Source organism: Kosakonia sp., assembly GCF_032052965.1.
Classification (GTDB): Bacteria; Pseudomonadota; Gammaproteobacteria; order Enterobacterales; family Enterobacteriaceae; genus Kosakonia.
Genome location: NZ_DAMBVN010000017.1, coordinates 1 through 57,671 on the forward strand (window position 1 = coordinate 1; position 57,671 = coordinate 57,671).

General features: G+C 51.9%; 53 protein-coding genes (1 of these 53 running past the window's edge). 26 read left to right on the forward strand and 27 right to left on the reverse strand.

Annotated elements, in window-relative coordinates; all coding sequences use genetic code 11:
• Positions 1-75 precede the first annotated feature (75 nt).
• Together mobB and mobA are read right to left on the reverse strand one after the other, a co-directional pair.
• Positions 76-585, reverse strand: a complete 510-nt coding sequence (gene mobB / locus RTX30_RS17670) for a molybdopterin-guanine dinucleotide biosynthesis protein MobB (RefSeq protein ID WP_312691474.1) — start codon at positions 583-585, stop codon at positions 76-78.
• A gap of 2 nt (positions 586-587) precedes the next feature.
• Positions 588-1,169 carry a molybdenum cofactor guanylyltransferase MobA gene (mobA, locus tag RTX30_RS17675; protein ID WP_312691475.1) on the reverse strand — a complete coding sequence of 194 codons (582 nt, stop codon included), beginning with the start codon at positions 1,167-1,169 and terminating at the stop codon, positions 588-590.
• A gap of 69 nt (positions 1,170-1,238) precedes the next feature.
• Between mobA and RTX30_RS17680 the strand changes: the two genes are divergently transcribed.
• The 3 genes from RTX30_RS17680 (at position 1,239) to dsbA (ending at position 3,210) form a co-directional block, all read left to right on the forward strand.
• Complete coding sequence (locus tag RTX30_RS17680; RefSeq protein WP_312691476.1) at positions 1,239-1,508, forward strand: YihD family protein; 270 nt, start codon at positions 1,239-1,241, stop codon at positions 1,506-1,508.
• Positions 1,509-1,583: 75 nt separating this feature from the next.
• The gene (locus tag RTX30_RS17685) at positions 1,584-2,570 is read left to right on the forward strand and encodes a serine/threonine protein kinase (RefSeq protein ID WP_312691477.1); all 987 of its coding nucleotides are present in this window, start codon (positions 1,584-1,586) and stop codon (positions 2,568-2,570) included.
• Positions 2,571-2,586: 16 nt separating this feature from the next.
• Entirely contained in the window at positions 2,587-3,210 is a 624-nt protein-coding gene (gene dsbA / locus RTX30_RS17690) for a thiol:disulfide interchange protein DsbA (protein WP_312691478.1), read from the forward strand.
• A 14-nt stretch (positions 3,211-3,224) separates the two neighbouring features.
• Here dsbA and RTX30_RS17695 read toward each other — a convergent pair whose 3' ends face one another.
• Positions 3,225-4,133: an acyltransferase gene (locus tag RTX30_RS17695; protein WP_312691479.1), complete on the reverse strand. Its 909-nt coding sequence runs from the start codon at positions 4,131-4,133 to the stop codon at positions 3,225-3,227.
• A 422-nt stretch (positions 4,134-4,555) separates the two neighbouring features.
• Between RTX30_RS17695 and polA the strand changes: the two genes are divergently transcribed.
• Entirely contained in the window at positions 4,556-7,342 is a 2,787-nt protein-coding gene (polA, locus tag RTX30_RS17700) for a DNA polymerase I (protein ID WP_312691480.1), read from the forward strand.
• A gap of 316 nt (positions 7,343-7,658) precedes the next feature.
• Here polA and yihA read toward each other — a convergent pair whose 3' ends face one another.
• The gene (gene yihA, locus RTX30_RS17705; protein ID WP_312691565.1) at positions 7,659-8,285 is read right to left on the reverse strand and encodes a ribosome biogenesis GTP-binding protein YihA/YsxC; all 627 of its coding nucleotides are present in this window, start codon (positions 8,283-8,285) and stop codon (positions 7,659-7,661) included.
• 568 nt (positions 8,286-8,853) lie between these two features.
• On the opposite strand from yihA, the gene yihI reads away from it, so the two are divergent.
• Entirely contained in the window at positions 8,854-9,360 is a 507-nt protein-coding gene (yihI, locus tag RTX30_RS17710) for a Der GTPase-activating protein YihI (protein ID WP_409429829.1), read from the forward strand.
• A 186-nt stretch (positions 9,361-9,546) separates the two neighbouring features.
• Positions 9,547-10,920 carry an oxygen-independent coproporphyrinogen III oxidase gene (gene hemN, locus RTX30_RS17715; protein ID WP_312691482.1) on the forward strand — a complete coding sequence of 458 codons (1,374 nt, stop codon included), beginning with the start codon at positions 9,547-9,549 and terminating at the stop codon, positions 10,918-10,920.
• Between the two features lie 73 nt (positions 10,921-10,993).
• On the opposite strand, the gene RTX30_RS17720 is transcribed toward hemN, so the two are convergent.
• From RTX30_RS17720 to glnA, 4 genes are all read right to left on the reverse strand, one after another.
• Positions 10,994-11,116: a YshB family small membrane protein gene (locus tag RTX30_RS17720; protein ID WP_312691483.1), complete on the reverse strand. Its 123-nt coding sequence runs from the start codon at positions 11,114-11,116 to the stop codon at positions 10,994-10,996.
• A gap of 110 nt (positions 11,117-11,226) precedes the next feature.
• On the reverse strand, positions 11,227-12,636 hold the full coding sequence (gene glnG, locus RTX30_RS17725; protein ID WP_312691484.1) for a nitrogen regulation protein NR(I): 1,410 nt from the start codon (positions 12,634-12,636) through the stop codon (positions 11,227-11,229).
• A gap of 8 nt (positions 12,637-12,644) precedes the next feature.
• Positions 12,645-13,694: a nitrogen regulation protein NR(II) gene (glnL, locus tag RTX30_RS17730; protein WP_312691485.1), complete on the reverse strand. Its 1,050-nt coding sequence runs from the start codon at positions 13,692-13,694 to the stop codon at positions 12,645-12,647.
• A 264-nt stretch (positions 13,695-13,958) separates the two neighbouring features.
• Positions 13,959-15,368: a glutamate--ammonia ligase gene (gene glnA / locus RTX30_RS17735; protein WP_312691486.1), complete on the reverse strand. Its 1,410-nt coding sequence runs from the start codon at positions 15,366-15,368 to the stop codon at positions 13,959-13,961.
• 380 nt (positions 15,369-15,748) lie between these two features.
• Between glnA and typA the strand changes: the two genes are divergently transcribed.
• Entirely contained in the window at positions 15,749-17,572 is a 1,824-nt protein-coding gene (gene typA / locus RTX30_RS17740) for a ribosome-dependent GTPase TypA (RefSeq protein WP_312691487.1), read from the forward strand.
• 66 nt (positions 17,573-17,638) lie between these two features.
• On the opposite strand, the gene RTX30_RS17745 is transcribed toward typA, so the two are convergent.
• Complete coding sequence (locus RTX30_RS17745) at positions 17,639-20,386, reverse strand: autotransporter outer membrane beta-barrel domain-containing protein (RefSeq protein ID WP_312691488.1); 2,748 nt, start codon at positions 20,384-20,386, stop codon at positions 17,639-17,641.
• A gap of 407 nt (positions 20,387-20,793) precedes the next feature.
• On the opposite strand from RTX30_RS17745, the gene RTX30_RS17750 reads away from it, so the two are divergent.
• The 6 genes from RTX30_RS17750 to fabY all read left to right on the forward strand — a co-directional run bounded on the left by RTX30_RS17750 (position 20,794) and on the right by fabY (position 25,055).
• On the forward strand, positions 20,794-21,615 hold the full coding sequence (locus RTX30_RS17750) for a winged helix-turn-helix domain-containing protein (protein ID WP_312691489.1): 822 nt from the start codon (positions 20,794-20,796) through the stop codon (positions 21,613-21,615).
• A 164-nt stretch (positions 21,616-21,779) separates the two neighbouring features.
• Positions 21,780-22,079 carry a hypothetical protein gene (locus RTX30_RS17755; protein ID WP_312691490.1) on the forward strand — a complete coding sequence of 100 codons (300 nt, stop codon included), beginning with the start codon at positions 21,780-21,782 and terminating at the stop codon, positions 22,077-22,079.
• Between the two features lie 90 nt (positions 22,080-22,169).
• Positions 22,170-22,769: a glucose-1-phosphatase gene (gene yihX / locus RTX30_RS17760; RefSeq protein ID WP_312691491.1), complete on the forward strand. Its 600-nt coding sequence runs from the start codon at positions 22,170-22,172 to the stop codon at positions 22,767-22,769.
• Positions 22,763-23,635, forward strand: coding sequence for a virulence factor BrkB family protein (locus RTX30_RS17765; protein ID WP_312691492.1), 873 nt, complete (start codon positions 22,763-22,765; stop codon positions 23,633-23,635). The genes yihX and RTX30_RS17765 overlap by 7 nt, the downstream gene beginning before the upstream one ends.
• Positions 23,632-24,069, forward strand: coding sequence for a D-aminoacyl-tRNA deacylase (dtd, locus tag RTX30_RS17770; protein WP_312691493.1), 438 nt, complete (start codon positions 23,632-23,634; stop codon positions 24,067-24,069). Before RTX30_RS17765 ends, dtd begins: the two co-directional genes overlap by 4 nt.
• 44 nt (positions 24,070-24,113) lie before the next feature.
• Positions 24,114-25,055, forward strand: coding sequence for a fatty acid biosynthesis protein FabY (gene fabY / locus RTX30_RS17775; protein ID WP_312691494.1), 942 nt, complete (start codon positions 24,114-24,116; stop codon positions 25,053-25,055).
• A gap of 42 nt (positions 25,056-25,097) precedes the next feature.
• Here the strand turns inward: fabY and RTX30_RS17780 are convergent, their stop codons facing one another.
• The 5 genes from RTX30_RS17780 to fdnG all read right to left on the reverse strand — a co-directional run bounded on the left by RTX30_RS17780 (position 25,098) and on the right by fdnG (position 31,796).
• Positions 25,098-26,009, reverse strand: a complete 912-nt coding sequence (locus tag RTX30_RS17780; RefSeq protein ID WP_312691495.1) for an alpha/beta hydrolase — start codon at positions 26,007-26,009, stop codon at positions 25,098-25,100.
• 263 nt (positions 26,010-26,272) lie between these two features.
• A complete protein-coding gene (fdhE, locus tag RTX30_RS17785) occupies positions 26,273-27,202 on the reverse strand; it encodes a formate dehydrogenase accessory protein FdhE (RefSeq protein ID WP_312691496.1) in 930 nt (309 codons plus the stop codon).
• Positions 27,199-27,834 carry a formate dehydrogenase cytochrome b556 subunit gene (fdoI, locus tag RTX30_RS17790; protein ID WP_312691497.1) on the reverse strand — a complete coding sequence of 212 codons (636 nt, stop codon included), beginning with the start codon at positions 27,832-27,834 and terminating at the stop codon, positions 27,199-27,201. The genes fdhE and fdoI overlap by 4 nt, the downstream gene beginning before the upstream one ends.
• A complete protein-coding gene (gene fdxH, locus RTX30_RS17795; RefSeq protein ID WP_312691498.1) occupies positions 27,831-28,733 on the reverse strand; it encodes a formate dehydrogenase subunit beta in 903 nt (300 codons plus the stop codon). The genes fdoI and fdxH overlap by 4 nt, the downstream gene beginning before the upstream one ends.
• A gap of 12 nt (positions 28,734-28,745) precedes the next feature.
• Positions 28,746-31,796, reverse strand: a complete 3,051-nt coding sequence (gene fdnG / locus RTX30_RS17800) for a formate dehydrogenase-N subunit alpha (protein WP_312691499.1) — start codon at positions 31,794-31,796, stop codon at positions 28,746-28,748.
• Positions 31,797-32,037: 241 nt separating this feature from the next.
• Between fdnG and fdhD the strand changes: the two genes are divergently transcribed.
• Together fdhD and RTX30_RS17810 are read left to right on the forward strand one after the other, a co-directional pair.
• The gene (fdhD, locus tag RTX30_RS17805; RefSeq protein ID WP_312691500.1) at positions 32,038-32,874 is read left to right on the forward strand and encodes a formate dehydrogenase accessory sulfurtransferase FdhD; all 837 of its coding nucleotides are present in this window, start codon (positions 32,038-32,040) and stop codon (positions 32,872-32,874) included.
• A gap of 126 nt (positions 32,875-33,000) precedes the next feature.
• The gene (locus RTX30_RS17810) at positions 33,001-33,213 is read left to right on the forward strand and encodes a YdgH/BhsA/McbA-like domain containing protein (RefSeq protein ID WP_312691501.1); all 213 of its coding nucleotides are present in this window, start codon (positions 33,001-33,003) and stop codon (positions 33,211-33,213) included.
• A gap of 44 nt (positions 33,214-33,257) precedes the next feature.
• Here RTX30_RS17810 and RTX30_RS17815 read toward each other — a convergent pair whose 3' ends face one another.
• Together RTX30_RS17815 and RTX30_RS17820 are read right to left on the reverse strand one after the other, a co-directional pair.
• The gene (locus tag RTX30_RS17815) at positions 33,258-33,581 is read right to left on the reverse strand and encodes an AzlD domain-containing protein (RefSeq protein ID WP_312691502.1); all 324 of its coding nucleotides are present in this window, start codon (positions 33,579-33,581) and stop codon (positions 33,258-33,260) included.
• Entirely contained in the window at positions 33,582-34,244 is a 663-nt protein-coding gene (locus RTX30_RS17820; protein ID WP_312691503.1) for an AzlC family ABC transporter permease, read from the reverse strand.
• A gap of 101 nt (positions 34,245-34,345) precedes the next feature.
• On the opposite strand from RTX30_RS17820, the gene RTX30_RS17825 reads away from it, so the two are divergent.
• From RTX30_RS17825 to RTX30_RS17850, 6 genes are all read left to right on the forward strand, one after another.
• Positions 34,346-34,894: an XRE family transcriptional regulator gene (locus tag RTX30_RS17825; RefSeq protein WP_312691504.1), complete on the forward strand. Its 549-nt coding sequence runs from the start codon at positions 34,346-34,348 to the stop codon at positions 34,892-34,894.
• 277 nt (positions 34,895-35,171) lie between these two features.
• Complete coding sequence (locus tag RTX30_RS17830) at positions 35,172-35,696, forward strand: fimbrial protein (RefSeq protein ID WP_312691505.1); 525 nt, start codon at positions 35,172-35,174, stop codon at positions 35,694-35,696.
• A gap of 50 nt (positions 35,697-35,746) precedes the next feature.
• Complete coding sequence (locus RTX30_RS17835; protein WP_312691506.1) at positions 35,747-36,463, forward strand: molecular chaperone; 717 nt, start codon at positions 35,747-35,749, stop codon at positions 36,461-36,463.
• A 46-nt stretch (positions 36,464-36,509) separates the two neighbouring features.
• The gene (locus RTX30_RS17840) at positions 36,510-39,023 is read left to right on the forward strand and encodes a fimbria/pilus outer membrane usher protein (protein ID WP_312691507.1); all 2,514 of its coding nucleotides are present in this window, start codon (positions 36,510-36,512) and stop codon (positions 39,021-39,023) included.
• A gap of 15 nt (positions 39,024-39,038) precedes the next feature.
• Positions 39,039-40,355, forward strand: coding sequence for a fimbrial protein (locus tag RTX30_RS17845; RefSeq protein WP_312691508.1), 1,317 nt, complete (start codon positions 39,039-39,041; stop codon positions 40,353-40,355).
• Positions 40,352-41,107 carry a molecular chaperone gene (locus RTX30_RS17850; protein ID WP_312691509.1) on the forward strand — a complete coding sequence of 252 codons (756 nt, stop codon included), beginning with the start codon at positions 40,352-40,354 and terminating at the stop codon, positions 41,105-41,107. Before RTX30_RS17845 ends, RTX30_RS17850 begins: the two co-directional genes overlap by 4 nt.
• A 9-nt stretch (positions 41,108-41,116) precedes the next feature.
• Here the strand turns inward: RTX30_RS17850 and rhaM are convergent, their stop codons facing one another.
• The 9 genes from rhaM to rhaB form a co-directional block, all read right to left on the reverse strand.
• Complete coding sequence (gene rhaM / locus RTX30_RS17855) at positions 41,117-41,431, reverse strand: L-rhamnose mutarotase (protein WP_312691510.1); 315 nt, start codon at positions 41,429-41,431, stop codon at positions 41,117-41,119.
• Positions 41,428-42,576, reverse strand: coding sequence for a lactaldehyde reductase (gene fucO, locus RTX30_RS17860; protein WP_312691566.1), 1,149 nt, complete (start codon positions 42,574-42,576; stop codon positions 41,428-41,430). Before fucO ends, rhaM begins: the two co-directional genes overlap by 4 nt.
• Before the next feature lie 76 nt (positions 42,577-42,652).
• Positions 42,653-43,657, reverse strand: a complete 1,005-nt coding sequence (locus RTX30_RS17865) for an ABC transporter permease (RefSeq protein ID WP_312691511.1) — start codon at positions 43,655-43,657, stop codon at positions 42,653-42,655.
• Complete coding sequence (locus RTX30_RS17870) at positions 43,654-44,658, reverse strand: ABC transporter permease (protein ID WP_312691512.1); 1,005 nt, start codon at positions 44,656-44,658, stop codon at positions 43,654-43,656. Before RTX30_RS17870 ends, RTX30_RS17865 begins: the two co-directional genes overlap by 4 nt.
• Complete coding sequence (locus tag RTX30_RS17875; RefSeq protein WP_312691513.1) at positions 44,658-46,169, reverse strand: sugar ABC transporter ATP-binding protein; 1,512 nt, start codon at positions 46,167-46,169, stop codon at positions 44,658-44,660. Before RTX30_RS17875 ends, RTX30_RS17870 begins: the two co-directional genes overlap by 1 nt.
• Before the next feature lie 54 nt (positions 46,170-46,223).
• A complete protein-coding gene (gene rhaS / locus RTX30_RS17880; RefSeq protein WP_312691514.1) occupies positions 46,224-47,210 on the reverse strand; it encodes a rhamnose ABC transporter substrate-binding protein in 987 nt (328 codons plus the stop codon).
• Positions 47,211-47,294: 84 nt separating this feature from the next.
• Complete coding sequence (rhaD, locus tag RTX30_RS17885) at positions 47,295-48,125, reverse strand: rhamnulose-1-phosphate aldolase (protein WP_312691515.1); 831 nt, start codon at positions 48,123-48,125, stop codon at positions 47,295-47,297.
• 88 nt (positions 48,126-48,213) lie between these two features.
• Positions 48,214-49,473 (reverse strand): L-rhamnose isomerase, encoded by a 1,260-nt coding sequence (gene rhaA / locus RTX30_RS17890; RefSeq protein ID WP_312691516.1) that lies wholly within the window; start codon positions 49,471-49,473, stop codon positions 48,214-48,216.
• Positions 49,470-50,939 (reverse strand): rhamnulokinase, encoded by a 1,470-nt coding sequence (gene rhaB, locus RTX30_RS17895; protein ID WP_312691517.1) that lies wholly within the window; start codon positions 50,937-50,939, stop codon positions 49,470-49,472. The genes rhaA and rhaB overlap by 4 nt, the downstream gene beginning before the upstream one ends.
• A 305-nt stretch (positions 50,940-51,244) precedes the next feature.
• On the opposite strand from rhaB, the gene rhaS (RTX30_RS17900) reads away from it, so the two are divergent.
• Together rhaS (RTX30_RS17900) and rhaR are read left to right on the forward strand one after the other, a co-directional pair.
• Positions 51,245-52,081, forward strand: a complete 837-nt coding sequence (gene rhaS, locus RTX30_RS17900; protein WP_312691518.1) for an HTH-type transcriptional activator RhaS — start codon at positions 51,245-51,247, stop codon at positions 52,079-52,081.
• A 73-nt stretch (positions 52,082-52,154) separates the two neighbouring features.
• Positions 52,155-53,003: an HTH-type transcriptional activator RhaR gene (gene rhaR / locus RTX30_RS17905; RefSeq protein WP_312691519.1), complete on the forward strand. Its 849-nt coding sequence runs from the start codon at positions 52,155-52,157 to the stop codon at positions 53,001-53,003.
• Here rhaR and rhaT read toward each other — a convergent pair whose 3' ends face one another.
• The gene (rhaT, locus tag RTX30_RS17910; protein WP_312691520.1) at positions 53,004-54,038 is read right to left on the reverse strand and encodes an L-rhamnose/proton symporter RhaT; all 1,035 of its coding nucleotides are present in this window, start codon (positions 54,036-54,038) and stop codon (positions 53,004-53,006) included.
• Between the two features lie 288 nt (positions 54,039-54,326).
• On the opposite strand from rhaT, the gene sodA reads away from it, so the two are divergent.
• On the forward strand, positions 54,327-54,947 hold the full coding sequence (gene sodA, locus RTX30_RS17915) for a superoxide dismutase [Mn] (RefSeq protein ID WP_312691521.1): 621 nt from the start codon (positions 54,327-54,329) through the stop codon (positions 54,945-54,947).
• A 248-nt stretch (positions 54,948-55,195) separates the two neighbouring features.
• The gene (kdgT, locus tag RTX30_RS17920; protein WP_312691522.1) at positions 55,196-56,179 is read left to right on the forward strand and encodes a 2-keto-3-deoxygluconate transporter; all 984 of its coding nucleotides are present in this window, start codon (positions 55,196-55,198) and stop codon (positions 56,177-56,179) included.
• Positions 56,180-56,238: 59 nt separating this feature from the next.
• Here kdgT and RTX30_RS17925 read toward each other — a convergent pair whose 3' ends face one another.
• Complete coding sequence (locus tag RTX30_RS17925; protein WP_312691523.1) at positions 56,239-57,132, reverse strand: dihydrodipicolinate synthase family protein; 894 nt, start codon at positions 57,130-57,132, stop codon at positions 56,239-56,241.
• Positions 57,133-57,291: 159 nt separating this feature from the next.
• Here RTX30_RS17925 and yiiM point away from each other — a divergent pair, with 159 nt between their 5' ends.
• A protein-coding gene (gene yiiM, locus RTX30_RS17930) for a 6-hydroxyaminopurine reductase (RefSeq protein ID WP_312691524.1) crosses the window boundary here: on the forward strand, positions 57,292-57,671 show its 5' portion. The gene runs 295 nt beyond the window's last position; the window shows 380 of its 675 coding nt (coding positions 1-380); its start codon is at positions 57,292-57,294; its stop codon lies beyond the right edge, outside the window.

The following is a 57,671-nucleotide window of genomic DNA, read 5'->3' on the forward strand; positions in this document are numbered from 1 at the left end:
CAGGCATCAGACAAAGCAGAAGGCCCGGTCGCAAGACCGGGCCTTTTTGCTATTTGCTCGCCGTAAACGATGAATCTAACCGGCATGTCGCAGCCAGCGCATGATAAAATCAGCAATCTGATCGATATCATTCAAATCAAGCAATGGAACACCCGGGTCCAGAGGTTCATCGCTGGCCACGGCGATAACATGTTCATCCAATATGAGTTCTTGCAGATTGTGCCCGCAGTTTTTTCGCCAAAGCAGGATCTTTGCTACAGCTTCATGCTTAAAGCCTTCCACCAGAATGATATCCAGCGTTGAGGTATCCATCCGGCTTACCAGATAAGCCAGATCCAGTTCCGTATTATCAGGTGTTTCTGTCATCAATGCCCAGCGCTGCGAACTGGCCACCAGTGTTTGCGCTGCACCTGCTTTACGCAATTCATAACTGTCTTTTCCTGGCTTATCGACATCCATATCGTGATGAGTATGTTTGATCAAACCCGGCCGGATCCCATGTTCACAAAGTGCCGGAATAAGCTTTTTAAGCAACGTTGTTTTACCTGTACCGCTCCAGGCGGCTATCGCGAGCAAGGGAATCATCGTTATTTCTCCTGCCATCGGGCGAGGTCTTCCGGGGTGTTCACATTGGCAAATGCGGTTTTCTCATCACTGAAGTCTACAGAGTGCCCGCCAGCCTCCTTCATAAACACCATAACCCTGCGTTCACCACGCGTCAGATAATCATAGAGAAAAGGTAAAATGCTTCTGTGCATCAAGGCAACAGCAGGATGATCGCGCTCGCCATCATGGACCCATACCACTGGCGCTTGCCGACGCTGTTTCAGAAAGCGCGACACCAGGTTATCAGGAACATAAGGTGTATCGCAGGGGCAAAACAGATACCACTCACTCGCCGTTTGCTGCATTACAGAAAGGATCCCTGCCAGCGGCCCGGGAAAATCGCGCAGACTGTCGCTAACGACCGGCAAACCACTCGCACCATAGAGATCCAGATTACGATTCGCGCTGATCACCATACTGGTCACCTGCGGAGCCAGTCGCTGCGCGACATGCTGCCACAAGGGTTTACCGTTAAGGTCCAATAACCCTTTATCTTGCCCACCCATACGAGAAGCTTTCCCTCCCGCCAGTACCACCCCGGTTATCGCACCACTGTCCGTCACCCGTATCGCCTCTTTTATTGTGGGATTGACCCTGCTAACGTGTCTGTACCAAGAGTAAGGAGCACGACCATGAAATGTAAACGCCTGAACGAAGTTATCGAACTTCTCCAGCCTGCATGGCAAAAAGAACCTGAGCTGAATTTATTGCAATTTTTGCAGAAACTGGCACAAGAGTCAGGTTATGACGGCGAACTGGCGGATTTAAGTGATGACATTCTGATCTATCACCTGAAAATGCGCGATTCCTCAAAAGATGCTGTGATCCCCGGCATTCAGAAAGATTACGAAGAAGATTTTAAGACCGCGCTGCTGCGCGCGCGTGGCGTAATTAAAGAGTAAAAGCTTGTAAGCGGCGCCACCGAAAACGCTGCGAAATGATATCCTGAATCATTCGTCGTATTTTCGGATGCCAGGATGACCTGCAACGCCTTTACTTTCCAGACACTACACCCGGATACCATCATGGATGCGCTGTTTGAGCAAGGGATCCGGGTGGATTCCGGCCTAATCGCACTCAACAGTTACGAAAACCGTGTTTACCAATTCCAGGATGAAGATCGTTGCCGTTATGTCGTGAAGTTTTATCGTCCTCAACGCTGGGCGGCTGAACAGATCCTTGAAGAGCATGAGTTTGCATTAGATTTACAGCGGGACGATGTGCCTGTTGCCGCGCCGCTTGCCTTTCATCATCGCACTTTGCTTACGTATCAGGACTTTTATTTCGCCGTCTTTCCCAGTGTCGGTGGCCGTCAGTTCGAAGCCGATAATCTCGACCAGATGGAGTGGGTTGGGCGATACCTGGGCCGTTTGCATCAAACCGGCGCCAAAAAATCGTTTTCCCACCGCCCGGACATTGGCGTAAAGGAGTATTTGATTGAGCCACGTCAGCTGTTCGAAACGACCCCGCTTATCCCTGCTGCGTTAAAAGCTGACTTCCTGCGAGCGGTCGATAAGCTTATCGATGCGGTCATGGCACAATGGCATAACCGGTTTAACCTGTTGCGCCTGCATGGCGACTGCCATGCAGGGAATATCCTCTGGCGTGATGGACCGATGTTTGTCGACCTGGACGATGCCCGAACAGGGCCAGCGGTTCAGGACCTGTGGATGCTGTTGCATGGCGATAAAGCTGAACAGCGGATGCAGTTAGAGATGATCGTTGAGGCCTATGAAGAGTTCAGCGAATTTAACACCGCCGAGTTGGGGCTTATTGAGCCACTGCGCGCTATGCGGCTGGTGTACTATCTCGCCTGGCTTATTCGTCGCTGGGACGATCCTGCGTTTCCAAAAAACTTCCCGTGGCTGAACAGTGAGGATCACTGGCGCAGACAGACGTTGATATTTCTTGAACAGGTGAATGTTCTGCAAGAACCACCTTTAGCATTAACCCCAATGTATTAAATGGAGAGAGTTAACCATGAAGAAGATTTGGCTGGCGCTGGCAGGAATGATTCTGGCATTTAGCGCCTCAGCAACTCAGTTTACCGAAGGTAAGCAATTTGTGGCTCTGGAGAAACCCGTCGCTGGCGAGCCGCAAGTTCTTGAGTTCTTCTCGTTTTATTGCCCGCATTGTTACGACTTCGAACGCGTATGGCATGTGGCTGATACGGTGAAGCAAAAGCTGCCGGAAGGCACCAAAATGACCAAATATCACGTTGAATTCCTGGGGCCCCTGGGTAAAGAAATGACGCAGGCCTGGGCTGTCGCGATGGCGCTGGGCGTTGAAGATAAAATCACAACTCCCATGTTTGAAGCTGTTCAAAAAACGCAGACTGTTCAATCCGTTAAAGATATCCGTGATGTGTTTATCAGCGCGGGTGTGAAGGGTGAAGAGTATGATGCAGCCTGGAACAGCTTCGTGGTGAAATCGCTTGTTGCACAGCAGGAAAAAGCGGCAGCAGATCTGCAACTGCAGGGCGTGCCGGCTATGTTTGTTAACGGCAAATACCAGCTGAACCCGCAAGGTATGGATGCCAGCAGCATGGATATCTTCGTCCAGCAATATGCAGACACGGTGAAATACCTGGTCGAGAAAAAATAAAGACAGAACGCCGGTCAGTGACCGGCGTTTCTATATTGCGACTTGATTGCCCCGATAAGTTCGTCTTTTTCCACCCAGAGTTTATTCAGCCACTGCTGGAAACCGCGTTTAAAATTCTTATCATTCACGTAGTCCCCGTGCAGTTCCTCACTCACCGGCAGCAAATTGACACGCACTACGATACGGGTCAGTTTACCGCTGAGCATATCCTTAAACGGTTTCCGGTCGTTTTCCGGATAGCATAACGTTACGTCCAGCAACTTATCGAACTGCGTGCCCAGTACATTCAACGCCATGGCGATCCCGGCGGCTTTGGGTGGCAGTAAGTTGATAAATGAAGAGCGTGACTCACTGCGTTTCGCTTCGGTAAAACGGGAGCCTTCAACAAAATTCACTATCGTGGTGGGGTGGTGGCGAAACTTTTCACAGGAGCGACGGGTTGTTTCCACGTCTTTTCCACGCCGTTCCGGATGACGTAGCAGATAGCTTCTGGAGTAGCGGCGCATAAAAGGCATATCCAGTGCCCAGCAAGCGAGGCCAATAAACGGTACCCACGCTAATTGCTGTTTCAGGAAGTACTTATTCATCGGGATATGTTTGCGGAACAGCACGCATAACACCACGATATCCGCCCAGCTATGATGATTGCAGATCAGTAAATACCAGTTCTTCTTATTCAGGCCTTCCAGTCCTTCGACATCCCATTTGAGATGTGGGTTAAGGTACATCAGCCATGAAAGACCTTCACACCAGCAATACATCATAAAATTGCAGAAAGTCGAGATTACCCGCCAAAGCGTAGGGACCGGTAATACGATTTTAAGCATACCGGCAAGGATAATGGGCACGGAACACGCAATCGTAACCAATATGGCCAGCAAGACACTCAATATCAGCATGAGTACGGCAAGCAATCTCGACATAATTAATATATTCAGAAAATTAGCGGGAAAAGCGCATCCAGGTGAGTGCAGGGCGCGATTTTAGCAGAAATCAGCAGCCACGAATGCGTAAACCTTGCTGGCACAATCGGGTCAAGAAGGAGGGGGAAAAGCAAATCATCTTTTCTTATATCCACATAGAGCAAATTTTCCTCAGAAAGCAATAACGATCCTTCCAATCTTTTTATGTTATTGAATTTAAGTGATTTGTATAATTTTCCGATCCTCAGGAAGGCACAAAAATCCAGTCAGCCAGAAAATATTCACAAAGTTATCCACAGGATGATTGTGCGAGCGATCCTGACGATCGCGAAATCTTTTCCGGCAAATACCGTGAAAAATTCATGTTTTGCCCCGGTCTGTGGCATCCTTTAACCATAAATTGATTAACAGGCATGGACATCATGGTGCAGATCCCCGAAAACCCCCTCATCCTTGTTGACGGCTCGTCTTACCTTTATCGCGCGTATCATGCGTTCCCACCGTTGACGAACAGCGCAGGCGAACCAACAGGGGCAATGTACGGCGTACTGAATATGCTGCGTAGCCTGATTTTGCAGTATCAGCCGACACATGCTGCAGTGGTGTTTGATGCGAAGGGAAAAACTTTCCGTGACGAGTTATTCGAGCATTACAAATCTCATCGTCCGCCAATGCCAGACGATCTTCGCGCACAAATTGAACCCCTGCACGCGATGGTGAAAGCGATGGGGCTGCCGCTGTTGGCAGTTTCTGGCGTAGAAGCTGACGACGTGATCGGCACGTTAGCGCGCGAAGCGGAGAAACTTGGTCGTCCGGTGCTCATCAGTACCGGCGATAAAGACATGGCGCAACTGGTAACGCCAAATATTACGCTCATCAATACCATGACTAACACCATTCTTGGTCCTGATGAAGTTGTCACTAAATACGGTGTGCCGCCAGAATTGATTATCGATTTCCTCGCATTAATGGGGGATTCCTCAGATAACATTCCTGGCGTGCCGGGCGTTGGCGAGAAAACGGCGCAGGCGCTGCTGCAAGGTCTTGGCGGTCTGGATACGCTGTATGCGCAGTCGGATAAAATTGCCGGTCTGACTTTCCGCGGTGCCAAAACGATGGCAGCGAAGCTGGAGCAAAACAAAGAGGTGGCTTACCTCTCCTATCAACTGGCTACCATTAAAACGGATGTTGAACTGGAGTTAACTTGCGATCGGCTTGAAGTTCAACAACCTGCAGCAGACACGCTACTTAACTTATTTAAGCAATACGAGTTCAAACGCTGGATTGTGGATGTTGAAGCCGGTAAATGGTTGCAGGCAAAAGGAGTCAAACCGGCAGCAAAACCGCAGGACACTATCGAAATTGATGCCGAAGCCGATATTCCGGCGACTGTGCTGTCGGCAGAGGGTTACGTCACCATTCTGGATGAGGAGACGTTGCAGCAGTGGATCAGCAAGTTGAAAAGTGCGCCACTGTTTGCTTTCGATACCGAAACCGACAGTCTGGACAACCTGAATGCTAACCTGGTCGGGCTCTCTTTTGCCATCGAGCCTGGGATCGCGGCTTACGTGCCGGTGGCGCATGACTATCTCGATGCGCCGGATCAAATCGCCCGTGAGCGCGTGCTGGAGCTACTCAAGCCACTGTTAGAAGATGAAAAAGCCATCAAAGTAGGCCAGAACCTGAAGTATGACCGCGGTGTGTTGCAAAACTACGGCATCGAACTGCGTGGAATCGCTTTCGATACCATGCTCGAGTCTTACACGCTGGATAGCGTAGTAGGCCGTCATGATATGGACAGTCTTTCTGAACGCTGGCTGAAACATAAAACCATTACGTTTGAAGAGATCGCGGGCAAAGGCAAGAACCAACTCACCTTTAACCAGATCGATCTGGAACAGGCAGGCCGATACGCGGCGGAAGACGCAGACGTCACGTTGCAACTGCATCTGAAGATGTGGCCTGAACTGCAAAAACACGCCGGTCCGCTAAACGTTTTCCAGAATATTGAAATGCCATTGGTGCCGGTAATTTCGCGCATTGAACGCAACGGGGTCAACATTGATCCTGCTGTGCTGCATAAGCACTCTGAAGAGCTTACCCTGCGCCTGGCAGAGCTGGAGAAAAAAGCCCATGAGATTGCTGAAGAGCCATTCAACCTCTCATCGACTAAACAGTTGCAGACCATTTTGTTTGAGAAGCAGGGCATTAAGCCGTTGAAGAAAACGCCTGGCGGGGCGCCTTCTACGTCGGAAGAGGTGCTTGAAGAACTGGCACTGGACTATCCCCTGCCAAAAGTGATCCTGGAATATCGTGGGTTGGCCAAGCTCAAATCAACTTACACTGATAAGCTGCCGCTCATGATCAACCCAAAAACCGGGCGGGTCCATACCTCTTATCACCAGGCTGTCACCGCGACTGGGCGTTTATCTTCTACCGATCCCAACCTGCAAAACATTCCGGTGCGTAATGATGAAGGTCGCCGTATTCGCCAGGCATTTATCGCCCCGAAAGATTTTGTGATTGTCTCTGCGGACTACTCGCAGATTGAGTTGCGTATCATGGCCCATTTGTCGCGGGATAAAGGCCTGCTGTCTGCTTTTGCTGAAGGCAAAGACATTCACCGTGCGACGGCTGCGGAAGTCTTTGGTCTGCCGCTGGAAAGCGTCACCAATGAGCAACGCCGCAGTGCGAAAGCGATCAACTTTGGTCTGATTTACGGGATGAGTGCTTTTGGCTTATCGCGGCAGCTCAATATCCCACGTAAAGAGTCGCAGAAGTATATGGATCTCTACTTTGAGCGCTATCCTGGTGTGCTGGATTACATGGAGCGTACGCGCGCGCAGGCGAAAGATCGCGGCTATGTTGAAACGCTTGAAGGGCGTCGCCTCTATTTGCCGGACATTAAATCCAGCAATGCGGCGCGACGCGCAGGGGCAGAACGCGCGGCAATCAATGCGCCGATGCAGGGGACTGCAGCGGATATCATTAAACGCGCGATGATCGCTGTTGATCACTGGCTGGAAACAGAAAAGCCCCGCGTGCGTATGATCATGCAGGTTCACGATGAATTGGTGTTCGAAGTGCACAAAGATGACGTGGATGCGGTGTCGAAAAAGATCCATGAGTTGATGGAAAGCAGCACGACCCTTGACGTACCGTTGCTGGTGGAAGTTGGTAGCGGGCAAAACTGGGATCAAGCGCACTAAGTGCGCGATGGATAAGGGGCTTTTTTGTAAGTAAGCAACAAATCACCGGGAGTTTTGTGACAATCATTAGAATTCCCTATGTAAATTTTGAAAAGAAATTACAAAAAATGCTTTTTCCGGATCCAAAAAGAGAGTAGAGTTATTTGCGTAGGGTACAGAGGTAAGATGTTCTATCTTTCAGACCTTTTACTTCACGTAATCGGATTTGGCTGAATATTTAGCCGCCCCAGTCAGTAATGACTGGGGCGTTTTTTATTGGGCGTAAGAAAAGCAATCAGCATAAAAAAACGCGGCCTGAGCCGCGCTATGGAAGGGATTAATTGTCGGTTTCTTCAACCGGTGGCAAGGAACTGAACCAGCTATCCAGTTTTTCTCGCAGTTTGTCCACGCCCTGTTTCTTCAGGGAAGAGAACGCTTCAACCTGCACATCGCCCTGGAACGCAAGCACTGCTTCGCGCACCATATTCAACTGCGCTTTTCGCGCGCCGCTGGCGAGTTTATCGGCCTTCGTCAATAGCACAAGCACCTGAAGGTTGCTCTCAACGGCCCACTGGATCATCTGCTGATCGAGATCCTTCAGCGGATGGCGAATATCCATCAATACCACCAGACCCTGCAGGCACTGACGTTTTTCCAGGTACTCTCCCAGCGCGCGCTGCCATTTGATTTTCATCTCTTCTGGCACTTCTGCATAACCATAACCTGGTAAGTCGACCAGGCGTTTGCCATCAGCGACTTCGAACAAGTTAATAAGCTGCGTGCGTCCCGGGGTCTTTGAGGTACGCGCCAGGTTTTTCTGGTTTGTCAGAGTATTAAGCGCACTTGATTTACCAGCATTGGAGCGGCCAGCAAAAGCCACTTCAATGCCGGTGTCGGCGGGTAAGTGGCGAATATCAGGCGCACTGGTGACAAAGTGCGTCTGTTGGTAATTCCAGTTAGTCAAAATGGTCGTCTCCATCTTCAAAGCATGCCGCGATTATACCTGAACTGCGGCAAAAGGCTGTTTTTCTCGCCAGAAACCCGGCTGTAGGTGATAACTACGCGCAATGTAAGAGATTAGCCATTCTTTTTATGCGAATTTTCGGAGAAGTTGCAGAGTGTTCAAACGGGTAATACATGTTAAATCAACAAGTTGGTTTTAAAGAATTTTCCTAAATTGCGGGTGTCAGGCACTGAACTGCTTGTGAGTTTTTTTCATAAGGGTAAAGTAATGCGCAGGCTTGGAAGCCAAAGAAGGAAGGATAACTCACGGAGTGAGGGTCGGGAGCGCCAGGAGGCGAAGACAGGACAAGACGCAGGATGCGTTTTAAAAGGAAAAGGAACCCCAACAAGGAGCGTTTCACGCTAACGGAAAAACAGGGCTGGTTGACGGCGAACAGGGAATGTAGAACCCGTTATGGGTTGAGGGTCAAGAAAAAAGGCGACAGTTTACTCTGTCGCCTTTTTTCTTTGCTTGCTTTCTGCTAGATTCCGCCGCAATTCTATACTGAAGAAAACGACTTAAGACGACTATCATGAAAAAAACGTCCACCCCTCAGCGCGGCAAAGTACGCCGTAAAACACGTGAAGAAATGAATCAGGAAGGGCGCGATCGCAAGCGTGAGAAAAAGCATCGTGGTAATGTTTCCGGCAGCCGTGCTAACGGCGGCGCTGACGCTTCGGGCTCCGGCAAAGGGAAGTCGCAGAAAGATCCACGCATTGGCAGCAAAACACCGATCCCACTGGGCGTGACCGAACCCCAGGTTAAAAAGCACCACAAACCTAAGAGCGAGAAACCTATGCTTTCACCGCAGGATGAGTTGGAGATGCTGGAAACGGACGAGCGCCTGGATGCGCTGCTGGAACGCCTGGAAGAGGGCGAAACACTGAGCGCTGAAGATCAAGCGTGGGTGGATGCCAAACTGGATCGCATTGATGAACTGATGCAGAAACTCGGCCTCTCTTATGATGATGAAGAAGACGAAGAAGAAGAAGAGCGTAAGGAAGATATGATGCGTCTGCTGAAAGGCGGCAACTAATCCTTTGCTATGGGCCTTCCCGTCCTGCTTATAACCCTTCCGGTTATATGTTATCTGGTGTGGTTATTCGTTAAACTACAGCGGTTGTCGCAGCGCAAAGTGTGGCTGCGCAACCGGCTTATGACCCGTCATGCGGTCAGGCCGGGCCGCCGGACCCGCCAGCGGCGTCATCGGAAGGAGTAAGCAATGTCAGAGCATGTGATTGACTGGGATCTGGCCCTTATCCAGAAATATAACTATTCCGGGCCGCGTTATACTTCGTATCCCACAGCGCTGGAGTTTTCCGACACTTACGGCGAAGCTGATTTTCGCCAGGCGGTTGCGCGCTATCCTGATCGCCCGCTTTCGCTGTATGTGCACATCCCTTTTTGCCACAAGCTGTGCTATTTCTGCGGCTGCAACAAGATTGTCACTCGCCAGCAGCATAAGGCCGATCAATACCTGGACGCACTCGAGCAGGAAATACTCCACCGCGCTTCGTTGTTTAAAGCCCGCCGCGTTAGCCAGCTTCACTGGGGCGGCGGGACGCCAACTTACCTGAATAAAACGCAAATTAGCCGCCTGATGGCGCTGCTGCGCGGGCATTTTGCTTTTGATGATGATGCCGAAATTTCGATTGAAGTCGATCCACGTGAAATTGAACTGGATGTTCTCGATCATCTGCGTAGCGAAGGTTTTAATCGTCTGAGTATGGGCGTGCAGGACTTCAATAAAGAGGTTCAGCGTCTGGTTAACCGCGAACAGGATGAAGATTTTATTTTCGCGCTGCTCAATCATGCCCGCGAAATTGGTTTTACATCGACGAATATCGACCTGATTTATGGCTTGCCGAAACAGACACCGGAAAGCTTTGCCTTCACCCTGCAGCGCGTCGCTGCGTTGAACCCGGATCGCCTGAGCGTGTTCAATTATGCCCATTTACCGACGCTATTTGCAGCACAGCGCAAGATTAAAGATGCCGATTTACCTTCTGCGCAACAGAAACTGGATATTTTGCAGCAAACCATCACCTCTCTGACCACGTCAGGTTATCAGTTTATCGGTATGGATCATTTTGCGCGCCCGGATGATGAACTTGCTGTGGCGCAGCGTAACGGTGTACTGCACCGTAATTTCCAGGGCTACACGACACAAGGCGATAGCGATCTGCTGGGGCTGGGGGTTTCTGCTATCAGCATGATTGGCGACAGCTACGCGCAAAACCAGAAAGAGCTCAAGCTCTACTATCAGCAAGTCGATGAGAGCGGCAACGCGTTATGGCGCGGGATTGCGTTGACTCGCGATGACTGTATCCGCCGTGATGTGATCAAAGCGCTGATCTGTAATTTCCGTCTGGCCTTCGCGGCAGTGGAGGATGCGTGGGATATTCAGTTCCGCGACTACTTTGCCGAGGACTTGCGCTTATTAGCGCCGCTGGTGGATGACGGGCTGGTGGCAATTAATGACACCGGGTTGCAGGTCACAGCGAAAGGGCGCTTATTGATCCGTAATATTTGCATGTGCTTTGACGCTTATTTGCGGCAGAAAGCGCGTTTACAGCAGTTTTCAAGAGTGATTTAGCGGTGGCGTGACCAGGCCTACATACCCTGTTGTAGGCCTGATACGCGTAGTGCCGCAGGCAGTCGCAAGCTAATTAGCTAAACAGACCAACCAGCGCGGCACAAAGCACAGCCGCAATGGCTGTTTGCGGTGTATGGCTTGCAGATGCGCCGACTTCGACGCCTGTCGTAACCATGTTAAACAATGATTCCAGCATGATGAACTCCCCCGTGAACGGGCAAGATCATACTTAACTACGGATAACAGTAAAGCGTGAAATAGGCGCAATTTGCGCCAACAATTCAATCTTTACACTTCTCCTGCTGTTCATTCCATTCCCAGTTCTTTCAGCTTACGCGTCAGAGTATTACGACCCCATCCCAGCAGTCGCGCTGCTTCCTGTTTATGGCCCTGCGTATGACGCAGTGCGGTAGTCAATAATGTCCGCTCCATCTCCGGTTGCGCTTCCGAAAGCAGATTCTGATGACCGGAACGCAGCGCGCGATCCGCCCACTGCGCCAGCAGTGTCGCCCAACTGTCGGGCAGGCTCTGCGACGTACTTTCCGGTACGGTCGTTTCGAACAATTCTGCAGGGAGATCCTGAATCAGCACTTCCTGCCCTGCTGCCATTACGGTCAGCCAGCGACAGGTGTTTTCCAGCTGGCGAACGTTACCGGCCCACGGCAGACGCGTTAATGCGGCTTCTGTTTCCGGATGCAACTGCTTGGTTTCTACCCCCAGTTCCCGTGCGGCAACCTGTAAGAAGTGCCGTGCCAGACGTGGAATATCTTCCCGACGCTCACGCAGCGGCGGCAAATGCACACGGATCACATTGAGGCGGTGGAATAAATCCTCACGGAATTTCCCCTCCTGAACCCGTAACTCAAGATTCTGATGCGTGGCAGCAATAATGCGGACATCGACTTTGACGGGCGCATAGCCACCCACCCGGTAGAACTGGCCATCAGCCAGCACACGCAACAAACGGGTTTGCACATCCAGTGGCATATCGCCAATTTCGTCCAGGAATAATGTTCCACCATCGGCCTGCTCGAAGCGTCCCTGGCGAACCGTATTCGCCCCGGTAAAGGCGCCTTTTTCATGGCCAAAGAGCTCTGATTCAATCAAATCTTTGGGGATGGCAGCCATGTTCAGCGCAATAAAAGGCGCTTTCACACGCGGACTATGGCGATGCAGCGCATGTGCCACCAGCTCTTTACCGGTTCCTGATTCACCGTTAATCAGCACGCTTATTGATGAGCGCGACAGACGGCCAATAATACGGAACACGTCCTGCATGGCCGGCGCTTCACCAATGATGTCTGTGGTGGGGCCATTGGCTGGAATATTACGCGGCTGCTGTTGTTCTTGATAGTGACTGATAGCACGCTCAACCAGTGCTACCGCTTCGTCAATATCAAAAGGTTTGGGCAGATAATCAAACGCCCCTTGTTGATAGGCGCTAACTGCCGCATCCAGATCGGAGTGCGCCGTCATAATGATGACCGGAAGCATCGGATGGCGCTGCTTGATCTGTTTTAATAATGCGAGCCCATCCATCCCTGGCATACGAATATCCGAAAGCAGTACATCAGGGGTTTTGGTGGTTAGCGCATCTAGCACTTCATTGGCACTTTCAAACGTTGTACAACTCAAGCCTGCCCCGGTGAGCGCGCGTTCAAGCACCCAGCGGATGGAGCTATCGTCATCAACGATCCAGACTATCCCTCGTTGCATAAACACCTCTACTTCCGAATAGGCAGGTATACCGAGAATTCGGTATGGCCTGGCCAACTGGTAAATTCAATTTTGCCAGAATGTTGATCGATCAAATTCCGTGCGATAGATAACCCAAGCCCGGTTCCGCCCTCGCGACCGCTTACCATCGGATAGAACAAGGTATCCTGGAGATGCGACGGGATGCCCGGACCGTTATCTTCCACATCTATTCTTGCCGTCAGACGATAACGCACGCCGTGTAACGTTAACTGGAAGGCGGTACGGGTACGGAGAATGATCTCGCCCCCTTCCGGCCCCAATGCCTGGAGCGCATTACGCACGATATTCAGTAATACCTGCTCGATTTGGTCGGGATCGTGCGCCAGCTCCGGCAGGCTGGGATCATAATCGCGTACCAGCGTGACGTTCTCCGGTAGCTCCATCGACACCAAATTCACTACGCGTTCGGCCACTTTATGAATACTTTCTGTAACGTGCATTCCGGGTTGTTGCGGGCCCAACAGGCGATCTACCAGGTTACGCAGGCGGTCGGCCTGCTCAATGATGACTTTGGTGTATTCCAGTAACGCCGGATCGGGCAGCGCTTTACTCAGCAATTGTGCTGCGCCACGTAATCCACCCAAAGGGTTTTTAATTTCATGGGCCAGGCCGCGGACCAGATCACGCGCCGCAACTTGCTGGGCATGCTGGAGTTGTTCCTGGCTAAGACGTCGCTGATTATCCATTGGCGCCATCTCCAGCAAGATCAGGCCCTCCGGCAAACGTTGCGCCGTCAGTGAAAGAATGTGCGAGCGACCGTCAATCACCAGGGTCACTTCGTTATCGGTAAATCCCTGGCCAGCATGCAAACTTTCCCGTAACAGATCGATATTCAAGGAAAAGTAGCTCAGCAGTTCAGGCAACGGAGTGCCGAATAATTTACGCGAGCTCTGCGCCAGCAGTTGTTGCGCTGCCGGATTGGCGTAATGTACCGCCAGAGTGTCATCAACCAACAAAATGCTGTTGATTAAAGAATTGAGGATCTGCCCAGCATCAGGCAGCACGCCACTTGCCATTCAGCAGTCTCCCAGAGAGTTGCACTAATTTAGTGCAGTATAGCTTTTTATTGGAAAAAGCGCGTCAGATCAGATTGTTGGTGGAGAAAAAAGCCCATCCTGGGATGGGCTAAAAGTTCCACGGCAACAAATCCTCTGGCGTCTTTCTCGCCGTAACTGCGTTGGCTGCCTTCACTCATCCCGGTCACATCGTTATCTATGCTCCCGGGGATTCGTTCAGCTGCCGCCTTACTACGACAAGAAATCCGCTGAGTATTAAATTTCTTAAACGCTGTAGTACAGTTCGAACTCTACCGGGTGCGGCGTCATGCGAACGCGGTCGTTTTCTTCCAGACGCAGCGCGATGTAAGCATCGATAGCATCGTCAGTGAATACACCGCCTGCAGTCAGGAACTCACGGTCAGCGTTCAGTGCATTGAGCGCTTCTTCCAGGGAGCCTGCAACCTGCGGAATTTCTTTGGCTTCTTCAGCCGGCAGATCGTACAGGTTTTTGTCCATTGCTTCGCCCGGGTGGATTTTGTTCTTGATGCCATCCAGACCGGCCATCAGCAGTGCTGCGAAGCACAGGTACGGGTTTGCAGCCGGGTCCGGGAAGCGTACTTCGATACGACGCGCTTTCGGGGAAGCGACAACCGGAATACGGATAGACGCAGAACGGTTACGGGCAGAGTAAGCCAGCATAACCGGTGCTTCATAACCCGGGACCAGACGTTTGTAGGAGTTGGTGGTCGGGTTAGACAGGGCGTTAATGGCTTTAGCGTGTTTGATTACGCCGCCAATGTAGTACAGCGCCATTTCTGACAGACCGGCATATTTGTCACCAGAGAACAGGTTGGTACCGTTCTTGGAGAGGGACATATGGCAGTGCATACCGGAACCGTTATCACCGAACATCGGTTTTGGCATAAAGGTCGCGGTTTTACCGAAACGGTGCGCAACGTTGTGCACAACGTATTTGTAGATCTGAATTTCGTCCGCTTTTTTGGTCATGGTGTTGAAACGGGTGGCCACTTCGTTCTGACCCGCCGTTGCCACTTCGTGGTGGTGCGCTTCAACGACCAGACCCATCTCTTCCATCACCAGACACATGGTGGAACGCAGATCCTGTGATGAATCCACCGGCGGAACCGGGAAGTAACCGCCTTTCACGGCCGGACGGTGACCTTTGTTACCACCTTCGTATTTAGTGGTGGTGTTCCATGCGCCTTCGATATCGTCGATAGCCACGCTGGAACCGGAAATGGAGCTGCCGAAGCGAACGTCGTCAAACAGGAAGAACTCCGGCTCTGGCCCAAACAGAACCGTGTCTGCCAGACCGGTAGAACGCAGATACTCTTCAGCGCGTTTCGCGATGGAGCGCGGGTCACGATCGTAGCCCTGCATGGTGCCTGGTTCCAGAATATCGCAACGGATAATCAGCGTAGATTCTTCGTAGAACGGGTCAATGACAGCGGTAGTCGCGTCCGGCATCAGCACCATGTCAGATTCGTTGATGCCTTTCCAGCCACCGATCGAAGAACCATCAAACATTTTACCTTCTTCGAAGAAGTCAGCATTAACCTGATGGGCTGGGATCGTGACGTGCTGTTCTTTACCTTTCGTGTCGGTGAAGCGCAGATCAACAAACTTCACTTCGTGCTCATTCAGCATCGTCAAAACGTGTTCAGCGGACATACTTAAACTCTCCCGGATTTGTCATTGTCGTCGTGGTAACGAGGTCTTCTATTACTGCGTAAACCTGGCGTTGTTGCCGTGTTATTGATAAAGCGAAATCTATGCCAACTTTTAAATGCCCCCTAAAAGGCGTTATCATGCACGGTATAGTGCAAAAGGGCTGCACCATGATGGTTAAGCTGCACCAATATAGTGCTTCTATGTGAACATTGAGCACCATATTGGTGCAATTTTCGTTAATTGCCCCTTTTAACGCTCCGTGAAAGCGATCACAAAGCAACTCTGCAATACTTGTTTGCGGAGGATGTTTGTGATCCTGTTTAGTCCTTCGATTAATACGTGTACAATAACGCGCTATTTCTAATGCCTGAGGCAAAGTTGTGATCGAAAATCTGCGTAACATCGCCATCATTGCTCACGTTGACCACGGTAAAACGACCCTGGTTGACAAGCTGCTGCAGCAATCCGGTACGTTCGACGAACGTGCTGAAACTCAAGAGCGTGTGATGGACTCCAACGATTTGGAGAAAGAGCGTGGGATTACTATCCTCGCGAAAAACACCGCTATCAAATGGAATGATTACCGTATCAACATCGTTGATACCCCAGGGCACGCCGACTTCGGTGGTGAAGTTGAGCGTGTGATGTCCATGGTCGATTCCGTGCTGCTGGTGGTTGACGCATTTGACGGCCCGATGCCGCAAACGCGCTTCGTGACCAAAAAAGCATTTGCCCATGGCCTGAAACCAATCGTGGTAATCAACAAAGTGGACCGCCCTGGCGCGCGTCCTGACTGGGTTGTTGATCAGGTCTTCGACCTGTTCGTTAACCTGGATGCAACCGACGAACAGCTGGACTTCCCGATCGTTTACGCTTCTGCGCTGAACGGTATCGCGGGTATGGACCACGAAGACATGGCTGACGACATGACCCCGCTGTATCAGGCGATTGTTGACCATGTACCGGCTCCGAATGTCGATCTCGACGGTACCCTGCAGATGCAGATCTCTCAGCTCGACTACAACAACTACGTTGGTGTTATCGGCATTGGTCGTATCAAGCGCGGTAAAGTGAAGCCGAACCAGCAAGTCACTATCATTGATAGCGAAGGCAAAACCCGTAACGGTAAAGTCGGTAAAGTACTGACCCACCTGGGGCTGGAGCGTATTGAAAGTGACATCGCAGAAGCGGGCGATATCATTGCTATCACCGGTCTGGGCGAGCTGAACATCTCCGACACCATCTGCGATCCGCAGAATGTTGAAGCGCTGCCTGCACTGTCTGTTGATGAGCCGACCGTTACCATGTTCTTCAACGTCAACACCTCTCCGTTCTGTGGTAAAGAAGGTAAGTACGTGACTTCACGTCAGATCCTCGACCGCCTGAATAAAGAGCTGGTGCACAACGTTGCACTGCGTGTTGAAGAAACTGAAGATGCGGACGCGTTCCGTGTCTCCGGTCGTGGTGAACTGCACCTGTCTGTTCTTATTGAGAACATGCGTCGTGAAGGTTTCGAAATGGCGGTTTCCCGTCCGAAAGTTATCTTCCGCGAAATCGACGGCCGTAAACAAGAGCCGTTCGAGAACGTAACGCTGGACGTTGAAGAGCAGCACCAGGGCGCAGTCATGCAGGCACTCGGCGAGCGTAAAGGCGATCTGAAAAACATGAATCCGGACGGCAAAGGCCGCGTACGTCTCGACTACGTGATCCCAAGCCGTGGTCTGATTGGCTTCCGTTCTGAGTTCATGACCATGACTTCCGGTACCGGCCTGCTGTACTCCACCTTCAGCCACTATGACGATGTGCGTCCGGGTGAAGTGGGTCAGCGTAACAACGGCGTACTGATCTCTAACGGTCAGGGTAAAGCGGTGGCGTTTGCACTGTTTGGTCTGCAGGATCGCGGTAAGCTGTTCCTGGGCCACGGCGCTGAAGTTTATGAAGGCCAGATCATCGGTATTCACAGCCGTTCTAACGACCTGACGGTGAACTGCCTGACCGGTAAAAAACTGACCAACATGCGTGCGTCTGGTACAGACGAAGCGACGGTTCTGGTTCCGCCGGTTAAGATGACCCTCGAGCAGGCGCTGGAATTCATTGATGACGACGAACTGGTAGAAGTAACGCCGCAGTCTATCCGTATTCGTAAACGTCACCTGACCGAGAACGATCGTAAACGCGCTATGCGCGGTGCGAAAGAAGAGTAATTCGTTCCCGTTTCTGTAAATGAAAAAGCCGCTGAATATCAGCGGCTTTTTTTATAACGCTCTCTGTCAGAAGTTATATTTCACGCCCAGCATACCTTGAGTATCGCTGTAACCTTTGGAACCCACCTGCTGAGCAACGTTGCCCCACATTGTCAGGCGTGGCGTAATGCGGCTTTCTACACCCATTTTCAGCTCGGCGATATTACTGGTGCCGCTCATGTGATTGCTCACATCATCCATTTTCACTTGGGTGCTCCGCGTGTTGTGGATCCAGTTAGCTTCAACGAATGGCTGAAATTGACGTGCTTTGCCAGCATCTATCGGGTCGCGATCGCTAAGGTAGGCTTTCACGCCAAGACGCGTCATCACATTGCCACTGCTTTGGTCTTTCACACGGGTGCCGTTTTGTTCACGGTGTTCACCCGCTTTGACTCCCATCCATACCAGTTGGGCTTTAGGCTGCACCCAGAAGCTGTGCTGTTCATTTTCACCCACTTTGAAGCTGTAACCTGCTTCAACAGAGGCAGTAATGCCATTAGATTTATACTTCTCCGTCGCCTGTTCCTGGCCCATCACGCTGTTATTAAACCAGTTATACAGTGCCCAACTGTCAACGTAGGTACCGGTTTTATCGGCCTCGTTGGCATACCAGGTGCCGTACAAACCTACACTGTAACCGTTGATGTGGCTGCGTGAGTGATAACCTGTGAGGTTCGATTTTGTCCGGCTCTGGCTGTTGGCATAGCCTGCCATTGCGCCAATATGCCAGCGGTCAAGGCCGTCTGTACTCCATTGCGCCAGATCTCCACCCACTTGCATCACATACCGATTGCCGCTGGTTTTTAACTGACCGCTGCCATCTTTGAAGCGATTATGTCCGCCGACATTGCGCAGCCACAAGCTGGTGGTTTTCGCTTCGCCAGTGAAAATATCGGTGTACTGTGTCTCGCCCAGGCGGTCATGCAGACGGGTCAGGAACAGCGTATTCGCTGCATAATTGTTGGCCAGGTAGCTGCCGAACTCAGGGCGATACTGGTGTTTTCCTCCGGGTTGCGGTTTCAGCGGGTCCACTGGCCCTACAGGACGTTCCGGGCCTTCCGGTTCAGTGGGTTCAGGTTCCACTTCGCTGGTCAGGTACCAGTTGCTCTCTTTCTTCACCACGTTATAGTCATAACCACCTGCAACAATACGGCCTGCCTTTTCAAAGGTACCGTCGGAGTTGCCCTCGACTTCGATAATTTCAATACCTTCAACAGTCTGTGCCCCCGTTCCGCCAATATTATTAATGGCGACAAAGGTGTTACCGGCGGTATTGCCTTTGACAATCATTTTGTCTGTTTCGGAGGTGTCATCAGCCAGCACAGTATTAAAGGTGAGCGTACCGCCGTTACCGGTGTAATCACCGTTTACCGTCAGAGTTTTCCACAATCCGTCGTTATCGTGCAGAACGTTGACCACCGCACCTGAATTCAGCGTCAGGCTGGTCAGCGTGGAACTGTCTGTCATATTCCATACGGCATCGCTCATTGTGACGGATGTTGTTCCGGCGCCTGTAATATAGGATGCCCCCTCCCACTGTGAGCTATCCTTCATGTTGAGTGAAATAGCGCTGTTATCACCCGAAGAAGAAAGATCGCCGTCAATGATGAATTTTCCGCCCGCCGAAGCATCAATCACCCCACCGCTGACCGTCGACATTGCGTAGTTCTTGCTGGCATTGTCGCCGGCCATGGTAATAGCCGCACCTCCCGCCAGATTGATTTTCCCCTTCGACAACGCGTGCAAACCGGAAGATGCGGTGCCGCTGGCGTTATTTACCGCGATTGATGCGTTATTACCGAGATTGACGATCGCATTCGTTGAGTACACCCCGAAAGCTCCGGCACCGCTGGTGGTAATAGAAGCGCCTTCAGCTAAAGAGACGATCGAAGAACTCGCAGAGTAAACACCGCTTGCACCGTCCTGGCTGGTTGTAATATCCGCGTTTTTCCCCAGTTCAATTTTCGAGGAGGATCCGGCATAAGCGCCGTACGCAGATTTACCGAACGTTTCAATTACAGCATCCTGACCCAGGCGTACGTAAGAACCGCTTTGGTTGGTACGAATACCTTCGGCGTAGTTGCCCCGGGTAACGATATGTGCGCGATCACCAAGAATGATGTTATTTTTTGCTGCGCTAGCATCCATGATTGCATACGCCGTAACGCCGCGACCGGTGCTGCCAGTCGTTTCAATATACGCATCGTTGCCAACATAAATGTTGGCGGAACCGAGAAACCCCTGACTGAATGAGCTGTAACCGGCATTAATGCCGTCACCGCTTTCCCCGTTAACGTAAATTTTGGTGCGGTCGCCGGTGATCACAAATACCGGGTTATTTGGGTTATTGGTACCGTGGGTTCGAATGCCGTCCACATCTTTGCCGTTATTTGCGGCAACTTTGGATTGCGTATAGATGGTCAGGTCATCGCCAAAAATCACACCCGGACTTCCAGTCGTAGAGTTCTGTATAACCGTTACAGAGTGCTCAAATGCTTCAGCGCCGGGCCCATTCAGCGTAATACCATTACCAAATACAGGAATGCTTCCGGCATTCCACTGATAGACATAATTAGGATCAGAGGTGTTTTTGGTGTAATTTGCACTCGCAGTTGAAGGAATCAACGCCTGGATTTCCGCAGGCAAATCGGTCACCAAACCACTTGCAGGTAAATTATCGAAATCAATAATTGCTGCGTTAGCAGAGAATAATGTAGACGCTAATATGGCAGAAATAGCCATGGCTAATTGTGAATGTTTTAATGAGCTTGTCATTTTCCTCCTCCTTTGGGGGAAATAATGTCCACCACGCTTTTCAAAAGCGCGTTAATTTCATTTATTAATAGCGGGCTTCACCGCCTTTATTTTCTTAGACGGTAAGGTATTTATTTAATTGAAGTGCTTGCTAAACACTTTTAGCGTGATAAGGTAGTTTCACTTTGACTTCATTCAACTCCGGTTGTATTGCTGCTAAGATTTTTATCCAAATATAAATACAAACAGTGCAGTTTTATAATCAATTAACATCAACAGTATTAGTTGATATTTGACTAAGATTTATGGCTTGTAACTCTCTGTATTTTTTAAGATTTTAATGAGTCTTATTCTCTTATCTCATTCGACTACATGATCTTTGATGTGTGTTAATATCATTTAGATAAAATTGGGCTATTATTTTGAAGATGCAGAAATTACTGAGGGCGAGAAAATTGTTTCTCATTAACGAACTGGTCGAGTTCAATCCCGATAAGAAAAGCCTGGCTAACCGTCAGACAGGCCAGGTTCTTTTTTTGCAATTGCCCGCTACTCTTTGTTTTCTTTACCTAATTACCCATCCGGGCGAGGTTGTTTCACAGAATGTTTTGATGAAAGCGGGTTGGGGAGAAAGGAATGATGTCACCACGCCGAATACGTTTTATCAGACGATACTGACACTGAGGAATGCGTTAGAGGAAGTGGGATTACCGCGTAACACAGTGAAAACTATCTCGCGCCGGGGTTTAATGCTCGAAGAGTTAACTACGGTTGAAACCATTACTGCTTCTGCGGTGGACTCGGCCACATCATCTGCGGTTGCTCCTGCTACGATGGTTGCATCAGAGCCAGTGCAAACCGGTGAGGTTATTCTGGCTTCGTATCCCAGGAAAGGTAACTCGCGGTGGATATGGGCTGGTGTGTTTATCTTCAGCCTGGTAACGGTAATAAATTGTGGCCTGCTCTACCAGGCGCGGCTGACGTTACCTTTTAACGATTATGTTCCGGTTTCGCTTCGTATCCAGGCAGATAAACCATGCAAAATTTTTTACGCCCCCAATGAACTCTTTCTTGATAATTATTTTGGGCTGATTAGTCAAAATCCTGAACTCTGCCTGAGCAATCATACGATTTTTTTGTCGGGTTATAGTAAAGCGGAACGCATCGTGGCTTTTGTTTGCGATAAAGATGCGCGAAAAGAAAAAGCGGCGTTTTGTTCAACCTATTTTTACTGGATGCGCAAGCCATGAACAGGTCGGGCGGCTTAATATTACTGCTTCTCTCTTTTACCCTGGCAATACTTACCAGCGGCTGGTTATATTATTCTCACTCCTTACGGCACGCGTTAAAGTGTGTTGGTGTTGTTGAGTGGAACGTAGGTAATAAACGTTTTGACGGAACGGTTTCATACCAAATGGGAAACGGCAAAGGCGTTGCGGTGATAACAGGCAAACTGACCGGGCAAACTGTCTCGGATATCAATCGCAGTATCTATTTTCACTATAATGGTGATCACCAGGCACGGGTGTTATCCAATGACAAGATCGCTAAAACCTTTGCCGATACCGCCGATGAGGTGGACATCAAAGCCACATTGCCGGGGTTTTACCGCACGCCGAACAGAGAGCTGAGTATGACCATTGAGGAATACGAAGGCGCGTATCTTATCTCAACATCGAACGTGCCCTCCCTCTACTGCCGAAAACCAAAATAATCAAGATGCGCCAGGTGGTTGGATGCGCGCATAGTCAAAGCTGGCCTTTCCCGCTACAGTTAATTCTCCACGGCTGGCAAGGAGAGAGAAATGCTCTATATCTTTGATTTAGGTAATGTGATTGTCGATATCGACTTTAACCGGGTATTGGGTGCCTGGAGCGATTTCAGCCGCGTACCGCTGGCAACGTTAAAACAGAGTTTTACGATGGGAGAGCCGTTTCATCAGCATGAACGTGGGGAAATAAGCGATGAGGATTTCGCCAAAGCGATGTGCGAAGAGATGGCGCTTCCATTAAGTTATGAACAATTCTCTACCGGCTGGCAGGCGGTGTTTGTCGCCCTGCGTCCGGAAGTCATTACGATCATGCATACACTGCGCGCGCAAGGGCACCGGGTTGTGGTGTTGTCCAATACCAATCGGCTGCATACGACATACTGGCCGGAACAATATCCGGAAATCCGTGCCGCAGCGGATCACATCTATCTCTCCCAGGAGATGGGAATGCGCAAACCAGAAGCGCGTATTTATCAGCAGGTGTTAGCACTGGAAGGTGTGTCTGCGGAAGATGCCGTATTTTTTGACGACAATAGCGACAATATCGCCGGTGCAAGCCAGCTTGGGATTACCAGCATTTTGGTAACGGATAAGGCGACAATCCCCGACTATTTCGCGAAACAGTTATGCTGAAACATGTCCGGCACCGGGCAAAACATCATACGCGGCCGCTGTGGTCCTGGTTAAAACTGCTATGGCGGCGTATTGATGAAGATCATATGACGACGTTGGCGGGCAATCTCGCCTACGTCTCATTGCTCTCGTTGGTACCCTTTATAGCGGTGGTTTTTGCCCTGTTTGCCGCTTTCCCCATGTTTTCTGAAGTCAGCATTCAGTTGCGGAACTTCGTCTTTGCCAATTTTATCCCCACCACTGGCGACGTTATTCAGAACTACATTGAGCAGTTTGTCGCCAACTCCAGCAAGATGACGGCAGTGGGGGCATGCGGGCTGATAGTAACCTCACTGCTATTGATGTACTCCATAGACTCTGCGCTGAACGCCATCTGGCGCAGTACGCGCGTGCGCCCACATATCTATTCGTTTGCTGTGTACTGGATGATCCTCACGCTTGGGCCGCTGCTGGCGGGAGCAAGCCTGGTGATCAGTTCCTACTTGCTGTCGTTGCGTTGGGCCAGTCAGTTAAACAGCGAAATTGACTATCTGCTGCGAATTTTCCCGCTGGTATTGTCGTGGATCTCGTTCTGGTTGCTCTACAGTATTGTGCCAACAACGCGTGTACCAAACCGCGATGCTATCGTCGGCGCTTTTGTGGCGGCGCTATTTTTTGAACTGGGTAAAAAGCTTTTTGGCCTCTATATCACCATGTTTCCCTCTTACCAGCTTATTTATGGTGTGCTGGCGGTGATCCCTATTTTGTTCCTGTGGGTCTACTGGACCTGGTGTATCGTCTTGCTTGGCGCTGAAATTACTGTCACTCTCGGTGAATACCGAAAACTCAAAAAAGCAGCACAACAAGAAGAAGCAAACCAACCATGATTGCATTAATACAACGCGTTTCCCGTGCAAGCGTTAGCGTGGCGGGTGAGGTGACGGGGGAAATTGGCCCGGGACTTTTGGTGTTGTTAGGGGTCGAAAGGGATGACGACGAACAAAAAGCGAATCGCCTGTGCGAGCGTGTACTGGGATATCGTATTTTTGGCGACGCCGAAGGGAAGATGAATCTTAATGTCCAGCAGGCGGGGGGTAGCGTGCTGGTGGTTTCCCAGTTTACCCTGGCGGCAGATACGGAACGTGGTATGCGCCCGGGGTTTTCTAAAGGTGCGGCACCGGAAAAAGCCGAAGCCTTGTACGACTATTTTGTTGAGCGTTGCCGTAGCCAGGAGATGGTGACGCAAACGGGACGATTTGCTGCGGATATGCAGGTCTCACTGGTCAATGACGGCCCCGTAACGTTCTGGTTGCAAGTATGAGCCAGCTAGCGGAGTGGCCCCGGGTAACAAGAGAGAATACAGCTATGTATCACCTTCGCGTACCGCAAACTGAAGAAGAGTTAGAGCGCTATTATGCCTTTCGCTGGGAAATGCTGCGTAAGCCGTTGCATCAACCGAAAGGCTCCGAGCGTGACGCATGGGATGCCATGGCGCATCACCAGATGGTCGTTGATGAAGAAGGCAATCTCGTGGCGGTAGGGCGGCTCTACATCAATGCGGATAACGAAGGTTCGATCCGCTTTATGGCCGTGCACCCCTCCGTGCAGGATAAAGGGCTGGGAACGTTAATGGCGATGACGCTAGAGTCCGTTGCCCGCCAGGAAGGGGTGAAACGAGTGACCTGTAGCGCCCGCGAAGATGCAGTGGCATTTTTCGCGAAACTGGGGTTTGTAAATGAAGGCGAGATCACCGCGCCGCAAACCACGCCGTTGCGCCACTTTCTGATGATAAAACCGGTGGCGACGCTGGATGACATTCTGCACCGTGGCGACTGGTGTGGGCAGTTACAGCAAGCCTGGTATGAGCATATTCCATTGAGTGAAAAAATGGGGGTGCGCATTCAGCAGTACACCGGGCAGAAATTTATTACCACCATGCCGGAAACGGGTAATCAGAACCCTCACCATACGTTATTTGCCGGCAGTCTCTTCTCGCTGGCGACGCTGACGGGCTGGGGATTAATCTGGCTGATGCTACGCGAACGCCACCTTGGCGGCACCATTATTCTCGCGGATGCGCATATTCGTTACAGCACGCCAATTACCGGTAAACCGAGCGCGATTGCCGATCTGGGCTCGTTAAGCGGCGATCTCGACAGGCTGGCGCGCGGGCGTAAAGCGCGCGTTCAGTTGCAGGTCGAACTGTTTGGGGAGGACAAGCAGGGCGCGATTTTCGAAGGCATTTACATTGTGCTGCCAGCCAGGCCCTTCGGCTCGTATATTGAAGGCGGAAACGAAGAAGAGTAACCGGCAGTGCGCCTGAATTCGCCCTGGCGCACTGTTTTACCGCTACACTCTGGCCACCCTGGCCGCCACATCTCTTATAGCCTCTCTGGCTGCCTGACTGATACCTGCCAACTGGAAGAAACCGTGGATGACACCCTGGTAACGGGAGCCGGTACAGGTGACACCCTGTTCCGTTAAATGTTTATACAGTGCTTCGCCTTCATCACACAGCGGATCAAACTCTGCGGTGAGAATGTGTACAGGCGGCAGGCCATAAAAATCATCGCGCCATAATGGGCTGACATCGGATTGCAGTCGGTCAGTATCACCAAGGTACATTTCGTAACCTGAGAGTAAAGCGTCACGCGTTACCACGTAGTCAATGCCATTGAAGGTATAGCTATCGAAGTAAGCGGTGGCATCGAGCATGGGGTAGATAAGGATCAACTGGGCAGGTTGCCAGGCCGCCTCGTTTTTTAATCGCAGAGCCGTGACCAACGCCAGGTGTCCGCCTGCGCTATCGCCCGCCAGGGTGATCTTCTCGCGGTTAATGCCCAGCTTTTCGGCGTTTTTCCATGCTACTTCAGCACCTTTTTGCGCATCGTCGTGCGCGGCAGGCCAGACATGTTCCGGCGCGAGGCGATACTGAACGGCAATAACCCGACAGCCGCTGTAATAAGCGAGCTGGCGCAGTTGATTGTCATGAGTGGCGAAACCACCACTAATGAAACAGCCGCCATGGTAATAGATGAGCGCAGGTAATACGCCACTGGCGTTGCACGGGGAAAAGAGACGTAACGTGATGCCATCAAGCGTGATGTCTTCAACGTGTACGCGGGTTTCTTTCTCTCCGGCAAGTGCGGTACTGGCGACATACTCCGCCCGCCGTTCATCAATACTCTTCGTCCGTGCCGACGGGCGCCCGGCGGCGATAAAGTCGCTGACAAGGCCAGCAATACCCTTTTCCAGTGCCATTCCGACATCCTTTTATCTGTATAAATATCCAGTTTTTATAGCCTGGTTTGCGCGAAATGGGAATGGCTGATTACTGTGACAGCACGATTATGGAATCCGACGCGTGAGCGTGATTTTCGCGTTTCAATTTGCTTGCATAGGATCGGCAAAAACAGAGCGGCTGTCCGGTAGCCGAAAACAGGTAGGGTCTGACCACCGAGAGGTGACATAACACCGAATAAATGACAGGCCGGGTAAGTGGCGCTTACCACGACCTGCGTGATTTACTCCCCTTCGCCGGGGAACAAGAACGGGTTGATGGAGCTACGGGCAAAACCTTCCTGCTCCATGCGGGCATCCAGCACCAGCGAGGCTAGATCATCCGCCACGGGTTCAACATTTGGGTCTTTTTCCTGATAGAGGATCTTCAGGTAGGTGCCGCAATCGCCGCAGCTTTCAGCTTTGATGGGTGCCTGTTCGTTATCCAGCGACCAGTAGTGTAAATCGCGGGTTTGCTCGCAGTTACTGCATTTCACCCGTACCACATGCCATTCAGTTTCGCACAGGTTGCAGTGCAGGTAACGCAGCCCCTGAGTGGTGCCAATATGTACGACGCTGGAAACCGGCATCGAACCGCATACCGGGCAGAACTGGCGCTGTTCACCATATTCAGCGCGTGCTTTGCCGGGGATCAGGCTCGCCATTTGCGACCAGTAAAGCGACAACGCCGCCCAGATAAAGGGGGCCTTATCGCTGCTCACCGAGGCGAAGTCAGCGGCGAACAGCGCGCTGGCCATTGCTTCCAGTTCCTGGGCGGACGCTTTTTCCAGGTTCTCAATCACCGCCAGCGCCGGGCCACTCATTTCTGGCTTCAGCTCGGCAATCAGAGAGTGCAGCAATTTGTGCCAGTGCGGATCGCGCGGCAGCACGTTGATATCCAGCGGCGGTTTACCCTGTTCAGCGGCTTCTTTAATGCGCGCAGTCAGATCCATCTGCAGGGGATGATCGTACAGCACCACTTCCTGAGCATGGGCGATCAGTGCGGCAAAGCGCAGGTAATCACCCAGCGGGTTACTCTCCGCCAGCTCGCGCAGACGCTCTGCGCGGCGGTTATAGAGATTTTTCAGTCTGGGGAATAATAACGGCGGAATCACTTCCGCCGTGCGTTTATCGCTCTTCTCCAGCGCATCTTGCGGGATTATGCGAATACTCATTCAGTTGATTTTTCCGTTGTCTTGCGAACTTCCCGGTACCAGCGCGGGTGATGTTTCTTCGCCCACGTGCTGGTAACCCAGCCTTCCACCATTGCGGTTATGGTGCCTTTCACCCACAGGGCGGCATAAATATGCACCATAATAACCACAATTAACGCGACTGCGGCAAATGAATGCGCCATCAGGGCGATTCGTATCACCGGAATCGGGAACGCTGGCGCGAAGTAAGGGCGCCAGATAACCACGCCGCTTACCAGTAGTAACACCAGGAAAATAATCGCCGCCCAGAACACACACTTCTGACCGAAATTATAGCGCCCGGTGTCACCCACTTCCTCATTGACGACGATCTTACGAATATTCTTTGCCCAAAAGATATCATCCCTATTGATGAGGTTATGGTGCCAGTAGCGGAAAAACATGATTATAAACGACGCAAACATCACCACGCCGACGAACGGATGGAGAATGCGCGCCAGTTGCGGCGTGCCCAGAATACCCATCAACCAGTTGAAGGAGGGGAAGAAAAACCCCAGCCCGCTCACCGCCGCCAGTACAAAGCAGAAGGCGGTGACCCAGTGGTTGATTCGTTCTGGCGCCGTGTAGCGCACGATGGTGTCACGTTTTCTCATTTGCGCACCTCGTCTTTCTCTTCATGCAGGTTGTCATCTTCCTCTTCTGCCCGGTTCGGACCGACACCGACATAGTGGAAGATGCTGGCTGCGAAGGTCGCGGCAAAGCCGACCGCCGCCAGAGGCTTCCAGATCCCTTTCCAGAATTTAACCGTAGCACTGATTTCCGGGTTTTCCGGCAGACCGTGATACAGGTTCGGTTTATCGGCGTGGTGCAACACATACATAACGTGTGTACCGCCAACGCCTGCAGGATCGTACAGACCCGCGTTCTCGTAACCACGGGTTTTCAGTTCTTCAACACGCTCGCCAGCCAGGGTTTTCATATCCTCTTTGGAGCCAAAGTGGATAGCGCCGGTCGGGCACGTTTTCACACAAGCCGGTTCCTGGCCGACGGTCACACGATCAACGCACAGCGTACATTTATAAACGCGGTTATCTTCCGGGTTTAAACGCGGTACATCGAACGGGCAACCGGCAATGCAGTAACCGCAGCCAATACACTGCTCAGACTGGAAGTCGACAATGCCGTTAGCATACTGAATGATAGCCCCTTCCGAAGGACAGGCTTTCAGGCAGCCTGGATCGGCACAGTGCATGCAGCCATCTTTACGGATCAGCCACTCCAGCTTGTCGTTTTGTTCCACTTCTGAGAAGCGCATAACGGTCCATGATTTGGCGGTCAGATCCGCCGGGTTGTCATACACCCCGACGTTATGCCCCACTTCGTCACGAATATCGTTCCACTCGGAACAGGCCACCTGGCAGGCTTTACAGCCGATACAGGTAGTGACGTCAATAAGCTTCGCCACTTCCTGCTGGTGATCCCGCGCCTGCGGCGCGGGGGTAAAGCCATTAGTCGCGGAACGACGGATGATGTCTTGCGATTGATAAGCCATAAGTCGTCTCCGTTATACCTTTTCCACATTCACCAGGAACGCCTTGAATTCCGGCGTCTGGGTGTTCGCATCGCCGACGAACGGCGTTAACGTATTGGCGATAAAGCCTTTCTTAGCCACACCCTCATAACCCCAGTGAATAGGAATACCGATAGTATCGACATCCTGACCGTTCACTTTCAGCGTGCGAATACGTTTGGTCACCACCGCTTTGGCTTTGATATAGCCGCGATTGGAGGAAACCTTCACAGTATCGCCCTGTGTGATGCCCAATTTGCCCGCCAGTTTCTCGCCGATTTCTACAAATTGTTCCGGCTGCGCGATGGCATTAAGCCGCGCGTGCTTGGTCCAGTAGTGGAAATGCTCGGTCAGACGGTAGGTCGTACCGACATACGGGAACGCCTCTTTTTTACCCATCGCGGCCATGTCGTCTTTGAAGACGCGGGCTGCCGGGTTAGAGATAACCTTTGGATGCAGCGGGTTAGTACCCAGCGGCGTCTCAAACGGTTCGTAATGTTCCGGGAACGGTCCTTCGGCCATCTTATCGAGGGCAAACAAACGGCCCATCCCTTCTTGCTGCATGATAAACGGCCCGACATTACTGCCTGGTGCGGCAGCGCTGTAATCCGGAATATCAAAGCCGCCCCATTTCGCACCGTCCCATTTCAGCAACTGGCGCTTCGGATCCCACGGGTTGCCCTGTGGATCAGCGGAAGCACGGTTGTAGAGAATGCGGCGGTTAAGCGGCCACGACCATGCCCAGCCCAGCGTATTGCCAAGACCTGACGGGTCTGAGTTATCGCGGTTGGCCATTTGGTTGCCTTTCGGTGTCCAGCTGCCGGCGAAAATCCAGCAACCGCTGGAAGTGGTGCCGTCGTCGCGCAAATGGGCGAAGGTGCTTAACTGCTCGCCTTTTTTCGCCAGTACTGTACCGGTTGCCGGATCGATAATGTCCGCCAGCGCTTTACCGTTACTTTCCATGGCGACCTCTTCCGGCGCGGGGTTTTCCGGCGTCGAATAATTCCAGGTCATATTCAGCACCTGTTCCGGGTTGGCTCCGCCCTCTGCGGCGTACATTTGACGCATACGCAGGAAGATGCCCGCCAGGATTTCGCCGTCGTTCAGCGCATCGCCCGGCGCATCAGCGCCTTTCCAGTGCCATTGCAGCCAGCGACTGGAGTTGACAATAGAGCCGTTCTCTTCCGCAAAGCAGGTAGAAGGCAGACGGAATACTTCGGTCTGGATTTTAGCCGGATCGACGTCGTTAAACTCGCCGTGGTTTTGCCAGAAGTTAGCGGTTTCTGTATTGAGCGGATCAATCGTCACCAGGAACTTCAGCTTCGACAGTGAGGCAACCACTTTATTTTTGTTCGGGAACGACGCCACCGGGTTAAAGCCCTGGCAGAGGTAGCCGTTCACTTTACCCTGGCTCATCATTTCGAAGTACTGCAGGACGTCATAGCCTTTGTCCCATTTCGGCAGCCAGTCAAAGCCCCAGCTGTTTTCCGCTGTCGCTTTATCGCCGAAGAAGGCTTTCATCATCGAAACGAAGAATTTCGGGTAGTTGCTCCAGTAGTTCACCTGGCCTTCCAGCAGCGGTTTTGGCGTGTTGGCAGTAAGGTAAGTCTGGAGGTCGGTATGTTTTTCGCTCGGTAGCGTCAGATAGCCAGTCAGGCTCTGTGACAGCAGACCCAGGTCTGTCAGTCCCTGAATGTTGGAGTGACCGCGCAGGGCGTTCACGCCGCCGCCCGCCATGCCCATGTTGCCCAGCAGCAGTTGGATCATCGCCATGGTACGGATGTTCTGAGCACCGATAGAGTGTTGTGTCCAGCCGAGCGCATACAGGAATGAAGCGGTTTTATCGTGCACGCTGGTTTCGGCAATGTATTCACAGACTTTAAGGAAGTCCGCTTTTGGCGTGCCGCAGATGTTTTCCACGACTTCCGGCGTGTAGCGGGAAACATGCTCTTTCAGCAGGTTCCATACGCAGCGTGGATGGGTGAGCGTGGTATCGCGTTTGGCGAAACCTTTCTCATCCAGCTCATAGCTCCAGCTGGTTTTGTCATATTTCCGTTTTTCCGCGTCATAGCCGGTAAACAGGCCCTCTTCAAAGCCAAAATCTTCACGCACGATCAGGCTGGCGTTGGTATAGGCTTCGGTATATTCGCGGTTGTATTTTTCGTTGGTAATCAGGTACAGCAGTACGCCTGACAGGAATGCAATGTCAGTACCGGAACGAATTGGCGTATAAAAATCCGCAACAGAGGCGGTACGCGTAAAGCGCGGATCAATAACAATCAGCTTCGCGCCATTATGGATCTTGGCTTCCATCGCCCAGCGGAATCCCACCGGATGCGCTTCTGCCGCGTTCCCACCCATCACAATGATAAGGTTGGCGTTCTTCATGTCGACCCAGTGGTTGGTCATCGCACCGCGACCAAATGTTGGAGCAAGACTTGCTACCGTTGGTCCGTGTCAGACACGCGCCTGGTTGTCGACGGCTAACATGCCGAGTGCGCGGGTAAATTTTTGCGTTAAATAGCCGGTTTCATTGCTGGAGGCGGAAGCACACAGCATACCGGTGCTTAGCCAGCGGTTGACGGTAGTGCCTTCCGCGTTTTTCGCGATGTAGTTAGCGTCACGATCCTCTTTCATCAGTTTCGCGATGCGGGTAAAGGCTTCATCCCAGCTGATTTGCTGCCATTTATTGGAACCCGGCGCGCGATATTCCGGGTATTTCAGGCGGCTTTCTGAGTGAATAAAATCTACCAGACCTGCGCCTTTCGGGCAGAGCGCCCCACGGTTTACCGGATGATCCGGGTCACCTTCAATGTGAAAAATGGATGCTTTGGCGTTTTTTGCGCCGTCGCCGAGGCTGTACATCAACAGCCCACAGCCAACGGAGCAATATGTGCAGGTATTACGGGTCTCACGGGTGCGCAGCAGTTTATACTGCCGTGTTTCCGCGAGGGCGATGTTGGGGGCAAAACCCAGCGCCGCAGCCGTCGTTCCTGCCATACCGCCAGCACAGATCTTAAAGAACTGTCTTCTGCTGACCTGCATGGTTATCTCCTGGTTCGACATTACTCTTTATCTTTTTTTCTTTGCGGAGGTTTTCGCAAAGGTTCAATATTGCTGTTAATCCCGCTAATGACTGGGGATTAGCAACGCACGATACCACAATGTAGGTATGCCTATTCGGACATGAAGTTGCAGAATCGTGTCTATTCCCTCCAGTTTTGAGGGTTATGGCGCTGAGAATACCATAATGTTGATACGCTTGTTCGATAACGGTTAATGAAAAGTGAATGATTTACGGGCTATAAAGCACAAAAATGCAACACCCATCACAGGGGCGCGTCAGGTCTCCCTGTGGAAGCGCGATGACTTGCAGCAAGCGATACCTGACATGCTGGCGGAAGAGGTACCCGTTGCGCTGGTGTACAACGGTATTTCGCATGTCGTGATGATGGCATCGCCCAAAGATCTCGAATGGTTTGCTGTAGGTTTTTCCTTATCCGAAGGGATTATAGAAACCCCTGCTGAGATCTACGGTATGGACGTCATCTCCACCTGCAACGGCCTTGAGGTGCAAATCGAATTGTCCAGCCGTCGCTTTATGGGACTGAAAGAGCGCCGTCGCGCACTGGCGGGCCGAACAGGCTGTGGTGTTTGCGGGGTAGAACAACTTAACGACATTGGTAAGCCGATAATGCCGCTGCCGTTTACCCAGACGTTTGATTTAGCCTCGCTTGACGCGGGCCTGGCGCATTTGACCGATTTTCAGCCAGTCGGTCAGCTCACTGGCTGCACGCATGCTGCAGCGTGGATGTTACCGTCCGGCGAACTTGCTGGCGGGCATGAAGATGTGGGGCGACATGTCGCGCTGGATAAATTATTGGGCCATCGCGCCCGTGCGGGTGAGGGATGGTCGCAGGGAGCGGTACTGGTTTCCAGCCGCGCCAGTTATGAAATGGTGCAGAAGTCGGCGATGTGCGGCGTTGAGATCCTGTTTGCGGTTTCTGCTGCAACGACGCTGGCAGTCGAAGTGGCTGAGCGCTGCAACCTGACGCTGGTGGGTTTTTGCAAACCGGGCAGGGCAACTGTCTATACGCATCCGCAGCGTTTGATGGGTTTTTAAGTTCATCAAAAAAATTGAAAAATGAAAACAAATCCTTCCGCTTTTTGTTGAGTGAGAACAGGTCTACTATTTATTTCATCGAGGCGCGGTGCCTCACACCAACAAATTAACGTAAGGATTTATATCATGAAAAGCATCAAAACTTTTGTCGCAGTTATCGCTCTGGCTACCTCTTTCGGTTCTTTCGCCGCTCAAACCATCAGCGCAACAGATTCCACGCTGTCAGGGGCAGAAGCGAAAATCGCTGCTCAGGCTCAGCAGGCTGGTGCCGCGTCTTATCAGATCACCGAAGCGTATAACGGCAACCAGGTTCATATGACTGCCGAACTGACTAAATAAGCACACAGTACCGTTGAAAGAGCGCCTTCGGGCGCTTTTTTGCGTTAACTGATCCCCGCCAGTCGCAGAAGTGCCGTGACCACGGCGGCAGAGAGGATCACCACAATCAGCGGCATTTTACGCCAGGCAAGAAACAGCGCGAATAAGACCCCCAGTACACGAGCCATTCCGGCAAAATGATTGCTTTCATAGAGCGTGGCCGCAAGCGCGACGGCAAACAGCAATGTTGTGGCGGCATCGGAAAGCAGTGCTTGTGAGCGCTCAGAAAGCGCCAGTCGGCTACCCAGCTTTGCACCGCCCAGGCGCATTAAATAGGTCCCGACTGAAAGGATAGCGATACCGCTGATAATCAATGGAACACTGGCCATTTATTTCTTCCTCGTCAGCAGACCTAGCAATGAGAGCAGCACTGGCAACCCCACCGGCGCAAAGGGTACAGCGATAAGAGACAGGACCGCCCCGCTGGTCGCACGAATAAACGTGGTTCTTTTTTTCAACGCTGGCAGCACCAGTGCCAGTAAGATGGCGGGGAAGACGGCATCGAGCCCGATAGTTTCCGGGGCGGGCAACAGCTTACCGACTGCCGCGCCAAGCAGCACTCCACCAGGCCACAACAAAGCCACTCCCAGTCCGCATAACCAGTAGGCGGCTTTGCGCTGCTCTGGCGTGGCCTGCGATAAACCGAACACCACACTTTCATCATTCATGATGTGGCTTCCCAGCAGACCGGATGCGCCGTTACCGACAAGCTCGCGCACTGTCACGCCAAAAGGGAGGTGGCGGGCATTTACCAGTAGCCCGGCCACGGCAGCGGCCAGCGGATTTCCGCCGCTGGCAACAATGCCAATAAACATAAATTCGGACGCACCCGCCAGCACAGTCAGAGAGAGCGCCAGGGGGACCCAAAGCGGAAAGCCATACGCCATTGCCAGCGAACCGTATGATACCCCCACCACGCCGACCGCGAGGCAAACAAGAAAAATGGCTTTGACGGTGTCGCTTTTCAGGCTTGAAAAATATTGAGTAAGCATATGCGTTTACCATATCGAACGATTAGCCATTATAATGAACATATCTGGATCGTTTTTCAAATCGAACAATATGTTCATTATAATGAAGGGTGACGTCAAAGATGACACAACCAATGAGTGTGATTGCTAAAAGTCTGTTGCGTGAACGCCAGCGAACCGGGCTTTCTCTGGCGGAAATCGCCCGCCGCGCCGGTATTGCCAAATCGACGCTCTCCCAACTGGAAGCCGGAAACGGCAACCCCAGTCTGGAAACGCTCTGGTCATTGTGCGTCGCGCTGGATATTCCTTTCGCCCGCCTGCTGGAGCCACAAAGCCCGAAAACCCAGGTAATTCGACGCGGAGAAGGTATGAAGGTAGTTGCAGAGCAGGCCAATTATCAGGCTATTTTGCTTGCCGCCTGTCCACCCGGTGCGCGACGCGATATTTATTTATTACTGACGCAACCGGGTGCTGATCGTGTTTCTCAGCCTCATCCGCGCGGGTCAGTGGAGCATATTATTGTGACACAAGGTCGTGCACTGGTCGGGTTGACTGAAGCGCCGGAAGAGTTGAGCGAGGGTGACTATATCTGTTACCCGGCCGATCAGGAGCATATCTTTAAAGCCCTGGAGCCAGAAACCCAGGCTATTCTGGTTGCGGAACAGAACTAATATAATGTGGAGGCGATAAATGCAGATATCTTTTAAATAGTATATCGCCTTTATGAATGAGTTGTTCAATTAATATTGATGAATCAAATTTAATTCCCAATATATTGCTTGTTTTGATATATATTAAGAGGTATTACCTCTTCGAAAATTAGAGAAACTTGCTTTACATCAATTATCCGTGGCTGTATGCTTTGCATCCAATCTTCTTATTCGTAGTGTGATATAAGTTGACTCTTTTTATTACTATACATATTAATGGAGGAATAAGATGCTCAGGATGAGTCATTCTTTTGCAGCATTATTTGCGTTTGGTTTAACAAGTCTGCCACTGGTTGCACAAGCCAACAACACGGTTCACTTTCTGGGTGAAGTCAGTGAGCAAACCTGTACCGTTAAAGTCAACAACAGCAGTACCTCAGCAATAATCCTTTTACCCACTGTCAGTAAAGGTCAATTAAGCAGTTCGGGTTCAACGGCGGGTGATACGCCTTTCACGGTCACGTTAGAGAATTGTAATTCCCAAAGTACATCTGCGGGTATTCTCTTTGTGGCGAATGATGTTGATAACGGCAATTTAAAGAACATTGCTGCCAACTCACCTGCTACCAACGTTGCTATCCAGTTAGTGGAGGGCGCGTCGGCATTAACGTTCAATAATAATAAAGCAACCACTGCAATGCAGACCATCAACAGTGGCGTAACGTCTACGAACTTTGATTTGGTTGCTCGCTATTATGCAACGGGCGTCACTACTGTTGGGGCTGTAGAGGCCCAGGCGCAGTTTGCAGTGACATATCAATAACCTGTTCCGGGGCAGATTCTGCGTCTGCCCCGAAGATGGCTTATTAATAAATGTTTAATTATTGGTCAGAAAGACTATCTTTTGCACTACTCTTGTTCTGTTTAGTACCTGCCTGTGTTAGCGCTAATGTAACATTGCTGGGTACGCGTGTTATTTATGAAGCTGATATAAAAGAGAAATCTCTGACCTTTAATAATGCAGGGGAAGCGCCTGTTCTGGTGCTGGTCTGGACGGATATCAATAACCCGAACTCTACGCCAGAAACAGCCGATGCCCCTTTCATTACCATGCCACCTATTTTTCGTATTAATGGCAATCAGACACATGTAATGCGCCTGAAATTCACCGGGAAAGATTTACCCAAGGATAGAGAATCGCTTTTTTGGCTGAACTTTTTGCAATATCCAGCAAAAAATGAAGCAGATAATCATGAAAGTCATCTAACCCTGGTGATAAAAAGCCGGCTTAAGATTTTTTATCGCCCCACCGGAATTGCACTGGATGCAAATAATGTTCTTGATGAGATTAAAATCGACAGGCGTGGCCAAATAATAGATGTTAAGAATACTACTGCATATTATATTTCTGTTCTTGATGCTTATGCTGGAGATGGCAGCAAGAAAAAGAAAATTAAGAATACCGGGATGATTGCACCATACACTACTGCCCAATGGTTATTACCTGAACAGGCGGGAAGTCATTTAACTATTAACGCAATAAATGATTATGGCGGAATATCCAGCAAGGTTTATCGTCTGCCTCGTTAGCTTCCTGGTTTTATAATGCAAGTACTGTTCAATTCGGATAATGTCAATGTATCAGTACCGTTTATATATTCGGGTTTTGTTCAGTCTCGTTACTTTATTGTCATTAACCGCGACAGCAAAAGAGAACGAATTTTACTTCGACGCTTCTTTATTGAGAAATAGCGGATTATCCAGTAGTGATCTGCAAAAACTGAACGAGGATGCGTTAATAACGCCAGGAAGTCATTCTCTGGATATTTATCTTAACGGCACATTTATCACGCGCTACGGAATTGAATTTTCACAACGGGGTACAAATGTTGAACCCTGTCTTCCCCATGCACTCGTTGCCATGTTGCGTTTTAAATCGTTGCCAGAGAAACAGCCCGCCTCATGCTACTGGCCAGACGATCATGTGATGCAAGGTGTAAGGCTTAAATTCGATTTGGCACAACTGCGCATGGATGTGAGTGTACCGCAGGCATTATTAAAATCCTCTCCTCGTGGTGCCGTGAGCGAAGAAAGTCTCGACGCCGGAGAGAGTATGCTATTTATCAATTACATGGCTAACCAGTACCACGCAACGTCGCGCCGCTATAAAACAAGCAAAATGGATTCATCATGGGTGAATCTTAACGGTGGTATAAATCTGGGGCTATGGCGTTACCGCCAGCAATCCAGCCTGAACTACAGCAATATTGATGGCAGTCACTGGAATACCAGTCGCCGTTATATCCAGCGCGCTATCTACCCTTTACGCAGCGAAATGACGTTGGGGGAAGGGTACACCGATGGGCAACTCTTTTCGGGTATCAGTTTCCGGGGCATACAGCTCACTTCGGACACACGCATGCTGCCAGATTCTCTTCGCGGTTACGCACCTGTCGTACGGGGCATTGCAAAAACCAATGCAAAAGTCACAGTTATGCAGGACCAGACCACGCTGTATGAAACGACGGTTGCGCCGGGCCCGTTCGTCATTGACGATCTGTATCCCACTTATTATTCCGGCGACTTAACCATTGTGGTTACCGAAGCGGATGGCAGTAAAAATATATACAACATGCCTTACTCTTCGCTGGCGGAGTCGATCAGACCGGGTGTATCCCAATGGTCATTCACTGCGGGAAAGGTGCAGAACATTGACGCAGGAAATACTTTTAGCGAAATGATCTGGCGGCAGGGATTGACCAATGCGCTTACGTTTAACGTCGGCAATCAATTGGCGTCGGGATACATGGCCTGGTCTCTCGGTGGCGTGTATAGCTCAGCGATCGGGGCGGTAGGATTAAACAGTTTTTATTCTCTGGCGCAGCAGGATGACGGCAACCGTGGTGGCTGGATGTTACGGCTGAACTACAGCAAAGCACTGCCGCAAACCGGAACATTATTTACCCTGGCCGCGTCCCGATATGCGGCCCAGGGGTATGCTGAGCTCTACGACACACTGGGGTCGCGCCATGCACAAGGTCAGGGGCAACAGTGGCAATCTCCCACCTGGAAACAACGCAGCCGTATTGAATTTGCCGCCTCTCAGCCATTGGCGTCATTTGGCAATATTAATGCTTCCGCATCAATGCAGGATTATAGCGATGGAAAACAACGGGATAAGCAGTATCAACTCAGCTGGAATAAGCTGTTTGATTATGGGGTTTCGTTAAGCGTTACGGCGGCCAGAACCTATAGCATTACGCCGGGTGTCAGCAATAACGCCGACGTATTTTCGTTTCGCCGCCAGATGCAAACAATGTGGTCGTTTTCTTTATCCACACCGCTTGGTCAGCGGCGTACTTCACCCACACTCTCAACCAATGTTAACCATACGACCGGCAATGGCGGAAGTGATGGTGGTTATCAGTCCACGCTGAGTGGCATATATGGCGAACACGATCCGCTGAATTATAGCCTTAATTTTTCTGCCAATAAGAGAATGGAACAAGCTGGATGGGGCGCCAACCTCCAGCGCAGTTTCCCCTACGTTAATGCTGCAACATCCTGGTCTACATCAAGTAACTACTGGCAGGCTTCAGCTTCGTTGCAGGGTGCCATTGTAGCCCATAAAAGCGGCGTGACGCTGGGTCAGTGGGTAGGAGATAGCTTTGCCTTAATCGATGCGCCAGGTGCCAGCGGCGCTGAGGTGATTGGCGGTCAGAACGCGCGTGTTGATGCGTTTGGTTATGCGATAACCCCAGCGTTAGGTGCTTATCAAATCAACCATGTCACGCTGGACCCGGGCAATATGGACGACAACGTTGAGCTACAGACCATGAAAATGCAGGTCGCGCCTTATGCCGGTGCAACGGTGCGGTTACGTTTTAACACTCTTCAAGGCCAGGCCATGTTGATCACAGCAGCACGGCCGGACAACGCATCTATTCCTATGGGAACAAGCGTGTATGACGGATATGGCAACCGTACAGGAATGGTGGGGCAGGCTAATCAAATTTACCTGCGTTCCCATGAAGAAAAGGGAGAGTTACAGGTTCAATGGGGAAACCGCACCAATGAGCGCTGCCGTATTGCCTGGCATGCGCCGTCCTCGCAGGAGCCGTTGGCTCTGTTGACATTGCCTTGCCGCTAAGTAATGGAGTCGCTAATGACATTTTTTCGGATAACTTTGCTGAGCTTTTTCTTATTTACCAGCTTGTCCCTGAATGCAAAGTGCGTGAAAGGACCTGACTTTGCCCGCTCAGAATTAAGTGGATGGGGAGTCAGTCTTGCGCTTGGGACCATCAACATCACGACAGACAAAGTGCAGCCAGTAGGTTCACCATTGGCTTCAAGCGTAGTGAATTTTTATGACAATCCTCGTTATACAAAAGGTCCGGACAGCATTCTTTGGGTTTGCGATATAGCGGACAAAAACAATATTTATGAAATCATTGCCACAAATGGTAATGACCGAAACGGAGGCTTTTTTGATATAGGCGCTTTCGATGGTTACCCTAATTACTATGCAACGCTTTTTAGTCATGTGGCGATACGCCTGACTCATGTTAACTCTGGTCGGGTGTTTACACGTAACTATCAACGGATCCCGTTAAAGAATTATGTCGTATCGCCGGATGGCCTGAAAATCTATATCCGGCTGAAGGATTTTAGCCCTATACGTGCGGATCTGATTCGGGTTAGCACCACGACTTCTCGCGGGCAAGCGCCATCAGACTATTGTGCAAAACGGGATCAACTGACATCGGGTACGTATACCTGTAACCAGCCTAATGGATATGTCTCTTTTTGTTCTGAAGGTAGCCCGGATGCGTATTGTGACGTGGGCGATTCGGCCTATGTCTATAACGGCTGGTGGAAAGACAACTGGATGAGTATCAACATGGGCGGAGTGGCGCCCATGGCGCAGCTGGTATCGCAACGGACCTGCACTGCCAAAAATGTGACGCCTGTCGTCACATTTCCCCCTATCAGTGTCGGCGCGTTAAATAGCGGTGGAAAATCACAGAGCAAGTTTACCGTGAACATTCTCTGCGAGGGGCTGGCGGGAACCGGTACGATTAGCGGCCTGACGGCGCTTGGCATGCAAGTCCCTTATGAAAGTTATCAAGCCGCACAGCAACTCAATCTTGTGAATAGCTCTGGCGGCGTTCGCTATTTACTCCCCCCTGACCTCGGGGTAGATGGCATGGCGAAGGGGGTCGGGATCCAGATTGCGAACGCCGATGACGGCATAATACGTAACTTTATTGGCTGGCAACGCTGTATTACAGCGTGTGCTATGGGTGAGGCAGGCGGGTGGTACGACGCACGAGACGGCATCAGAGTAGTTAACAGCGGAGGCACATTAGGGATCAGCGAATATGCGATTGATTTCAATGCGTATCTTTCCCGCGTGGGTAACCAGACTGTTCGTGCAGGGCAAGTTTACGCCAGCGCGCAAATCCTGGTGAAAGTACAATGATGATGCGCTTACTTGTGGGGATGGGAGCGCTATTTTGGGCAATGATGCTTCCTGTTCACGCGGGTGTAACAGCCTCTGCTTCGCGGGTTATTTTTACCGAAGGGCAGGTGCAACAAAGCCTGATGTTGGTGAATACCAATGACTGGCCGGTGATGGTGCAGACCTGGGTGGACGACGGAGAGATAAACCCTGCGCCTGGCAGCGTTAAAGCGCCTTTTGTCACCGTTCCTCCGATGTTCTCGCTTGCGCCGCAAAAAATTCAGGGGATCCGACTGATCTACAATCAGTCACCGCTACCACAAGATCGCGAGTCTGTTTTTTGGCTAAATATCTATGAGATCCCTCCTGGCTCGCCTGTTCGTTCTTTGCAGGAGCACAGCGTGGTGTTGACCATGAATACGCAGCTGAAAATTTTCTGGCGGCCCAAAGCAATTGGCGCGCCTGAAAATAACGCAACGGCGTTCAGCTTCCATGCGGAATACATCGGCGAGAAACTGGAGATTGTCTGTCAAAACCGTTCGCCGTGGCATCTCTCTTTCGCCGCAATGCAAGTACTGGCAGCAGACAAAAGCTATGCTGTGGAACAGTTGCCGGACATGATGACAGCACCGTACAGCGAAAAGCGTTATTTCGTGCAGAGTCAGGCCGTAAGATCACTGCCATTGCCACTGCGTATTCGCGTCGAACTGATTGATGACCAGGGTAATGTCTCGGTACATGAATTCCCCCTCTCCACAAAAGAGAGGGGGTGAGCGACGCCATCAGTCCAGGTAAAACACTTCTTTAAGCTCGGCGCTGGCCGGGCTGTTATCCGGGTTGGCTGGCATCACGTCGCGCATATACTTCCACCAGCGCTGGCAAATCTCCGTACTGGCGACCGCATTCCAGCGCTCTTCCGATTCAATCTCCACGGTAGCGAACAGCAGGTTACGCTCTTTATCCAGATAAATGGCGTAGTGATGCGCGCCTCCCGCTTTCAGTGCCGCTTCCAGCTCCGGCCAGATGGGATTATGGCGGCGTTGATACTCTTCGTGCGCATCTGGGTTCACCTGCATCACAAAGGCTTTACGGATCATAATGCCTCCAGGTACAGTTCGCGGACTTCATCACGACTGGCAGTTCTCGGGTTACACGGTGCGCACGGATCGGCCAGCGCTTTGTCCAGCCAGCCTTCGATATCTGCTTTGGTCACGCCCAGTTTGCTGAAGCCGGAAGGGATGCCCACGCGGGCGCTCAAGGTGCGGATTGCATTAATGGCTTCCATGCTGGCCGCTTCATCGCTCATGTTCTGAGTGTTCACGCCCATCGCCTGCGCCACGCGTGCAAAGCGCGCAACTGCATTCGGCCGGTTAAAGTTCTCGATGATCGGCAGTAGGATGGCGTTACAGACGCCGTGCGGCAGGTTGTGTGTTGCACCGGGTTGATGTGCAAGCGCATGCACCAAACCCAGACCGGCGCTGTTAAACGCCATGCCCGCCAGATACTGACCAAACGCCATTTGTTCGCGAGCGTCAATGTCATGACCGTTCTCTACGGCTTTGGGCAGCCACAGAGAGATCAGGCGGATTGCCTCCAGCGCGTTGGCATCGGTTAACGGGTGCGCACCCACAGAAACATAGGCTTCAACGGCGTGGGTCAACGCGTCCATGCCCGTGGCGGCGGTTATCGACGCCGGAATGTCCAGCATTACGCTGGCATCGTCGACGGCGATATCCGGAATGATGTTCGGATCAATAATGACTTCTTTCACCTGGCGTGCAGAATCGATGATCACTGCATTGCTGGTCATTTCTGCCGCTGTTCCGGCCGTGGTGTTAATCGCTACCAGAGGTACACCGGCGTTTTTTACTTTGCCGACGCCCGAATACGCGGTGGAAGGGCCTGGGTTGGCGGTGAGGATTTTTACCGCTTTGGCGGTGTCGATTGGGCTGCCGCCGCCAAAGGCGATCACAAAATTGCAGCCGGTATTTTTATAAGCCTCATAGCCTTTCTGCACCAGTTCTTCGGTAGGATTCGGGAACACCTCATCGAACAGATGGTAGGGCATGTTATGTTCCTTGAGCGCGGCAAACAGGCTGTTCAGTAGTCCCAGTTTCACCAGTTGACCATCAGTTACGATCAGCGCTTTTCCCCACTGCTTATTTGCCACCAGTCTGATCATATCGCCGATAGCGCCTGCGCCATGCAGGCTGATTTTGGGTAGTGCCAACATAAAACTCATCATGATGCTCCTTAAATTGCTGTGATTTTTTCCGACGCCAGAGTGCGTTGCCGCCGGAGGGATCCTTTCTTGTCTTTTACATACGCCTGCGTTGCATCACGCGACGGGTGATAATTGGCAGGGAAATCACCACAATCAGCATTGCGCCGACAATAATCGACATCACAATGCCTGGCACATTGAGCAGGCTGAGGCCGAAGGTGACCAGCCCCATTAAAAAAGCAGCGATGATCACGCCGGGCATACTGCCGGAACCGCCGAGAATATTGACGCCGCCAAGCACCGCCATGGTCACGACGGAGAGTTCCCAACCCAGCGCCAGTGTCGGGCGGGTACTGCCCAGGCGCGATGTCAGCAGGATCGCGGCCAGGCCCGCCATCAGCCCGACCAGAGCAAACAGGATCAGGTTGTGCCGCTTAACATTAATACCGGAATACCATGCACCGGTCGGGTTATTGCCGATGGCATAGGTCCGGCGGCCAAAGTTGGTCTTATGCAGCAGGAAGGCAAACAACAGCGCCAGCGCGATGAATAGCGCAAACTCAAACGACAGTGCACCCCACACATAGCCCTGACCGAACCAGGCGAAGCTCTCAGGCCAGCTGTTTAGCGCCTGATCGCCAAGTAAAATGTACGTAATGCCGCGATAAAGGCTCATGGTGCCGATGGTGATAACAATCGACGAAAGGTTGAAACGCGTCACCAGCAGACCGTTGAACAACCCGCACAGCAAACCAACGCTGAGCCCCACACAGACCAGAAGCGGTGTGTCGATGCCTGCCTGGGCGCAGAACCCCATCACTGTTGAGCTGAGCGCCATGGTGGACGCCACAGAGAGATCAATCTCTCTGGCGATAATCAACATTGCCATCGGCAGCACAATGATCGCCTTTTCAGTGAAATTAAATGTGGCGTCAGACAGGTTCCAGATATTAAGGAAATAAGGAGAGGCAAGCGCGTTCACCACAAACACCGCCAGAGTGACAGCCAGTAAAAAACCTTCCCAGCACAATAACCGTTGCAAGAAAGGGGTTGTGCCGGGCGTTGGTTTTACGGCTTCGGAGGTCAGCATTTTACTCATGATTTCACCGCCTGTTTCTGGCGCGCCAGGGCCGCATCGCGCAGGATCAGCCGGCCTTTACGCTTGTTGCCACGTTCGTTGAGCAGAACCGCAATCACAATCACCGTGCCGGAGATGGCCATTTGCCAGAAGGGCGAAATACCAATCACTGGCAACGCATTATTGATGACCCCGAGAAATAACGCACCGAACAGGCACCCCATCACGCGCCCGGTTCCTCCCATGGTGCTAATGCCGCCGATCACACAGGCTGCCACGACTTGCAGTTCAAAACCGTTTGCCACATCAACATACGCAACGGCAAAACGGGAGATCCATAAATAGCCGCAAAACCCCGCCAGCGCACCGGAAAGGCAAAAACTGACAAACTGCATTTTGCCTGCGTTGATCCCGGTGTAGTACGCTGCCGTTGCGTTTCCGCCTGCGGTGTAAAGTGCGCGTCCGGTACGGCTATAACGCAGGAAGTAGCCCACCAGCAGCAATGTTGCTACTGCGCACCAGCTCAGCACTGGCAGACCCAGCACGCTGGCGCGCGGAAGCGCCAGGAAATCGGCTCCCATCTGGTTAGAGTTGACCCAGCCTCCACCGGACAACAGGAAGATAATCCCGCGCCAGATGCTCATGGTGCCGAGCGTCACCACGATCGCCGGTATCCCGAGTTTCCACACCAGTAAACCGTTAATCACGCCCATTATCAGCCCGAGGAAGGTTGCCAGTAGCAGCAACGACCAGACGGGCACATCCGGGTGGTGGAAGTTGATCAGCGCCACAATCATGCCGGTTAACGCCAGATTCGCCGCCATCGACAAATCGATGCCTTTAGTAAGCAACACCATCATTTGCCCAAGGGCAAGAATGATCAGAATGGCGGTATCGTTGAACATCTCCACCAGGTTTCCGGGGCTGATAAACGACGGTACGCGGCTGCCAATTGCCAGAACCAGCAACACAATCACCCCGGCCAGCAAGGCTTCGCGGTGTTTAAGCAGTTGTTGCCACATTATGCCGCCTCCTTACCCGCACCGCTGGCGGCGCTGACAATGGTTTCTGCTGTGGCTTCTCCCGCCTGGTATTGCGCGACCATCAGTCCTTCATGCATCACAATAATCCGGTCGCTCATGCCCATGACCTCCGGCAGTTCAGAAGACACCATGATCACTGCCAGCCCTTGCGCCACCAGTTCCGACATAAATTGATGCACGGCAGCTTTCGATCCGATATCAATCCCTTTCGTGGGTTCGTCGAGGATGATCACATCCGGATGGGTCGCCAGCCATTTGCCGATCACCACTTTTTGCTGATTGCCCCCGGAAAGCGTTTCTACCGCCTGCCGCCAGCTAAACGCCTTTACCTGCAAACGGCGGGCATACTCATCCGCCAGTGCCCATTCACGGGCATCGTTCAGTACACCATTGCCGTTTAACTTACTGAGTTGTGGCAAACTGATGTTCTGGGCAATTGGTAACGCGATAATCGCCCCCTGTTTTTGCCGCTCTTCTGGCACGTACACGATCCCGGCGTTGATTGCGTCTGCAGGCTGGTGGAAATGCACCGTTTTGCCATTGAGAATAATGTTGCCGGAAAGGGGGCGTGACACGCCGCAAAGCGCCTGCATCAGTTCAGTGCGCCCGGCACCAACCAGCCCGTAAAAGCCGAGGATTTCGCCTTTGCGCAGCGAGAAACTGATATGGGCAAATTCGGTGGGATGGCAAAGATCGTTAACCTCCAGTACCGTCTCGCCCATTTCGCAAACCACTTTGGGCCAGCTCTGGTTGATGGCGCGCCCGACCATCATCGCGATCATGCGCTCTTCGCTGATCGCCTGAATCGCCCCGGAGTCAACGTACACGCCATCACGCAAGATGGTGTAGTGATCCGCCAGTTCAAAAATTTCATCGAACTTATGTGAGATGAACAGAATCGCCTTACCTTCCTGTTTTAGCCGTTCGACGATTTGGTAAAACTCCAGGATTTCATGTTGTGACAGCGCGGCAGTCGGTTCATCCAGAATCACCACCTGCGCGTCAAAGGAGAGCGCACGGGCAATCGCCACCATATGGCGTTGCGCAATGCTTAAGGTTTTTAAGGTCGCGTGTGGGTCAATTTGCACCTCCAGCCGTGACAGAATATCGCGCGCTTTCTGGTGCATAGCGGGCCAGTCGAGTTTTTTTAATAGGCCCTTATACAAATACTGGCCGACAAAAATGTTTTCAGTGACAGACAGTTCGTCGAACAGGACGGTTTCCTGGTGGATGGCAGTAATGCCCATTTTATGCGCCGCTTCAGGCGTCGGGAGGGTAATCGGAATCGCTTTGTAGAGTATTTCGCCCTCTTCAGGCTGATAAATGCCGGTCATCACTTTAACCAGCGTGGATTTCCCTGCGCCGTTTTCACCAATTAACGCCGTGACTTTTCCGGGCCAGAGATCGAGTTGCACATTCTCAAGGGCACGCACTCCAGGAAAAACTTTGGTAATGCCCTTCAGCGACAGCAATGGGGTGGATGCAGTCATGATAGTTCTCCAGGTCTTGTCACTCCCTCCCCACAGAGGAGAGGGAGAAAGGGATCAGAAAATCTTTGAGAACTTATCAATGTTGCTGGCATCGTAGACGAACGGTTCTGCCATTGCGCCGCTGCCATCGGCATCCAGTTTGACCTTGCCGAGTTTGCCCATGCTGGCTTCGGTTTTGGTCGCCGAGCCTTTCACCAGGTCATCGGCTAAATAGGTTGCTGCATAGCCGAGATCGATCGGGTTCCAGATTGCGAAACTTTTACTGGCACCGGATTTGATAGCTCCCGCCATTTCCGACGGCAGACCCAGGCCAGTGACATACACTTTGCCGATCTTGCCCTGGTCTTTTACCGCCTGCGCGGCAGCAACAATGCCAACGGATGACGGTGAAACGATCACTTTTAAATCAGGGTAGGTTTTCAACAGCCCGACCGCTTCGCGGTAGCTCTTATCAGATAAATCATCGCCATAGGCGACAGTGACCAGGTTGATGGACGGGTATTTCGGCAGAACCTTTTTCATCTCCGCAATCCAGATATTCTGGTTAGTGGAGGTGGGTGTAGCGCTGAGAATGGCCACGTCGCCTTTCTCCACATTCAGCGCTTTTAGCGCGTCTGCGGCGAGTTTAACGTTCGTTTCGCCGATCAGCGCGTTATTGGAGGGGTTCAAATGGATTTGTCGCCCGGCTTTGGCCACGCCAGAGTCCCAGGACACCACTTTAATGCCGCGCTGCATGGCTTTTTTCAGTACCGGCACCACTGCATCCGGATCGTTGGCTGAAATGGCGATCGCATCCACCCCTTGGGCGATCAAACCGTTCAGTACTTCGATCTGGGCTTCGGCCGTGGTGGTCGTGGGGCCGGTGTAAATCACTTTAACATCGCCTAACTCTTTGGCTGCCTCCTGCGCGCCGGTATTTGCTGCTTCGAAAAAACCATTACCTAACGATTTCGCCACGAGGGCGATTTTAACTTCGGCAACAGCGGAACCGGACAACGCCAGAATGGCAACGGTGAGGATCAAGCTTGCTTTTGTTTTCATCTCGCTTTTACTCCACATAAGTTAGTGTTTGTAGGGCTTGCAGGTGAGGTTTCGCCCCGTCTTCGTGAGCGGGGCGCGATGTTGTTATTTGTACAAATCAATAGCCGACTGGAGCGGTGTAACGCCAAAGCGTTTGCCCAGTGCAATCAGTTCTTCCTGAGTGATGGTCTGTTTCATGCCGCCCATCGAATAGATTTTTACCAGTACTTCTGCGGACTTCTCCGCGGTGTCGATCAGGCCAAACGTTTCATCCAGCGTCGGGCCGCTGCCGAAGACGCCGTGGAACGGCCACAGTACCAGTGAGTGTTTCTGCATATCTGTGGCAGTTGCCTGACCGATTTCATCGGTGCCCGGCACCATCCACGGCAGAATGCCAACCCCGTCCGGGAAGACCACCAGACACTCTGTGCTGCCTTCCCACAGTTTACGGGTGATAAAGTCGGCGTTATTTTCCAGCACGTAGGTCAGCGCAATCAGATTAGTGGCATGGCAGTGCATGATGACCCGATCTTTGCCGCCTGTGGCTTTGATACGTTCGCAGTGGGATAAAAAGTGCGCCGGCAGCTCAGACGTCGGCACGGCTTCATGGGTCAGTCCCCACAGAATGTGGTAACCCGCGCCATCGCTGTCGACTTTGACCACGCCCAAATTCGCTGTCGGATCGAGCTGCACGTTGCGGAAGAATTTGCCTGAGCCGGTAACAATAAACGGCGTGTTCGCCAGCAATGGCATTGGCTGGCTCAGTGCAATGTACCGTGGCTTCTGATGGAAATCCGCCTCAAACGGCGCAATGTCCGCATCATCCAGACGCAGGGTCAGGTTGCCGCCGTTACGTTCATCCCAACCTTTCAGCCAGGCGTCGGAGGTGGCTTTAATCATCCCCTGGACGAACCAGGAATTAATAATGGTCTGCATAGTCTTGTCGTTCCTGTTAATACGGTGCGGGGTTTTCCCTCACGCTGAAAAATTTTCCCCTCACCCTTGCCGGGGAGGGGTTAACGGGTTACCCGCGCTGGCTTAATACGTCTTTCTCATACGCGCGCACGCTTTCCAGCCACTGGCTACCTGCTGGGGTATCGTGGCGCTGGCAATACATCTCCCATACTGCCTGCCACGGCAGGGATTTTTGCTCTTCCAGTAAGGCGAGCCGCGCGGTGTAATCGCCATCGGCTTCCAGTTTGCGCAGCTGCTCAACCGGTTCCAGCAATGCGCGCAGCAACGCTTTTTTCATGTTGCGCGTGCCGATCACCCATGCGGCGATACGGTTAATAGAAGCGTCAAAGAAATCGAGACCGATATGCACGCGGTCAAACAGTTTGTGGCGGATGATTTCACTGGCAATGGCCTGGGTTTCATCATCCAGCAACACGACGTGGTCGCTGTCCCAGCGTACCGGGCGGCTGACGTGCAGCAGCAGACGCGGAACATAGAGCATGGCGGCGGAGATCTTGTCGGAGATCACTTCAGTCGGATGGAAGTGCCCGGCATCCAGACACAGTGCAGTCTGGCGGGTGGTGGCGTAGCCCAGATAGAACTCGTTGGAGCCCACGGTGTAACTTTCAGCACCAATACCGAACAGCTTGCTTTCGACGGCGTCGATATGGTGTGCCGGGTTGAGTTTTTCGCTGATGGCTTCATCCAGCGCATTTAGCAGACGCTGGCGGGGTGCCAGGCGGTCAACGGTGATGTCTTTCATGCCATCCGGGATCCAGATATTCATCACCGACGGCGTACCCAGTTGTTCACCGAACCAGGCAGAAACGCGGCGGCTGGCTTTGACATGGTCAATCCAGAACTGGCGGATCTCATCGTTAGCATGCGACAGAGTAAAGCCGTCCGCGCTCAGCGGGTGTGAGAAGCAGGATGGGTTAAAATCCAGCCCCAGTTTGTTGGTTTTGGCCCATTCCACCCAATTTCTGAAGTGCTCCGGTTTGATCTGATCGCGCCTCACCGGGGCATCTGCTTCCAGATAAAGCGCATGCAGGTTGACACGTTTGGGGCCGGGGATCAGGCTCAGCGCTTGCTCCAAATCGGCACGCAGTTCCGTGGCGTTACGCGCTTTGCCAGGATAACTGCCGGTAGCCTGGATCCCGCCGGTCAGGCTACCTTCCGGGTTTTCGAAACCGGCTACATCATCGCCCTGCCAGCAGTGCATTGAGACCGGCAGGCGATCAAGCTGACGCAACGCCTCCTCGACATCAATACCCACAGCGGCGAAACGCTGTTTAGCAATTTCCCAGGCTTGTTCAAGTTGAGTGGTCATGCGCAAAGCTCCTTTGTCTGTCGTTTTTGCTGAAAGCGCGCGACATAGCGGGCGATTTCATTATCAGGATTGGGGGTAAAGGTGATCAGGTCGTGGTTAGCGACGACCACCTTGCGGAAGTCATCAACGTGGGTCAGTTCATCCAGCGTCATCAGTTGAATGCCGATATTGCCGAGCGTGGAGGCCTCAACCGGGCCAGCGATCACTGGCAGGCCGCAGGCGTCTGCGCACAACTGGTTCAGTAGCTGGTTCTGACAGCCGCCTCCGACAATATGCAGACGGGTAAAGGGGTGACCGCGCAGGCTCGCCAGTTCACCGAGTACGTCGGCATACAGCAGCGCAAGACTGTCGAAAATACAGCGCGCCAGTTCAGCCGAACTTTGCGGGGCCTGTTGGCCTGCTTCCCGGCAGGCGGCCTGGATTTCGGCACTCATATTGTCCGGGTTGATAAAGCGCTCATCGTTTGGATTGATGACAAAACAGCACGTGGCGATCTGTTCCGTTTGGGCAATCAGCGCCGGGAGATCGGTAATGCTTTGCTCTTTCAGAACGCGTTGCAGCAACCAGAGCCCCATGATGTTTTTCAGCACCCGATAACGCCCTTCGGCACCGCCTTCGTTGGTAATATTGGCCGCCAGCGCGTTCTCGCTGGTGTAAGGGGTTTTGCTCTCAAAACCCATCAGCGACCAGGTGCCTGACGATAAATACGCAGCATCTTTATCTGCCAGCGGTGCGGCAATAACGGCGCTGGCGGTGTCGTGACTGGCGACAGCGACGACTGGAATGCGATGATTCTGCGGGCACACCCAGTGACCAATCACATTTCCCGGGTGCGTTGGCGTGCCGAACCAGCGTGCAGGAACGCCAGCCCAGTCCAGCAGCGTGCTGTCCCAGTTATCTGTGTTGATGTTGACCAGTTGCGTGGTGGTGGCGTTGGTATATTCCCAATTCAGATTGCCGGTAAGACGGTAGCTAAAGTAATCCGGGATCAGCAGAGCATGATCGGCTTGCTCCAGTAATTCAGGCTGCTGTTCCGCCAGCGCCCGCAATTGATACAGGGTGTTGAACGGTAAAAACTGAATGCCGCTGCGCAGATAAATGTCGGTTTTGCCCGGTGCTTGCATCGCACGGTTCATGATGCCGTCGGTACGATTGTCGCGGTAGGCAACAGGCAGGCCGACACGTTCACCATGGCGGTTTATCAAAACATAGTCGACGCCCCAGGTGTCGATACCGATGCTGTCAGGTTGAATACCTTCTTCACACACCTTTTGCAGACCGAAGCGGATTTCGGCTTCCAGGCTATCAATATCCCAGCAGTCAACACCCTCAACCTTTTGCAGGCAGTTAACGAAACGGTGGATTTCGCGAAGCGAAAGTGTGCGTTGTTGGCGATCGTAACGCGCCAGCATGACGCGTCCGCTGGACGCGCCTAAATCAACGGCAACACAATGGCGAAAAGTCATGAGCGGGTCCTTCTTAGAGTCATTGCGAACAGTCTAAAAAAGGGCGAGGCGTTGTACCTTCTTGTTACGGACAGCGGCGATTTAGCGCTGGCAAGAAAGCAAAGATGAACGTGAGAGAGTTCACAGTTTCCAGTTATGGCGGGGTTTTCGGCCATTGTGACCCTGGCCACATTTCCCGATCTTTCCCGCCGTTTCTTGAAAAAACGGCAGGCTATGCGCGAAATAGTGTCGAAAATTTAAGGTGAGGTTGAGAACCCTTAATTACTATTTTGAGAACGTTTCTCATTGTTGGGTTGGGGGCAAGTATGACCGTACTTCATAGCGTGGATTTTTTCCCGTCAGGTAAATCACCTGTTGCCATTGAGCCGCGATTACCCCAGGCGGCTTTCCCTGAGCATCATCATGATTTTCATGAAATTGTGATCGTTGAGCATGGTACCGGCATTCATGTTTTTAACGGTCAGCCCTACACCATCAGCGGCGGTACAGTGTGCTTTGTGCGCGACCATGACCGGCACTTGTATGAACATACTGATAACCTTTGCCTGACGAATGTTCTGTACCGTTCGCCGGAGGCATTCCAGTTTTTATCGGGGCTGAATCAGCTTTTACCGCAAGAGCAGGATGGCCACTATCCGTCGCATTGGCGGGTGAATCAGCAGGCGCTTACGCAGGTTCGTGCCATCATCGGTCAGATGGAGGCGTCGGATAGCGAAATGGACACCCATGGCATTGCCAACCGTGAGATCTTGTTTATGCAGTTGCTGGTTTTATTGCGTAAAAGCAGCCTGCAAGAAGGGGCGGTGAATAATGATGCCCGATTGAATCAGTTGATGTTGTGGCTGGAAGATCACTTTGCGGAAGATGTGTGCTGGGAAACGCTGGCGGAACACTTTACGCTCTCACTGCGCACGCTGCACCGCCAGATGAAGCATTCTACGGGCCTGACGCCGCAGCGCTACCTCAACCGGTTAAGGCTTATTAAAGCGCGCCATATGCTGCGCCATAGCGATGACAGCGTAACGGATATTGCCTTCCGTTGTGGGTTTGGCGACAGCAACCACTTCTCAACGCTGTTCCGTCGTGAGTTCAACTGGTCGCCGCGCGATATCCGTCAGGGGCGTGATATGCTGCTTCAGTAACGAGAAGGCTATCACCGATTTTTTGCCGTGGATCCGCTAATAATGGCAGGTTGTTCACGGCAGAGGTGGCGTTGTGGCAGGTCAGTTAATCCTTCGTAAAGCAGACTTCTTTCCCCGCGCTGGCCAGGCCGTTGCGGTGGCGGATCGCTATCCGCAAAATGTCTTTGCCGAACATACCCATGAGTTTTATGAACTGGTGCTGGTATGGCGCGGCAACGGTTTGCATGTGCTTAATGGTCGCCCTTACCGCATTACCCGCGGTGATTTGTTTTATATCCGTGCGGAAGATTGCCATTCGTACGCGTCGGTTAACGATCTGGTGCTGCAAAATATTATCTATTGTCCGGAACGGCTGACCTTAAATCTTGATTGGGCAGCGCATATTCCCGGCCTGCATGGCTCAAATTGGGTACCGCACTGGCGTATTGGTAGCACAGGTATGGCACAGGCGCGGCAGGTCATTACGCAACTTGAGCATGAGAGCGCAAGGCCCGATCCGCTCGACAATCTCATGGCGGAAACACTGTTCGCGCAGCTCATATTGACGCTAAAACGCCACCGTTTCGCCACCGATAATCTTGCGGCCACCCACAGTGAAGCCCTGCTGGATAAGTTGATCACTGCGTTGTCCGGTAGTTTGAACCGCAGTTTTGTGCTGGAGCAGTTTTGCGAGCAGGAGCAGTGCAGTGAAAGGGCGTTGCGTCAGCAGTTTCGCACCCAGACCGGAATGACCATCAACCACTACTTGCGTCAGTTGCGTATTTGCCATGCGCAGTACCTGTTGCAGCATTCTGAGCAGATGATCAGCGAAATCGCCATGCAATGCGGGTTTGAAGACAGTAACTACTTTTCGGTGGTGTTTAGTCGTGAGGTAGGGATGACGCCAGGTCAGTGGCGTCATCGTAGTCGTATTGCAGCCTGATCAACTGGCCATGCCGAGGCCAACGATGTTGGCGGCGACAATGATCACCACACAACCCAGGCTGAGAACCCCGACCGGCTGGCGGCCGGCGTTTTTCCACTCTTTCAGAACCAGCCCAACGATACCGCCGCACAGCACATAGAAGCTCATGTGCAGCATCCAACTGATGTAATCATACTGGGCCGGGATGCGTGCGTGACCCCACGCATAAAAAAAGAACTGCAAATACCACATCAACCCACCCAACGCGGACAGCAGAACATTACTAATAAGTAGCGGTTTTGCCAGCGAGAAGTCGGCTTTTATCGACAAGTTTTTCATTTTTGCCAGACGAATAAAACAGAAGCCGAGGTTTACCAGCGCACCGCCGCCCATGATCACCACATAGCTGGGCAATGCGGTATATAGCGGGTCGATTCCCAGTGCTGCTGCGGCCTCGTGCATCGGTTTTGCGGCATTCATGGCGAAGGACATGCCAGCGGAAAACACGCCGCACATAATGGCCAGCGCCAGCCCTTTTTTCAGGCTGAACTCTTCTGCTTTGATGCCCATTTTGCGTTCTTTCAACTGGCCCGCACGCGTCACAATCGCCACGCCAACAAGGGCAACCAGCACGCCGAGCAACGTCATGCGACCGCCAGGGGTGCCAATTAACACATCGAAGTTACCATTAATAATCGGCGTCATTAGCGTACCGACAATCAGGGTGATGCCAATCGCGATACCAATGCCCATCGACATGCCCAAATAACGCATGGTCAGGCCATAGTTAATGTTGCCGATACCCCACATGGCGCCGAACAGGAACACTGGCAGTAGTGTGGAGGCATTAAACGAGCTGAAATAAGCCCAAAAATCAGGCAATAACAGCGCGCTGATAGCCCAGGGAAGGATCAACCAGGAGACGATGCCGCCGATTGACCACATGGTCTCCCAGGACCAGTGTTGCACTTTTTTAAACGGGGCATAGAAACAGGCTGCACTGGCCGCACCTATCAAATGCCATAAAATACCCATCGTAATCGCGTTACTCATTTTGGATCCTCTTTGTTTTTATCGCCGGGATACGAGCAGCCGACCCGATGAGTGTAAAAATCAGGCGCAGGATTAACCTTGAGGCGTTTGCCGCGTAACGGCGGGAGCTGGCAATGAGCGCGTTATGGAGGTGAGCGGCTTCACAATTTCAGTAACATAACCAAAAGTTATAACCTTATAAAAACTACGGCATTGATAAACATTTTCAATATCATTTAATTAACTATAATGAACCAACTGCTTACGCGGCATTAACACAGTAGCCGCTTACCTTTAATGGAGATGATCATGAGCTATACACTGCCTGCTCTGCCGTACGCGTATGATGCCCTTGAACCGCACTTCGACAAGCAAACGATGGAAATCCATCACACCAAACATCACCAGACTTATGTGAACAATGCAAACGCAGCGCTGGAAAGCCTGCCGGAGTTCGCAAATCTGCCTGTTGAAGAACTGATCACCAAACTGGATCAGCTGCCAGCAGATAAAAAAACCGTGCTGCGTAACAACGCAGGCGGCCACGCTAACCACAGCCTGTTCTGGAAAGGCCTGAAAAAAGGCACCACCCTGCAGGGTGATCTGAAAGCCGCTATCGAACGTGACTTCGGTTCCGTTGATAACTTCAAAGCTGAATTTGAAAAAGCGGCTGCAACCCGCTTTGGTTCCGGCTGGGCGTGGCTGGTGCTGAAAGGCGACAAACTGGCGGTCGTTTCGACAGCAAACCAGGATTCCCCGCTGATGGGCGAAGCGATTTCTGGCGCGTCCGGCTTCCCGATCGTGGGCCTGGATGTGTGGGAACATGCTTACTATCTGAAATTCCAGAACCGCCGCCCGGACTATATTAAAGAGTTCTGGAACGTGGTGAACTGGGACGAAGCTGCTGCCCGTTTTGCTGCGAAAAAATAAGACGATTTCGTCGCTCACCCTGAGGTGAGATAAACCCCCGCCAGGCACTGCCGACGGGGGTTTTTTTATGGCAAAGTGTGAGTGCGTTAGCTAATAAAAACATTGATCCTAAAATAATGAAATAATGTTTTGTTATGTACGGTTGATCACTTTTCCCTCTCCGAAGTGGTTCTAACATCCTGTCATCAGCGCTGAGCGTCCCTCGGTCGGCACAGCAAAATCAGTGGTTTTTGACGACAGGTGAATATATGCAAATCAAACGTGCAATAGAGAGAATTCCGGGCGGTATGATGCTGGTTCCCTTGTTTATCGGTGCGTTGTGCCACACTTTTGCGCCCGGTGCGGGAAAATATTTCGGCTCCTTCACAAACGGCATGATCACCGGCACGGTGCCGATTCTGGCGGTGTGGTTTTTCTGCATGGGGGCGTCGATCAAGCTGAGCGCTACCGGGACGGTACTGCGTAAATCCGGTACGCTGGTGGTGACAAAAATCGCCGTGGCATGGGTAGTGGCCGCCGTTGCGTCACGCTTAATCCCCGCGCATGGCGTAGAGGCGGGTTTCTTTGCCGGGTTGTCGACGCTGGCGCTGGTGGCCTCGATGGATATGACCAATGGCGGGCTTTATGCATCCATCATGCAGCAATATGGCACCAAAGAGGAAGCCGGGGCCTTTGTGCTGATGTCGCTCGAATCCGGGCCGTTGATGACAATGATTATCCTTGGTACCGCTGGGATCGCCTCCTTCGAGCCGCACGTGTTCGTGGGGGCTGTGTTGCCCTTTCTGGTCGGCTTCGCGTTAGGGAACCTGGATCCGGAACTGCGAGAGTTCTTCAGTAAAGCCGTACAGACCCTGATCCCGTTTTTTGCTTTCGCGCTGGGTAATACCATTGATTTAAGCGTGATTGCTCAAACCGGGTTGTTGGGCATTCTGCTGGGGCTGGCGGTGATTGTAATTACCGGAATTCCGCTGATCATTGCCGACAAAATGATTGGCGGTGGCGATGGCACTGCCGGGCTGGCAGCCTCCAGCTCTGCGGGTGCTGCGGTGGCCACGCCGGTGCTGATTGCTGAAATGGTGCCGGACTTTAAAGCGATGGCACCCGCAGCGACTGCTCTGGTGGCGACCTCGGTAATTGTCACCTCAGTTCTGGTGCCGATTTTGACGTCTCTCTGGTCACGTAAAGTGAAAGGCAATGAGGCGGAAATCATAATACGCAATACGGTGAAATAACCCTTACCTGGATGGCGCTACGCATGTGCCAGATCTGTTAAGCGTCGCGCCATCCGACATTATTGGGTGCCAAAAACCCGATCAATAATATTGCACTGGTCTTCGTTAAGCGCTCCGCCCATGTTGCGTGCAGTTGGCGTGCAATAACCGAACTTACGCGAAACCACGGTTTTAATGGTGGTGACAAAATCATCGCCAATGGCATAAATCGCCATAAATTTGCCGATTTCGCGTTGCACAATCTCCAGCGCGGCTAAATCCTTTTGCTGCCAGGCTTCGCGAGCTTTCACAAACAGCTCCGGCATCACGTTGTTCAGCCCGGAGATCACCCCGGCGCCACCCGCCAGCAAATTGGGAATGTAGTACTCGTCATAACCGGAAAGGACCGCAAAATCGGAGCGCACTTGTTGGGTGGCAATGATCATATTGCGGGTGTGCGACTGGCAATCCACCGTATCTTTGATACCGGCAAAATTCGGGAACTCCGCCGCCAGCGTCGCCACTAAATCTGCCGTTAAATCACAGCCGGTTCGTGCCGGAAAATTATACGCAAACCATTTGCCGCTGAACGCGTTACCCAGTGCGCGAAAATAGTTCAATAATTGCCTGGCAGTCTGCCCATAGTAATAAGGCGGTAGCGCCATTACCGCCTGGTAACCTGCGCGGTACGCTTCTGCTGCCATCAACAGCATATCGTTAAAGCAGGTCGAAGAGACATTGGCGACCATGACGCCGGAAGACATTGCGCGAGCTTCGCGGATCAACAGCAGCCGTTCTTCGAGTGAGAGGGAGGCGAACTCGCCAATACTGCCCATCAACAATATTACGTCGATTTTCGCCGCACTTAGGCGTGCGAGATGTTGACGCAATCCGTTAAAATCAATCCGTCCTGCGCTGTCCATTGGCGTAATAGAAGGACACCAGACGCCGGAGAAAGGGGTTACCTGGCTCATTATAGAGTCTCCTTGATGAATGAAATGGCGTTTCAAATATCAAGTAAGTGATAGCACGTCTTGTGCGGCGGCAAGCCAACCAATGTCGCATTTCTGGGTGTTTGCCGGGTAAAAAAATCGAAGTTAACAGCGTGACAGATAAAAATCTAAGGAGAGAAAATGCGCCATCCGGTTGATGTGTTTATGGGTAAAGTCAGGGATTACGCGGGCAGTCGCCCAAGCGCTATCGCAAAATTACAGGTTGAAGGTGAACTGATGCTCACCGGGGCAGGGCTGGCGGGCGATGAGCAGGCTGAAAAGAGTTACCACGGCGGCCCGGATCGTGCACTCTGCCATTATCCACGTGAGCATTATGCCTGGTGGGCTGAGCGTTTCCCCGAGCAGACAACGTTGTTTTGCGCCCCGGCTTTTGGCGAGAACCTTTCCACGTTTGGTCTGACGGAAAAGACGGTGTTTATCGGTGATATTTTCCGTTGGGGCGATGCCCTGATTCAGGTTACGCAGCCGCGCTCGCCCTGCTTTAAACTTAACTTTCACTT

What these genes read in the sequence shown, in the direction of transcription:
- mobB (WP_312691474.1), bottom strand. Translation starts at nt 585, where the DNA reads ATGATTCCCTTGCTCGCGATAGCCGCCTGGAGCGGTACAGGTAAAACA.
- RTX30_RS17680 (WP_312691476.1), top strand. Translation starts at nt 1,239, where the DNA reads ATGAAATGTAAACGCCTGAACGAAGTTATCGAACTTCTCCAGCCTGCA.
- RTX30_RS17685 (WP_312691477.1), top strand. Translation starts at nt 1,584, where the DNA reads ATGACCTGCAACGCCTTTACTTTCCAGACACTACACCCGGATACCATC.
- dsbA (WP_312691478.1), top strand. Translation starts at nt 2,587, where the DNA reads ATGAAGAAGATTTGGCTGGCGCTGGCAGGAATGATTCTGGCATTTAGC.
- RTX30_RS17695 (WP_312691479.1), bottom strand. Translation starts at nt 4,133, where the DNA reads ATGTCGAGATTGCTTGCCGTACTCATGCTGATATTGAGTGTCTTGCTG.
- polA (WP_312691480.1), top strand. Translation starts at nt 4,556, where the DNA reads ATGGTGCAGATCCCCGAAAACCCCCTCATCCTTGTTGACGGCTCGTCT.
- hemN (WP_312691482.1), top strand. Translation starts at nt 9,547, where the DNA reads ATGTCAGAGCATGTGATTGACTGGGATCTGGCCCTTATCCAGAAATAT.
- RTX30_RS17720 (WP_312691483.1), bottom strand. Translation starts at nt 11,116, where the DNA reads ATGCTGGAATCATTGTTTAACATGGTTACGACAGGCGTCGAAGTCGGC.
- glnG (WP_312691484.1), bottom strand. Translation starts at nt 12,636, where the DNA reads ATGCAACGAGGGATAGTCTGGATCGTTGATGACGATAGCTCCATCCGC.
- glnL (WP_312691485.1), bottom strand. Translation starts at nt 13,694, where the DNA reads ATGGCAAGTGGCGTGCTGCCTGATGCTGGGCAGATCCTCAATTCTTTA.
- glnA (WP_312691486.1), bottom strand. Translation starts at nt 15,368, where the DNA reads ATGTCCGCTGAACACGTTTTGACGATGCTGAATGAGCACGAAGTGAAG.
- RTX30_RS17745 (WP_312691488.1), bottom strand. Translation starts at nt 20,386, where the DNA reads ATGACAAGCTCATTAAAACATTCACAATTAGCCATGGCTATTTCTGCC.
- RTX30_RS17750 (WP_312691489.1), top strand. Translation starts at nt 20,794, where the DNA reads ATGCAGAAATTACTGAGGGCGAGAAAATTGTTTCTCATTAACGAACTG.
- RTX30_RS17755 (WP_312691490.1), top strand. Translation starts at nt 21,780, where the DNA reads ATGGGAAACGGCAAAGGCGTTGCGGTGATAACAGGCAAACTGACCGGG.
- yihX (WP_312691491.1), top strand. Translation starts at nt 22,170, where the DNA reads ATGCTCTATATCTTTGATTTAGGTAATGTGATTGTCGATATCGACTTT.
- RTX30_RS17765 (WP_312691492.1), top strand. Translation starts at nt 22,763, where the DNA reads ATGCTGAAACATGTCCGGCACCGGGCAAAACATCATACGCGGCCGCTG.
- dtd (WP_312691493.1), top strand. Translation starts at nt 23,632, where the DNA reads ATGATTGCATTAATACAACGCGTTTCCCGTGCAAGCGTTAGCGTGGCG.
- fabY (WP_312691494.1), top strand. Translation starts at nt 24,114, where the DNA reads ATGTATCACCTTCGCGTACCGCAAACTGAAGAAGAGTTAGAGCGCTAT.
- RTX30_RS17780 (WP_312691495.1), bottom strand. Translation starts at nt 26,009, where the DNA reads ATGGCACTGGAAAAGGGTATTGCTGGCCTTGTCAGCGACTTTATCGCC.
- fdhE (WP_312691496.1), bottom strand. Translation starts at nt 27,202, where the DNA reads ATGAGTATTCGCATAATCCCGCAAGATGCGCTGGAGAAGAGCGATAAA.
- fdoI (WP_312691497.1), bottom strand. Translation starts at nt 27,834, where the DNA reads ATGAGAAAACGTGACACCATCGTGCGCTACACGGCGCCAGAACGAATC.
- fdxH (WP_312691498.1), bottom strand. Translation starts at nt 28,733, where the DNA reads ATGGCTTATCAATCGCAAGACATCATCCGTCGTTCCGCGACTAATGGC.
- RTX30_RS17810 (WP_312691501.1), top strand. Translation starts at nt 33,001, where the DNA reads ATGAAAAGCATCAAAACTTTTGTCGCAGTTATCGCTCTGGCTACCTCT.
- RTX30_RS17815 (WP_312691502.1), bottom strand. Translation starts at nt 33,581, where the DNA reads ATGGCCAGTGTTCCATTGATTATCAGCGGTATCGCTATCCTTTCAGTC.
- RTX30_RS17820 (WP_312691503.1), bottom strand. Translation starts at nt 34,244, where the DNA reads ATGCTTACTCAATATTTTTCAAGCCTGAAAAGCGACACCGTCAAAGCC.
- RTX30_RS17825 (WP_312691504.1), top strand. Translation starts at nt 34,346, where the DNA reads ATGACACAACCAATGAGTGTGATTGCTAAAAGTCTGTTGCGTGAACGC.
- RTX30_RS17830 (WP_312691505.1), top strand. Translation starts at nt 35,172, where the DNA reads ATGAGTCATTCTTTTGCAGCATTATTTGCGTTTGGTTTAACAAGTCTG.
- RTX30_RS17835 (WP_312691506.1), top strand. Translation starts at nt 35,747, where the DNA reads ATGTTTAATTATTGGTCAGAAAGACTATCTTTTGCACTACTCTTGTTC.
- RTX30_RS17840 (WP_312691507.1), top strand. Translation starts at nt 36,510, where the DNA reads ATGTATCAGTACCGTTTATATATTCGGGTTTTGTTCAGTCTCGTTACT.
- RTX30_RS17845 (WP_312691508.1), top strand. Translation starts at nt 39,039, where the DNA reads ATGACATTTTTTCGGATAACTTTGCTGAGCTTTTTCTTATTTACCAGC.
- RTX30_RS17850 (WP_312691509.1), top strand. Translation starts at nt 40,352, where the DNA reads ATGATGATGCGCTTACTTGTGGGGATGGGAGCGCTATTTTGGGCAATG.
- rhaM (WP_312691510.1), bottom strand. Translation starts at nt 41,431, where the DNA reads ATGATCCGTAAAGCCTTTGTGATGCAGGTGAACCCAGATGCGCACGAA.
- fucO (WP_312691566.1), bottom strand. Translation starts at nt 42,576, where the DNA reads ATGAGTTTTATGTTGGCACTACCCAAAATCAGCCTGCATGGCGCAGGC.
- RTX30_RS17865 (WP_312691511.1), bottom strand. Translation starts at nt 43,657, where the DNA reads ATGAGTAAAATGCTGACCTCCGAAGCCGTAAAACCAACGCCCGGCACA.
- RTX30_RS17870 (WP_312691512.1), bottom strand. Translation starts at nt 44,658, where the DNA reads ATGTGGCAACAACTGCTTAAACACCGCGAAGCCTTGCTGGCCGGGGTG.
- RTX30_RS17875 (WP_312691513.1), bottom strand. Translation starts at nt 46,169, where the DNA reads ATGACTGCATCCACCCCATTGCTGTCGCTGAAGGGCATTACCAAAGTT.
- rhaS (WP_312691514.1), bottom strand. Translation starts at nt 47,210, where the DNA reads ATGAAAACAAAAGCAAGCTTGATCCTCACCGTTGCCATTCTGGCGTTG.
- rhaD (WP_312691515.1), bottom strand. Translation starts at nt 48,125, where the DNA reads ATGCAGACCATTATTAATTCCTGGTTCGTCCAGGGGATGATTAAAGCC.
- rhaA (WP_312691516.1), bottom strand. Translation starts at nt 49,473, where the DNA reads ATGACCACTCAACTTGAACAAGCCTGGGAAATTGCTAAACAGCGTTTC.
- rhaB (WP_312691517.1), bottom strand. Translation starts at nt 50,939, where the DNA reads ATGACTTTTCGCCATTGTGTTGCCGTTGATTTAGGCGCGTCCAGCGGA.
- rhaS (WP_312691518.1), top strand. Translation starts at nt 51,245, where the DNA reads ATGACCGTACTTCATAGCGTGGATTTTTTCCCGTCAGGTAAATCACCT.
- rhaT (WP_312691520.1), bottom strand. Translation starts at nt 54,038, where the DNA reads ATGAGTAACGCGATTACGATGGGTATTTTATGGCATTTGATAGGTGCG.
- sodA (WP_312691521.1), top strand. Translation starts at nt 54,327, where the DNA reads ATGAGCTATACACTGCCTGCTCTGCCGTACGCGTATGATGCCCTTGAA.
- kdgT (WP_312691522.1), top strand. Translation starts at nt 55,196, where the DNA reads ATGCAAATCAAACGTGCAATAGAGAGAATTCCGGGCGGTATGATGCTG.
- RTX30_RS17925 (WP_312691523.1), bottom strand. Translation starts at nt 57,132, where the DNA reads ATGAGCCAGGTAACCCCTTTCTCCGGCGTCTGGTGTCCTTCTATTACG.